Origin of the sequence: Collinsella sp. AF04-24 (assembly GCF_003465685.1) — a bacterium.
Lineage (GTDB): Bacteria > Actinomycetota > Coriobacteriia > Coriobacteriales > Coriobacteriaceae > Collinsella > Collinsella aerofaciens_AP.
In genome coordinates, this window is the sequence record NZ_QSBK01000019.1 from 1 (window position 1) to 48,253 (window position 48,253).

The following is a 48,253-nucleotide window of genomic DNA, read 5'->3' on the forward strand; positions in this document are numbered from 1 at the left end:
GCATTGATTCGAACCTCGGTCGAGGCGCGGGCGTAAAGAAAACGCGGAGCGTTTTTAGCCCGCGGGCGAGCACGCCGGCAGGCGGGCGAAGCCGGTGCGGATCCGCGCAGCGGATGCGCGGAATCCTATACGCCGCACCATTTGAGATTAAAGCTCCCGGCAACGGGGGCTTTTCTTTTACGCCAGCTTGAGTGCTTTCGTCCAAAGGGACGATTTCCTGTCGACTCGTGTAAGATTCCGAGTAGATGTCGCGACTTATTCGCGACCACTCCTTCTTCAAGCGACCGATCAGGGTGATATTCCGTGGCAGAGCGTCCGACATACAAGCTCAGGTTTCTCGATCCCAAGAAGCGCTTTCCGGCGATGCCCGAGCAGCCTGCGGGACGCTCATATGGCGTGGTCTGGAAACTCTTTGGCGAGGATCAGCATGAATCTTGTTATGTCGTCGAATTCGTTGGCAAAAGCCATGTGTCGCTTTTGGGCTACGTAAGCGTTTCGGGTGAGGTGTACAAGGTGGACCGCCCCGTCAGCGAGGCTCCGCTGCCCAACGATCCCGACATGGAACTGGTCCTTGACGAGTCGGACTCCGGTATTGGTGAGATTATGGTGAGGGGAGCAAACGGCACGATGCGCGCGTGCGCGCGAACCGTCGGCTCTCCCGAAGGTCCCATGCGCGAACAGTCCGATCACGAGACATGGAATTCGACCCGCTCCCTTCCTTACGGTGAGTTCATGGCATCGATGTTCCTGCGCTACGTGATATTCGCTGACTCCGAAAATACCATTGCGAGCACGGCGGACGCCGACGGACTCGACGAGGGTATGCAAAACGTTATCGACAAGATCAAGCTCGTAAAGTTGCCCGAGCCGGTCGAGGTGTTTTTGGGCTTTAACACGGCACCGCTCCCTGATGCTATCGAGACGCTGCTTTACCGCGTTGACCATGCCGAGAATCCGAGCGGTATCGAGCGCTATGCCGCTGCCCTTATGAGTGAAATTGACTTGCCCCGCCTGCGCACCATCGCTGCCAAGTCCGAGATGAGCCTGGCTCGCATTGATCGTTCAAAGCTTTTCTATCTCAATTTTGATCGTAGCCTGCTGGACCAGGACGAGATTGACATGCTGCTTGCCATCGAGTGCCGTCTCAACCGCCTCTCCGGCATCCTTGAGCGCATCGGGGCCGGATTGGTCCCTGCGGCATCCTCGCCGAGCCTTGAGGGCTGCGCGCTCTTTGATGCGTGGCATATCGCCAAGACGACCAACGATGTTCCCCGACTGCTCGATACGGCCTCGAGCGATAACCCGTGGGCCAAACCGGGAACGGTTTCGTGCCAGCCGGGCGGTGAGTGGGATGTGCGTACCCGCTTCGCGCGTATTGTCGAGGCGCTTAACGTGGTCACAAGGCTCGACTATACCTATCGGGCAAACGTTGCCGAGGGGATTATGCTCGTTCGGTTTGGGCAGTCTGTCGTGGACGCCATGCCGCAACGTGAATACGACGCTCAAGATGACGCCTGGCGCGAGCTGGACGAGGACACGCGCACGATCTGGTCCGCGGAGCACGATGCGCGCGTGGCAATCACGCTTGCAGCAGCGTGTTTTGCCGCGGGCACCTGCATCACGCGCTGCTATGTGCAGATTGCTGCTCCCGACGGTGAGCAGGGCGAGCGCGTTGTCGCAACATATTTCTTTGGGCGCGCGGCCTATCTGGCCGATTGCGTGTCTGTCGCCAAGGATCTTGAGGGCATGGACATGGACGATATGCCGTGCAAGCGTGTACTTGAGGCGTATGAGTCAACCGCTCCGGAGACGATTGAGCCGGCGGAGGTTCATGCTCGTCCGCGTGATGACCATCGCACGCTGCCGCCGGCGCTGCGCGATCTGCTGCTTGCCGATATGGCTGACGAGTTGGAGGTCATGGAAGAGGACGACGACCCATACGTGGCCCGTGTTGTTGAATTGCGCGAGCAGGCAAAAGTCGACCGTACAGGTGCTTTTGAAGGCTTTTCCCGTCTTGTTGAGGAGTTGGAGGCTAAGTGCGCCGTCGCCGAGCTTTTGGCGACAGGTCCGGTTCAAACGCAGTTTTGCGATAACCAGCTGGTGCGCATGGTGCTACCGGTGTTGGAAGAAGACCGCTCTGTGCGAATCCTTCGTGCGCCCGATGCGCTGTACTTTGCCCAGCACGAGATCTGCAGCTTTTACGCCGAGCAAGAGGACTTTGAACGAGCACTGCCCGAGGTGCGCCATCTTTACGATCTGGCGCGCTCGTCCATGCAGTCGCACTTTGCGCTCATCAACGTGCTTGCGCGTCTGGAGCGCTTTGACGAGATTATCGAGGTGGCGCGCCACGGCCTACGTATTGCCAGCGATCGTTCTGCAATCGGCTACCTGTTCTATCGCTTGGCGTTTGCCTATTGGAATTGCGATCAGCTCGACCTGGCGCTGGCTTGTTACCGTCTGGTGCCGCGCGGCGAGGAGTCGGGCAGCAGCGCGCTGGAAGAAATGCAGGGCCTTATGAACGAGATGGGCGTCAGCGAGCCTCCGACGTTCGAGGAAGCGGTCGAGACCATCCACAAGGCTGGACTAGAGCTGCCGCCAGTGTCCGCCGTGACGAATCAGCTGGCAGATGCCGCTGTGCGACTGGTCGATAACGGTTTCTTTTTCCTGGCGCGCGGTTGCATCTTCCAAATGTGGCGCACCATGGGCAACGACGAGCTCGGCTCCCTCAACCGCTCGCTGGGGTAGGCGAAGCTTCCAAGGAAGAAAGGCTGCTAGGCAATTAGAAAATTTCCTCTTGCTCATCCTTGGCTGTTTGGTTACTATAGAACGGCTGTTACGGAGAGCTGACCGAGAGGCCGAAGGTGCTCGCCTGCTAAGCGAGTATGCCCCAAAAGGGCATCTGGGGTTCGAATCCCCAGCTCTCCGCCAGTATGACTTGAAAGAAGGGTCCCATTTGGGGCCCTTTTTTGTGCGGAGAAAGGAGGCTGGGGATTCGAACCCGAGAGGGCACGGGCGTTAAGCAAACGCGAAAGCGTTTGTAGCCCGTGGGCGAAAAGCCGCCAGGCTTTGAAGCCGGAGGGCATGCGCAGCATGCCCGGACATCCCCAGCTCTCCGCCAGTATGACTTGAAAGAAGGGTCCCATTTGGGGCCCTTTTTTGTGCGGAGAAAGGAGGCTGGGGATTCGAACCCTCAAAAAAAGAGGCATCCTTTCGGACACCTCCTTTCAGCGAGTATATTGTTCTTCGACCTTACACCTCGGGCGCCTTGGCGACGGTCTCGCTTTCTGCCGTGAGTGGGCGGTTGTCGATGCGGCGGCCCAGGCGGTCGAGCTTCACGAGTAGCCACTCAATGGGATTCGGCCCCGAGCCTTCCTCGTCGGCAACCAAATCCATGACGGCGATCTTGGTGCCGTCCTGCTTGAGCGTAATGCTGCCCACCTTGTCGCCCACATGCACCGCGCCCGAAAGATCGTCGTAGCTAACCTTTTCGGTCACCTCGCCGGCAAGGGAAAACACGGTCGCTTGCGCCGTAGGATCGGCGAGTGTGGCGTCGATCGTCTTATCAGTCCAGTCGGTTTGACCAATGCGCGCCATAAGCGGGTTGCCGTTGGCGGTCTTTTCCTGCGTGTTGGCGATTGCGACCGTCACCTTGTGACCGTAGTACCAATTGGCAAGGATTGCGGTATCGGTAAAGCGCTGGTCGGTGGTGGTGGAGTTCAAAACGACAGTGTAGATCTCGTCGCCATCGCGGTTGTAGGCACCCGTAAAGCAATAGCCTGCATCGTCGGTAGTGCCGGTCTTGCCACCGATGTTGCCATCTTGGCCCAGCAAATAGTTATGCGTGTCCATGGAATGCGAATGGTCGGTGCCGTCGGCGCCCGTGACCTCGATCCAGGAATCCTCGCTCGCTACGACCTCGCGGATCGTGTCGTTTTTCATGGCCTCCTGCATCATCAGCGCTACGTCGTGTGCGGTTGAGTGCATATCGCCAGCCCACTCATCAAAGTCCAGACCATGCGGGTTTTCAAAAAGCGTACCGGTGCAGCCGAGCTTCTTAGCGCGCTCGTTCATGACCTTCACAAATGTGGCCTCGGCGTCTTTGGTCTTAGGGTCGATCTTCTTGCCCACATATTCGGCGAGCACGATGGCGGCGTCGTTGCCCGAGGGAATCATCAGGCCGCGCAGCGCCTGCTCCACGGTAAGCTCGTCGCCTTCGAGCAAGCCGGCGGTCGAATTACCCACGGTGGCTGCGGCGTTGCTCACCGTGACCTTCTCGTTCATCTTGCAATTCTCAACGGTTAGGATTGCGGTCATGACCTTGGTGATCGAGGCGATTTTGACCTGCTCATCGGCGCCGCGCCCATAGTAGACGGTGCCGTCTTTGCCCATGACGAAGGCATTGGTCGCATCGATATCGGGTAGATTTTCGGCCGTGATGCCGCGTGCATCGGCGGTTTTGCCGCAGACATTGTCGGTCGTGAGCACTTGGGCGCCGGCGACGGTGGGCGCGCCAGCGGTAAGGGCGATAGCGCAGACAAAGCCGGCGGCAAGCTGGGCTGAGCGCTTTGCAAAAGAGGTGAGGGACTTCACAGATTTCGCTTTCGACGGGATGGTCTCTTCTGGAACTAGAGTATATCGTTTGCCGGCATCGGCGATCATCGCGTGCGTGCGTGGCCCACATCCGCGCCCGAACGGGCACAAGGGTGCTTAAGGCCGACTTAATCACCCACGCTTGTTGTGTGTGGCATGCGCCCCCTCGGGCATAATGGAGCGCGAGAGGAGCACGCATGAACGAGCGCATTTTGGTAGTTGATGACGAAAAGGCCATCGCCGACTTGGTTGGTATCTACCTTACAAAAGAAGGCTTTGACGTACAGGTCGCCTATAGCGGGGCCGATGCGGCCAAGGCAATTCTGGAACAAGAGTTTGACCTGGCACTGCTCGATGTCATGCTGCCCGATATCGATGGGCTTGAGTTGCTGCGTACGATCCGTTCCAGCCATACCTATCCCGTGATCATGCTGACGGCGCGCGATGCCCAGCAAGACAAGATCGAGGGCCTTTCGCTTGGCGCGGACGATTACGTGGTTAAGCCGTTCCGTCCGCTTGAGCTCATCGCGCGCGTGCATGCTCAGCTTCGCCGCTACACCAGCTACGGTAGCCGCGCGCAGGTGGCCGAGTCGCCGATCATTCAGCTCGACGGCCTGGAGATCAACCGCGATGCTCGTTCCGTAATGGTGGACGGTGCGCCGGTGCGCCTCACGCCCATCGAGTATTCCATCTTGCTGTATCTGGTCGAGCATCGCGGCAGTGTGGTGGCCGTGGAGGATCTGTTCCGCGCGGTGTGGAACGAGGATTTTATGCCCGGCTCCAACAATACGGTGATGGTGCACATTCGCCACCTGCGCGAAAAGATCGGTGACGACGCTCAAAAGCCGCGCTTTATCAAAAACGTCTGGGGCGTCGGCTACATAATCGAATAACGCCTTTGATGGTGGGGAAGTGGATATGACAAAAGACGATAGGCAGGCATTCGAGGTGCCCGATCGACTTTTTGAATACGTGAGGTCGGTCGTCGACAACCGCGCGCTTGCAACGGTGCTGCTCTTTTTGCTGAGCCTGCTGCTGATTGGCATCGATAACATCGCTGGAATCTTGGCGGTGCTGCTTGTCGGCTTTTTGCTGATCGATCGATTTGAAATCGTACGCCGCTGCGTGGTGATTGGCGGTGCCGCGTGGGCCATGACGTTGGCGATTGGCGCCATGGCACTCGGCGGCATCGAAGGGCCGGTGCTGTTCGATGCCGGCTTTGTATTCAACATGCTTGGCTTTGTGCTGGCGCTTGCCGTGTGCGTGCTGTTCTTTTGCGGCCGCGCCCTGTACTACCAGGGCTATGAGCAGGGCGAGCAGCATGCCGATTGTGTGCTGGCCGCTCGTATTCAAGATCGCCTGATCGATCACCCCGACACCTGGGACAACATCGACGGCGACTTCCTGGAGGTCGAGGGCGCACTCAACCGTGTGCGCGATCGCGAGCGCAAGGTGCAACAGGCCTTGCGTGACGAGTCTCATCGCAAGGACGATCTGGTCACGTACTTGGCACATGACCTACGCACCCCGCTTGCCAGTGTGGTGGGCTATCTTTCGCTGCTGCAAGAGGCTCCTGAGCTGCCGGTTGAGCAACGTGCGCACTTTACGGGCGTGGCGCTCGACAAGGCGCACCGGCTCGATGCGCTCATCGAAGAGTTCTTCGATATCACGCGCTTTGACTTCCACGATATCGTGCTCACGCGCGGCTATGTTGATCTGGGGTTGCTGCTGGCTCAGGTGGCTGACGAGTTCTATCCCATCCTCAACGAGCAACATAAGGAAGCCCAGGTTGATATTCGCGAGGACCTGACGGTGCTCGTGGATGGCGATAAGATGGCCCGCGTGTTTAACAACATCATGAAAAACGCCGTCGCCTATAGCTATGAGGGCTCGACTATCACGATTGAGGCCAGGCGCCAAGACGATGGCGGCGTGCGCGTGCGCTTTATCAATCAGGGCGATCCTATCCCTGCGGCTAAGCTCAAGGTAATCTTTGAGAAGTTCTATCGCCTGGATGCGGCGCGTGCGACCAATCGCGGTGGTGCCGGTTTGGGCCTTGCTATTGCCAAGGAGATCATCGCGGCACACGGCGGTACCGTTGCATGCGAATCGACGCCCGAACACACGATATTCACCATCGAGCTGCCCGCCGCATAGCTAGCGTGCCCTTACAAACACTTGACAATGTGCTCACGTGCGTATGAGCCGCGATTCCTACTATCGATACTGCTGAATTGATATCGATATGGAGGTGTGCGGTATGACGGCTGCTGCGGCTGTGGAGCCCACGGAGCTTGAAGAACTCATGGAAGCGCAGGCCGAGGCCGCGCATGAGCGCGAGGTTGGGGATGCGACTCGCCCCACGGCAGAGGATCTTGCCGCCTCGCCGACGCGCATCGACGTCGAGGGCCTCGACCTGTTCTATGGCGACCACCATGCGCTCAAGGACGTGAATATCAAGATCCGCGACAAGCAGATCACCTCGTTCATCGGGCCTTCGGGCTGCGGAAAGTCCACGTTGCTGCGCTGCTTTAACCGCATGAACGACGGCATCAAGGATTGCCGCATCGAGGGCAAGATTGCGCTCGATGGTCAAGATATCCTGGGCGATTGCGACATCTGCCGTTTGCGCCAGCGCGTGGGCATGGTGTTCCAACGCCCCAACCCATTTCCCATGAGCATCTACGACAATGTCGCCTACGGTCCTCGCGGTATGGGTGTGCGCGACCGCGCCGTGCTCGATGAGCTGGTCGAGGACTCCCTTCGTCGCGCTGCGCTATGGGATGAGGTCAAGGACAAGCTCAAGGAGCCGGGCCTGGGTCTTTCGGGTGGACAGCAGCAGCGCCTGTGCATCGCCCGCGCACTTGCCGTGCAGCCCGACATTCTGCTGATGGACGAGCCGACCTCGGCGCTCGACCCCGTGTCGACGCTCGTGGTGGAGCAGCTTGCCTGCGAGCTCAAGGAAACCTGCACGCTGGTGGTCGTGACGCACAACATGCAGCAGGCCGCGCGTATTTCCGATTCGGTTGCGTTCTTTTTGCTGGGTGAGCTGGTGGAGCACGCGCCTACCGCGCAACTCTTCAAAAATCCGTCCGATCCGCGCACGGCGGATTATTTGACGGGGCGTTTTGGCTGACGCTGTCTTTTACAGGTGCTTTTAGGGTTAAGATGCGGTCATATCGGCCGCAAAGGGGTTCAACATGATCTATTACGTCGAGGACGATGACAACATCAGGGATTTGACGGTCTACGCGCTGCGCAAGCAGGGAATCGAGGCCGAGGGCTTTTCGTGCGATGGCGAGTTTAAAGCTGCCGTGGCGCGACGGGTGCCCGATGCTGTGCTGCTCGATATCATGCTGCCCGACACCGATGGCTTGGCGATTATGCGCCGCCTGCGTGCCGATCGCCTGACGGCGACGGTGCCCATCATGATGCTTACCGCCAAGGACACTGAGCTCGACAAGGTGATGGCGCTCGATGGCGGTGCCGACGATTACCTGACTAAGCCGTTTTCGCTCATGGAGCTTGCGAGCCGCTGCCGCGCACTGCTGCGTCGCGGCGGCATGGTCAAGCAGGCGAGCGATGTGCTCAGCGTAGGCGACATCGTGCTTTCGCCCAGCCATCGCGAGGTGACCGTTGCCGGCGAGCCGCTTAAGCTCACCCTGCGCGAGTTCGACCTGCTCGAGTACCTCATGCGCAAGCCCGGCGTGGTCTTTACCCGCGAGTCGTTGCTGCAGAGCGTGTGGGGCTGGGACTTCGACGGCGGTTCGCGCACCGTTGACGTGCACGTGCAGACGCTTCGCCAAAAACTGGGCGAGCATGCCAGCGCCATCGAGACCGTGCGCGGCGTGGGTTATCGCCTGGCCGAGCCTTCTGCCGGTGATGGTGCCGAAGGCGACGACACCGCGGCCACCGCATCGGAGGAGTAACCCGTGGTCTTCGCCCCCCAGGGAAAACATACGCTGTCGCACCGCGTTTTTGTGACGATCTTTGTTTGCGCCATGGCGGTTATCGTGGCGTTTACGGTGCTGGGTGCGTTCTTTGTGCAAAACACCTTGGCGGATGCCACGAGTGCCAATCTGGCGCAGGAAACCGAGCTCATTGCTGCCGCCCTCGACGAGCAGCAGGAGCCCATCCCGTTCTTGCGTAGCCTCGATCGCGAGGACTTACGCATCACGCTGATTAACAAGGATGGATCGGTTGCCTACGACAACGAGGCGTCGCCTTCCACACTGCCCAACCATGGCGATCGCCCCGAGGTCATCGAGGCCTTTGAGAGTGGTTCGGGTTCCGCGGAGCGCGCAAGCTCTACGCTCGACGAGATTATGCTGTATCGCGCCGTCGCCCTTGATAACGGCCAGGTTGTCCGCTTGGCGCAGGCCCAGCCTGGCGTTGCGGCGATTTTGCTGTCGATGGTGGCGCCGATGCTGCTTATCGCAGCAGCGGGTGCGGTACTCTCGTTTTTCATGGCGCGCCGCGAGTCCCGTGCCATCATCGCGCCGTTGCAAGAGGTGGATTTGGACCACCCGCGCCGTAGCTATGAGCACGCCTATGCCGAGATGGTCCCCATGCTTGAGCGTATCGAGTCGCAGCGCCAGGAACTCAAGCGCCAAATGGCGGTGCTAGCGGACAACGACCGTATGCGCCGCGAGTTCACGGCGAATATCACTCATGAGCTCAAGACGCCGCTTACGGCGATTTCGGGCTATGCCGAGCTCATCGCAAACGGCATGGTTGAGGGCGAGGATGACCTGCGCAACTTTGGCGGTCGTATCTATCGTGAGGCGGGCCGCTTGGCAGCGCTTGTCAACGATATCCTTACGCTGTCTAACTTGGACGAGGCCGAGCGTGCGACTGAGGGCGAGGCGGTGCCCATTGGGTCCACGGAGCCTATTGAGCTCTCGCGTGCCATCTACACGGTTGAGCAGCGTCTTGAACAGGTCGCCCGTCAAGCGAATGTGACGATAAGTCATGAGACCAAGCCTGTGGTCATCGAAGGCGTGTCGCGCTTGATTGACGAGCTCATCTACAATCTGGCAAGCAACGCCATCCGCTACAATCGGCCCGGCGGTACGGTTACGCTGCAGTGCGGCACCAACGACGAAGGCCATCCGTTCCTCGCGGTCGCCGACACGGGAATCGGTATCGCGCCTGAAGAACAGGGCAAGGTATTTGAGCGGTTCTATCGCGTGGACAAGAGTAGATCCAAGGCACGCGGCGGAACCGGCCTGGGGCTTGCCATTGTCAAGCATGCGGCCCTGTATCATCACGCCACGCTCGATCTATCGAGCGAGTTGGGCGTGGGAACCACCATTACGGTGGCGTTTCCCATACAGCAGGACGAGCCATTCGCATAGCGATACAACATAGATATTGATGTAGACGCCGCATTTGACTTTCGGGTGCGGCGTTGTTGCGCAATTTTACGATTGCTTCCGACATTTTTACAGGAGAGCCTGTTTCTTATGTATAGAGTTTGGTCTCGGTAAAAAGATGCGATAACATACGGACAGTTTTGTCAATCCGAACTGGGGAAATGAAAGGCAAGCTGCATGACCCTTCTCGAACTGTTCCAGCTGCTGAAGAAGCACCTCAAGCTGGTCATCACCCTTCCGGTGGTCTGCGCGATCGCCATGGGCATCGTGTCCTTCGTTGCGATGGACAACACCTATACCGCGACGACGAGCATGTACATTCTCGCCAAGACCGACGATAGCGGTCAGATGAGCTACAACGATCTCTCGGCGAGCCAGATGCTTTCCAACGATATCGCCACGCTGCTGGATAGCGATAGCGTTAAGAGCGGCGCCGCCAAAGAACTGGGCCTTACCGATCTGGATGACTACAAGGTGTCTGTTTCCTCCGAGACCACCACGCGTGTCATTACGCTTTCGGTTACCGGCACCGATGCCAAGGAGACGGCTGAGGTCGCAAAGGCCATTGCCAGCTCGGTGAGTACGGTCGCTCAGAACGTCGGCGCTGCCCAGAGCATCAACGTTATCGACGAGGCTAAGACCCCCGAAGCCCCCAGCGGCCCCAAGCGCACGCTGTATATTGCCGTCGCGTTCCTCGCCGGTATCTTTATCGCAGTTGCCTATGTCGTTTTGGCAGACATGCTCAATACCCGCATCCGCGGTGCCGAAGAGGCAGAAGAGCTCCTGGGTATTCCCGTTGTTGGCCGAATTCCGGCTATGAAAGGTGGTAAATAGGCATGGCTAAGGCAAAGAACACCGATAAGCTCGTTGTGCAGAATGCCGCCAAGACCCTTCTGGCCAACATCCGCTTTGCGAGCGTGGATGACCCCATTCGCACCATCACCGTTACCTCCTCGATTCCCAACGAGGGCAAGTCTACGGTTTCCATTAACCTTGCTCAGGCAATCGCCACGAGCGGCAAGTCCGTGCTCCTGGTCGAGGCCGATATGCGCCGCAGGTCCCTTTCCGATATGCTCGGCGTTCGTTCGCGCGGCGGACTCTATGCGGTCCTTTCCGAGCAGATCTCCATTGACCAGGCAATTGTCGAGACGGGTCAGAAGAACTTCTACTTCCTCGATGCTGAGCCGCATATTCCCAATCCTGCCGACATCATCGTCTCCCATCGCTTTGCCAAGCTGGTCAAGGCACTGTCTGCTAAGTTCCAGTACGTCATCTTCGATGCTCCTCCGGTCGGCACCTTCATCGATGCTGCCGAGATTGCCAGCCTGACCGACGGCGCGCTGTTCGTGGTGCGCGAGGACTTTACCAAGCGCGAAGAGGCGCTCAACGCTATCGCCCAGCTTAAGAAGTCCGAGAAGGTCAAGCTCATCGGTACCGTCATGAATTACTGTGAGACCGAGACCAGCGAGTACTATTATTCTTACTACACCAAGGACGGTAAGAAGGTTAAGAAGGGCTCCGACGATCAGGGCACTTCCAAAAAGGGCATTTTCACCAACCGAGCAAACGTTTAGTTGATTAAGGCTGACCTATGCGTGACATTCATTGCCATATCTTGCCGGGTGTAGACGACGGCGCCGCCGATCTCGAAGAGAGCTTGGCGATGCTCGAGGCTGCCAAGCGGGCCGGTGTAACCAGAATCGTTTGCACTCCTCACTGCCGTGATCCCTATTTTGATTACGACAAGATGTGGGATGCCTTTGAGCTGCTGCGCGATAACGCTGACGGTTTTCCGCTCCAGATGGGCTTCGAGGTCAACCATCGAAAGCTCGTTGAGCTTGGTATCGATGCCGCGGATCACTTGCATTTCGATGGGACCAACGAGTTTCTGCTCGAGCTTTCGACGCATGCCGATGCGTATGCGTTTAGAGAGTACGAGAACACGATTTACGATTTGCAGTGCCGTGGCTATCAGGTGATCATCGCTCATCCTGAGCGCTATCGTGCGGTTCAAAAGGATGTAAGCGTGGCGGAGCGCCTGGTCGATATGGGCTGCAAGCTGCAGGCTTCGGCGGACTTTATTGCCGGCGGTCGCTTTGGTCGCGAGAAAAAGCCGGCACAGCGCCTGTTCGATCAGAACCTGTACAGCTTCATCGCGAGCGATGCCCATAACGTGGGTCATTACGACTGCCTGGCGAAGGCTCGCGCGAAGTTTAGCGTGCGCGGAGCTCACTTTCGCTAAAATCTGTCCCTAACGTTCGCATTGAATGAAAGGGCAGCCATGGATATCCAACTTAAGACGGGATGCTTTGATGACGCGGCGTTGGTGCGCCGCGTCGTTTTTATGGACGAGCAGGGCTACGAGAATGAGTTTGACGCTATCGACGAGGATCCGAACTGCATTCATGTGACGCTCTATGTAGACGGTGAGCTTGCCGGTTGCTCGCGCGTGTTTCCCGAAGAACTCGAGCGCGCAGCTGACGCAGAGGCTCCGGTGTCGCCGGCGTGCGACTTGGACGAAGGCGTCGCGGCGGGGGAGACCTACATTATGGGGCGCGTGGCCGTGCTGCCGAGCATGCGCCGTCGCGGTTTGGCGAGCAAGATTGTCGAGGCCAGTGATACGTGCGCGCGTGATGCCGGCGCCAAGCTCATTAAGCTGCATGCGCAGGAATACGTGCTGCCGCTCTATGCCAAGGCGGGTTACACGCAGATTGCCCCGGTGGACTACGAAGACGAGGGCCAGCCCCATGCTTGGATGGCCAAGCGCGTAGATGGCAGATAGGGACGTTCCTTTCCTGCCGGCAGTCGGGGACACTCCTTGGCAATTGGCGCATCAGAGCGTTTGGACATACAGTTTTTCGATTCCGTATGTATATATGCGCGCTAATGGGTTATAAAATCTAAGTCTGAACATAGCAGGTCTGCAATGCGGCTCGGGCAACCGGGCCGTTTTTGCGGACGGGGGTAGCGCGAAAGGACTGCACATGCGTCAATTTAAGACCGAGAGCAAAAAACTGCTCGACCTCATGATCAACTCCATCTACACCAATAAGGAAATCTTCCTGCGCGAGCTTATCTCCAACGCGAGCGATGCCGTCGACAAGCTCAACTTTAAGAGCCTGCAGGACCCGAGCGTCAAGCTCGACCAGGGCGACCTGGCTATTCGTGTTTCCTTTGATAAAGATGCCCGTACCATCACCATTTCGGATAACGGTATCGGCATGACCGCCGAGGAGCTCGAGCGCAATCTGGGCACCATCGCCCATTCCGGCTCCGAGGAGTTTAAGACTGAGAACGCCGAGCAGCAGGGTTCCGATGTCGACATCATCGGTCAGTTTGGCGTGGGTTTCTACTCCGCCTTTATGGTCGCCAGCCACGTGAAGGTCGTCAGCCGCGCCTATGGCGAGGACACCGCTCACGTGTGGGAGTCTGATGGTCTTGAGGGTTACACCATCGAGGATGGCGAGCGCGCCGAGCACGGCACCGATGTCATCCTGACGCTGCGCGAGAACGAGAAGCTCGACGCCGACGGCGAGGCCGAGACCTACGATCGCTTCCTGACCGAGTGGGGCCTCAAGAGCCTGATTCAGCAGTACAGCAACTATGTGCGCTACCCGATACAGATGATGGTGTCCAAGAGCCGCCAGAAGCCCAAGCCCGAGGATGCTGGCGATGACTACACGCCCGAGTACGAGGACTACCAGGAGCTCGAGACCGTCAATTCCATGACACCGATCTGGAAGAAACGCAGCTCCGATGTCGAGCAGAAGGACTACGACGAGTTCTACAAGTCTACGTTCCACGACTTTGACGATCCGGCGCGCACCATCAGCTTCCATGCCGAGGGCACGCTCGAGTATGACGCCCTGCTGTTTGTGCCGGGCCGCGCGCCGTTCGATCTGTACAGCAAGGACTACGAGAAGGGTCTGGCGCTCTACAGCTCCAACGTTCTGATTATGGAGAAGTGCGACGACCTGCTGCCCGACTACTACAACTTTGTCCGCGGCGTCGTGGATTCCGCCGACGTGTCGCTCAACATCTCGCGCGAGACGCTGCAGCAGAACCGTCAGCTCAAGGCCATCGCCAAGCGCGTGGAAAAGAAGATTACCGCCGACCTTGAGGATATGCGTGACAACGACCGCGAGGCCTACGAGAAGTTCTTCGAAAACTTTGGCCGCGGCCTTAAGTACGGCATCTACTCGAGCTATGGCATGAAGGCCGATGAGCTTGCCGACCTGCTGCTGTTCTGGTCTGCCAAGGAACAGAAGATGATTACCCTGGCCGAGTATGCCAAGGGTATGCCCGAGGACCAGAAGGCCATCTACTACGCCGCCGGCGACTCGCGTGAGCGCTTGGCCAAGATGCCCGTGGTAAAGGGCGTGCTCGACCGCGGTTACGACGTGTTGCTTCTGACGCAGGACGTGGATGAGTTCACCTTCCAGGCCATGCGTGAGTACGTTGCCGCCGATATGCCCAAGATCTACGAGGACGATGCAGCTCGCGAGGCTGCCGAAAAGGCCGTGGCCGACGGTGCCGAGCCCGAGGTCGAGGATCGTCACCTGGAGCTCAAGAACGTCGCGACTGGCGATCTTGATCTGGCGACCGAGGACGAAAAGAAGGAGGCCGAGGACGCCACCAAGGAAAACGAGGACCTCTTTAGTGCTATGAAGGAGGCGCTCGGTGGCAAGGTCGAGAAAGTTGCCGTCTCCGCGCGCTTGACCGATGCCCCCGCTTGCATCACCACCGAGGGCCCGCTTTCGCTCGAGATGGAGAAGGTGCTCCAGAAGGGACCCGAGGGCGCGCCCGACGGCATGCCCAAGAGCCAGCGCGTGCTCGAGCTCAACGCTAAGCACCCGGTCTTTGACAAGCTTGTCGCTGCCCAGAAGGCGGGCGACGCCGACAAGATCAAGCAGTACTCCGGTCTGCTCTATGACCAGGCTCTGCTGGTCGAGGGCATCCTCCCCGAGGATCCCGTTGCCTTCGCGGCGGCTGTCTGCGAGCTTATGTAACTAGGGGGTTACGCGGTTCTACGAACCGCGTAACCACTCGACGCTGCAAGCCCGCCAGAGCGGCAATCTGCCTTTCAACTTCGGCGGCATGACCAGAAGGTCAATGCCGTCTCGTTTCAAGGCACCTTGCTCGCTCTGGCGGGCTTTCGCTGTCGCTACCAAAACATCGACGTTGCCATTGCTGCTACCTACTCATTGGGGACAGACATAAATGAGTAGTCGTTGGGGACGTTCTTGTTTGACTAGTCGTTTAAGAACGTCCCCAACGACTAATCGGATTGCTAATTTGTGCGGGTTGTGGTTTTGTGACCTGCTGAAATTTGAGATACTGTACAACTGTACGTTAACTAATCTTCGTAGTATATTGCTACCCGCAAAACTCAATACCATTGTGCTTCGAGACGCTAAAGCGCCTACGTACAATGGTTTTTGATAGTACGATTTGATTCAACGACAGGATGGATGGTCCAAGCGTGAGTCTCGGCAGCAAACTATCCAACGCAAAGGTCTCCTTTGCGATATTTAAGCGCGACATTAAGCGACTGCTTATGAACCCCGTCGCCCTGGTGGTTACCTTGGGCGTGTGCGTCATTCCCTCGCTGTATGCCTGGTACAACATCGTTGCCAACTGGGATCCGTACGGAAATACCCAGGGCATTAAAATCGCCATCGCCAACAACGATCAGGGCACCCAGAATGACTTGGTGGGCGAGCTCAATGCAGGCGATAAGGTGGTCGACCAGCTCAAGGAAAACGATCAGCTGGGCTGGACCTTCGTCGACTCGGCTGCCGATGCCAAAGAGGGCGTCGAGAGCGGGGAATACTACGCGGCGATCGTAATCCCCAAGAACTTCTCCGACAATCTTGTCTCGATGCTCGATGGCAATTACCATCAGCCGAAGCTCACCTATTACGTCAATGAGAAGAAGAGCGCCATTGCGCCCAAGGTCACCGATACCGGTGCCAACACCATCGAGGAGCAGATCAACTCGGAGTTTGTCTCCACGGTGGGCGAGACTGTTGCCAGTATCGCCAAGGATGCCGGTGTCGATTTAAAGGACAAGGCAACCCAGACTCAGGACTCGCTGACAAGTTCGGTGTCCGAGGCATCCGACACCTTGGGTGAGGTGCGCGATTCGATTGGCGATATGAATGCCGCCATCGATAAGACGAGTGGCGCTATCGCCTCGGCTGATGCGGCGCTTGCCGGCTTGCAAGGTCAGGCACCGTCGCTGACGCAGGCAATCTCCCAGGGCAACGACCTGCTGGGCGAGGCTCGCGCCACGGCGGGCAACTCTATCACCTCGCTCTCCAAGGCACTCTCGGAAGGTAGCCTTGCACTCACCAAGACGTCAGCCTCCGCGAACGCTGCGATTGGCAAGCTAACGGGTACGGTCACATCTACGACCACCCGCATCGACAACTCGCTCGAGTCTCTCCAGGCGACGATCGATCACAATAAGGCCGTTATCGGGCACTTGGAGATTCTCGTTAATGACACGTCGACAGGTTCCGAGGAAATTGACGCGCGCATTGTATCGACCATCGATTCGCTTCGCGAGCAAAACCAGAAGCTGCAGAGCATCAAGGATGGCCTTTCTGCACAGTCGAGCGCCATGGCAAACGACGCTACGGCAATCTCGAACGCGAGCAACGCACTCAACGCGGCAATTCAGACCGGTACGGCTAACCTCGGTCAGGCTCAGACCGATCTGGGTCAGAACGCACTTCCGAAGGCTTCGAGCGCGCTTGACTCCTTTGCCGCCGTTTCGGGCGATTTGACCGGCATTGTGTCGGGTATGACCCCCACGATAGCGAGCGCGCGCGGCACGCTGGCGCAGCTCGACGCCACGCTCAAGCAGGCAAAGACCACGCTATCCCAAACCGACGCCTCCCTTGCCAAGGTTCAGGACAAGCTCGCGACCGCCGCCAATGACATTGCGGCGCTGCGGACCTCTGAGTCTATGGGCGAGTTAGCCGACCTCATGGACGTCGACGTCAATGACGTGGCAGATTTCATGGCATCTCCGGTTGAGCTGACGTCCAAGTCAATCTATCCGGTCAAGAGCTTTGGCTCGGGCATCGCGCCCTTCTACACCAATCTGGCGCTGTGGGTAGGCGGCTATGTGCTCATCGCTATCTATAAACTCGAGGTCGACCGCGAGGGCATCGGTAGCTTTACGGCGCGTCAGGGCTACTTTGGCCGCTGGCTGCTGCTGGTGATCCTGGGCGCGTTCCAGGCCATTATCGTTACGGTGGGAGATCTGGTCATTGGCGTTCAGTGCGTCAATCCGCTGCTCTTTGTGCTGGGCGGCATCGCTATCTCGTTCACCTACGTCAACATCATCTATGCGCTGTCCACCACCTTTAAGCATATCGGTAAAGCCATTGGCGTCATCCTCGTCATTGTGCAGATCCCCGGCTCGTCGGGCATGTATCCCATCGAGATGATGCCAGGTTTCTTCCAATGGCTGCATCCGCTGCTGCCCTTCACCTATGGCATCAACCTGCTGCGCGAGACCGTCGGTGGCATGTATTCGTTCAACTACCTGTTCAACCTGTGCATCCTGGGCGTGTTCCTTATCATCGCGCTCTTTATCGGTCTGCAGCTGCGCCCGTTGCTGCTCAACCTCAACCTGCTCTTTGATAAGCAGCTTTCCACGACGGGCCTTATGATCTGCGAGTCCAACGACCTGCCGCGCCAGCGCTATTCGCTGCGCACGGCCATGCGCGTCATGCTCGATTCGGATTCGTACCGTCGCGAGCTGCTCGATCATGCCGTGGCGTTTGAGCATCGCTACCCGTACTACATCAAGGGCGGTTTTGCCGCCGTGGTAGGCGTGCAGGTTCTGCTCTTTGTGCTTTCGACGGTGCTCGATATCGACAATAACGGCAAGATCATCCTACTCGTTATCTGGATCATTTCGGTTATCGCCATCTGCGGCTGGCTCATCAACATCGAGTACATCCGTGCAAGCCTCAACACCCAGATGCGCATCTCGGCGCTTTCGGACGAGGACTTGCGCCGCGAGATGCGCGAGCACACGGCTGCCATCCCTGCCGCCCGTCGCATGTTTGGTCTCAACGCCAGCGAGCGGGGCACCAAGGACAGCGAACAGCCCACGAGCCGTCTGCCGCATATTGGTGCGCATCGTAAATCTCAGGGCAGCGACAGCACAGCTACAAATGATGGAGATACCACCCTGCTTGGCAAGCACTCTAAAGGAGGTGAGGCATAAATGAAGAACATCCTGCACCTGTTTAAGCGTGATGTCCAAAACGTGTCTCGCTCCGTGATCGGCATGGTCGTCGTGATGGGCCTCATTATCGTGCCGTGCCTGTACGCGTGGTTTAACATCGCCGGCAGCTGGGATCCGTACGGCAATACCGGCAACCTTAAGATTGCAGTGGTCAACACCGATGAGGGCTACGAGAGCGACCTGATTCCCGTCGAGATCAACGTGGGCGAAAACGTGACGGCGACCCTGCGCGGTAACGAGAACTTTGACTGGGTTGTCCTCAACGACCGCGATAAGGCGATTGAGGGCGTTAAGTCGGGCACATACTATGCCGCCGTCGTTATCCCCAAGACGTTTAGCGCCGACATGATGACGCTTTTCTCGACCAACGTGAAGCACGCCGACATCGAGTTCTACGAAAACCAGAAGGCTAACGCCATCGCCCAGATCGTGACCGAAAAGGGTTCGAGCGCCGTCCAGAGCCAGGTGAATGAGACCTTTACCAAGACCATCACGACCATCGGCCTTAAGACCGTGTCCAGCCTGCTCGATTACATGAGCACCGATCAGGTCAGCAGCTTTATCGCCAACCTGTCCTCGACACTGGGCGATTCGGTCGAGGACCTGCAGGACGTTCAAGCCAACGCGACTTCGCTGGCGGGCATTTTGAGCTCGACCTCCGATTCGTTGACGTCGGCGAGCGGTATGCTCCAGCAGACGGGTAAGGTCGATGAATCTACCAAGCAGTTGATGGAGCACGCCGAGAGCGGCATTAGTGATTCCAAGGAAGCACTCAAGGCCGCCAACGACGCCATCAACGCCGCGATTGACGGAAGTGCGGGCTCGTTTGACAACGTGTCCGCCGAGCTCGCGAAGGCTTTCGACGCCGCAAACCAGCATGTCAACGTTACGGTGACCCAGCTCAACGAAGCCGCGTCGGCACTCGAATCGCGCGCCAAGGAAATCGACGACACGGCCGACCAGCTCCGCAGCTTTGCCGATCAGGTGAGTGACGAAAAGCTCCAGGACAGCCTCAAGTCTGTGGCTACATCGCTGGGCAGGATCGCGACGGAGTATCGTAACAATGCCAACGACCTGAGGGCAACCGCAAAGTCCCTTTTCGACAGCATGGCAGAGGTCAACAGCACGCGTGCCGAGGTCGACCAGGCCATCGCCGATGCCAAGGCGGGCATCTCGGGCGCTAAGTCCGACTACGATTCCACGTTCTCGGTCAAGGCCAAGGAGCTCAAGAAAACTATTTCGGGCGTTCTGGATTCGCTCGACGGCATCTCGGGCGACCTGGATAGCGCTGTTGCCGGCCTGACCGACGCATCCGGTTCGCTGGCAAAGGGTCTCTCCAAGGCCGCAAAGCTGGTCAACAAGGCTTCCGATCAGCTGGGCGAGGCGTCGGACAAGATCAGCGCGTTCAAGGACGAGCTCGACGGCGCCCTGATGTCGGGTGACCTGGCGACGATCAAGACGATGATCGGCAACGACCCCGAGGGCCTGGCCGTGTCGCTTTCCGGCCCCGTTGCGCTCGACCGCAAGCCGGTCTATCCGATCCGCAACTACGGTTCGGCCATGGCGCCGTTCTATACGATTCTGTCGCTCTGGGTCGGCTCGATCGTACTGGCGGCCATGATGAAGGTCTCGGTCGACGACGAGCTCATCAACGAGCTCATCCCCGTACGCCTGCACGAGATCTATCTGGGCCGTTACCTGTTCTTTGGCGGTTTGGCCCTGCTGCAGGCAACGCTCGTGTGCGCGGGCGACATTCTGTTCTTTGGCATTCAGTGCGACAACCCGCTGCAGTTTGTGCTGGCGGGCTGGGTCGCGAGTCTCGTGTTCTCCAATATCGTCTACACGCTTACGGTTTCGTTTGGCGATATCGGCAAGGCGCTCGCTGTCGTGCTGTTGGTCATGCAGGTCGGCGGTTCGGGCGGCACGTTCCCCATCGAGATGACCGGCCCCGTGTTCCAGGCGATCTATCCGTTCCTGCCGTTTACTCACGGCATCAACGCCATGCATGCCGCCATGGCTGGCGCCTACCATATGGAGTACTGGGTTGAGCTGGGTATTCTGGCGAGCTATCTGATTCCGTCGCTGGCCCTGGGCGTCGTCTTCCGCCGTCCGGTCATCAAAGCCAACGACTGGATTATCGAAAAGCTGGAGTCGACCAAATTGATTTAATACAGCAACGTAAACGCCGTCGGAACATCGAGGATTTCTGTTCCGACGCTTTAGTTGAGTGAATTGCATGGGCTGCTTGGTTGTTGCTACAGTAGCGGGGCGTGCCGGGGGTCCGGTGCGCCCTGTTTTTATTTGACCATGAGGCGGCATGCGGTCACGCGCGTGCGGACACCACGCCCAGATTGAGCGCGAGGATGCCCTATGCCCCAGCATGTCACTGACAATATCGAAATGATGCCCGATGGCCCTGTGGCTCGCGAGGACCTGGGTGCGGGCGGCACCTCCCGTGGTGCCGGTGCTCGTTCGCCGTTGTTCTGGAAAGTTCTACTGCTTTCGGTGGCGATTATCTGGGGTTACTCCTTTACCACTATGAAGGACGCGCTCGACACCATTCCGGTGTTTGAACTGCTCTACGTGCGCTTTCTGCCTGCGGCGTTGGTCATGTTTGTCATCTTCCACAAGCGCATCATCGCGCACCTCAACGCCCGCAATCTTATCGTCGGACTTGGAATGGGCACACTTATGTGGGCCGCCTACGTCCTGCAGACGGTCGGTCTGGCGCACACCACGGCGGGCAAGAACGCGTTTTTGACGGGTACGTACTGCATCCTCGTGCCCTTTGCGAGCTATTTTCTGAGCGGCGAAAAACTCACCCGCTATAATCTGGGCGCGGCACTGCTGTGCTTGGCGGGCATTGGCCTGGTGGCGCTTGATAGCGTCGAGTTCAACATCGGCGATGCCATTACGCTGGGCGGCGCGGTTTTCTTCGCCATCCAGATGGCGGTGACCGCCAAGTACGGTCGCAAAATGGACATCAACGTCATCACGTTTTGGATGTTTGTGGGCAATGGCGTGCTGAGCCTGATCTCGTCGCTGCTATTCGAGACCCAGGCGCCTCTGTCCGTGTGGACGCCGAATTTTATCTGTGTGATGGCGTTTCTCTCGGTGGGCTGCACATGCGTGGCTCTGCTCATCCAAAACGTCGGCCTGGCGCATGTCCCGGCTTCGACGGGCTCGCTGCTCATTTCGATGGAGTCGCCTTCGGGCGTGTTGTTTTCGGTGCTGCTGATGGGGGAGGCGCTCACCTCGCGCCTGCTCGCCGGCTTTGTGCTTATCTTCCTGTCGATTATCTTGAGCGAGACTCACTTCGATTTTTTGCGTCGAAAGCCGCGCCCGCAATTGTAAACAACTTGTTGCGCCGCCCTCCTGGGGCGGCATTTTTTATGCCTCGCCCTTAAAGTTGTACCTTGCGCTTTACGCTATCAAAGTGCTTACTGCAAAAACGTTACTGGAGGGCATTTATGGCACCAGCTCAGTCCGATCTTCAACCGCAATCAGCGCCCAAGGCCACCGCGGCGGCGCAGGCCGCTATCGGTGACGGTCTTGTTGCAGAAGCTCAGGCGTTTGCCAACGAGCTTGCCGCATGGCGCCATGATCTCCATCAAACGCCTGAGCTCGGTAACAACCTTCCGCAGACGTCCGCCTTTATCCAGGCGCGTCTGGACGAGATGGATATTCCCTATGCCGTGCTTGTTGACGGCACCTGTGTCGTTGGCCTAATCGGTGCCGGCGCGGCAGCTGCTGCTCGGGGTAACGGTACGTGCACGGACAAACAGGCCGGTACGGTCATCATGCTCCGTGGCGACATGGATGCCCTGCCTGTTGCTGAAGAGTCAGGCGAGCCTTTCGCCTCTACGAACGGCTGCATGCACGCATGCGGACACGATATGCACGCGACGGCGCTGCTTGGTGCGGCGCGCCTGCTCAAGGCCCGCGAGTCCGAGCTTGTCGACGCCAACGCCACGATTAAGTTGCTGTTCCAACCGGGCGAGGAAACTTTTGAGGGTGCCCGCGCCGCCATCGCCGACGGTCTGCTGCAGAACCCGCGTCCCCAGGCCGCCTTCGCCATGCACGTTAACAGCCAATCGCCGCTTGGCCTGGTGCTCTACGGCAGCCCGGCGCTCTCGGGCGTGTACGGTTTTCGCATCACGCTTCAGGGCAAGGGCGGCCATGGCTCGAGCCCCGAGATCTGCATCGACCCCATCACGGCCGGCGTGCATGTGCACCTGGCGCTTCAGGAGCTTATCTCCCGTGAGGTGCCGGCGGCCAAGGAGGTCGCGCTTACCGTGGGTAAGTTCGCTGGCGGCTTGGCGGCCAACGTCATCCCCGACACCTGCGTGCTCGAGGGAACGTTGCGCGGCTTCGACGTCGAGCTCATGGAGCACCTCAAGACCCGCATCGCCGAGGTCGTCAACGGTGTGGCCGCAACGTATCGCACGCCGGCGACTATCGAGACGCTTTCGGATGTTCCGCCGCTGGTACTCGACGACGGCATGACGCAGGCGTCGCTTGGCTACGTGGGCGCGGTGCTGCCCAAGTCCGCCTTCCTGCCGCTGTTCCACGCCATGGCGAGCGAGGACTTCGCGTTGATCTCGAGCGAGATCCCGAGTGCGTACTTTACCGTGGGCGCTGCCGTGACTGATACGGACGAGCATTTTGCTCAGCATCATCCCAAGGCACGTTTTAGCGATGCCGAGCTTCCCCTTGGCGCCGCGGCTTATGCCGCCGTCGCTTTGGGCTACATCGCCGACCACTGGTAGCACCCAATCTTGCTACTCGTTTGTTTAAAAAAGGAACAGCATGTCTCAGCAACGTAAGCTCTTCCCCGGCTGGCTCGTGGTGGCCTCTGGCTTCGTGATCATGGCCACGTGCTACACGATTTTCGTCAACTGCATGAGCCTGTTCCAGCCGTTGATCGTCAGCGACCTGGGCATTTCCCTTGCGCAGTACACCATCTCCAACGCCCACGATCGCTGCGTCTAAGCAGTTTGGCATGGCCGACCTGGGTAAGGTCACGGGCACCATTACCTCGCTCGAGATGGTCGGCGGCACCGTGGGCGCCATTGTCTCGGGCGTGCTGTTCGATGCCACGGGCTCCTTTGCGAGCACCTGGATCGTGTGCCTGGCGTGCTCCGTGGTCATGCTCGTGTTCCTGCTGGCATCCGAGCCCATCGCCGCCAAGCTGCGCGCAAGCGTGGCGGGGGAGTAGATAGGCCAAAGCGCATTGCCGCTTGTCCGCTTCGTCCGTGGCTACCGCGGCGGCGTGTCTGGCCGAACGAGTCCCCATACCCTCGTTCGGTCAGACGCGCCGCCGCTGTTTGTGTTTGTGCCGTATAATGTCCACTACCTATGACGCGATACAAAAGAAAGGTGTTTGCCCATGCAGGCACAGAAGGCGGAGGGAACCCGCGACCTTATCGGCGCCGAGATGCGCGCTTGGCAAAAGATGCAGCAGATCGCTGCCGGCGTGTTCGAGCCGTTTGGTTTTAAACCCATCGAGACGCCCGCGATCGAGCAGGTGGACGTCTTTGTCCACGGCATCGGCCAGTCGACCGACGTCGTGCGCAAGGAGATGTTCCGCGTCTTTAGCGGCGCCAACCTGGAGCGCGTCTTTACCGAGGGCACCGACACAAAACTCAAGCCCAAGCAGCGCCTGGCGCTTCGTCCCGAGGGCACGGCCGGTGTGGTGCGCGCAGTCGTGGAGAACAACCTGGTGCCCCAGGGCTCCACGCCGTTTAAGGCTTACTACGCCGAGGCCATGTTCCGCGGCGAGCGTCCCCAGAAGGGCCGCCTGCGTCAGTTCCACCAGGTGGGTATCGAGTGGCTCGGCGCTCCCGATCCGGCGGCAGACGCCGAGTGCATCATCATGCTCATGGAGTTTTACAAGCGCCTGGGCTTCGATCTTTCCAAACTCCGTCTGCTCATTAACTCGATGGGCGACGCTCAGTGCCGTCCGGCTTACCGCGAGCAGGTCAAGCAGTTTATCCTCGATCACGCTGACGAGATGTGTGACGAGTGCCGCGAGCGCGCCGAGCTCAACCCGCTGCGTGCCTTCGACTGCAAGAACGACCACTGCCGCGAGATCATGGCCGACGCGCCGCTGATGGGCGACAACCTGTGCGACGAGTGCCGCGAGCACTACGAGCAGGTCAAGCGCTATCTGGATGCCGCCGGTATCGAGTATGTCGAGGATCCCACACTGGTGCGTGGTCTGGACTACTACACCCGTACCGTCTTTGAGGTCGAGGCTCCCGGCGCCGGTGTCGGCTCCATTGGTGGCGGCGGTCGCTATGACGGTCTGGTCGAGCTCGAGGGTGGCAAGCCCACGGCGGGCGTCGGCTTCGCTGTCGGTTTTGAGCGCGCCCTGCTGGCCCTGCAGGCCTTTGGTAACGACTTGGGTGCCGAGGAGGCCCCGTGCGTCTACGTCGCCAACGCCGGCAAGGAGCTGCGCCAGAACGTCTTTGCCATCACGCAGGAGCTTCGCGCCGCTGGCATCGTGACCGAGGCCGACTACCAGGGTCGTTCGCTCAAAGCTCAGTTTAAGCAGGCCGACAAGGTTGGCGCCAAGCTCATTTTGGTCCTGGGTGGCGACGAGCTTGCCGCCGGCAAGGTCAAGGTGCGCGACATGGAGAGCCATGAAGAGGTCCTTGCCGATCTGGCCAACGTCGTCGAGGCGGTTCGCGAGCGCCTGTAGCGCATCATTTTGAGCTGCGGGTCCGCTTGAGTGTCTCGTCCATTGCGAGCGATTGTTACGGGGGTGTTTCGCATTTATGCGGAATGCCCCCGTTTGTGTATGCCGTCCACCGAGAAATACGACCATTTAGAGCAAAAACCCTTGCAATGCAGAAAATACTTTTGTGTGGTAAAGCGCAATCAGTGTCGAAAGTATTTCGCAAGCGCCTATAATGAATACCGCATGTTACGTGCATAGAAGGAGGAATGGGAGGAAACGTGGCTGAGAACCTAAGCAACCAGTCTGTACCCGAAGCCGCGGCGCGCGTCGCTGCCGTGGTCAACCGCCTCGTTAACCGAATCGGCTCGAATGCCGAATCCAAGGAGCGTCTCGCTGAGATCGAGATCCCCGAGGAGCTGCGCGACAATCTGGCGCTGTTCTTGCGCCTGGAGCGCCGTGTGCTTAGCGAGTATGATCCCGAGATCGCGGACCTGTTCGACAAGATTTTGACAGCCGAGATTGTGGCCAACGCCGGAAACCCCGGCACCCGTGCTGCCGACGAGTCCGTCGACGAGCAGGGCGTGCCCACTGCCGACGAGCCCACCGCCGTGGCGTTTCGCGAGGTCGTTGATCTGATCGACAGTCTGCCGCTCGATAAGCAGCAGGTTATCGTCCGCGCCTTTACGAGCTTCTTCCATCTGGCAAACCTGTCGGAGGAGAACTACCGTGTGGCGCAGCTGCGCGAGCGCGAGGCCGGCGCATCGACCGATACCGAGGTCGATCCCGCCAACGAGCTCACCGTCGCCTATCACCAGTTGGTAAACGAGATGGGTGTCGAGGGCGCCAACGAGCTGCTCGGCAAGCTCGAGTTCCACCCTGTCTTTACCGCACATCCCACCGAGGCCCGTCGCAAGGCCGTCGAGGGCAAGATTCGCCGTATCTCCAATCTGCTGGAGGAGCGTCCGCGTCTGGGCGGCTCCGACCTGGTGGAGAACGAGCGCCATATGCTGCAGGAGATCGACGCCCTGGTGCGTACGAGCCCCATCGCGCTCAAGAAGCCCACGCCGGTCGAGGAAGCCGATACCATCATCGACATCTTCGATAACACGCTGTTCGACGTCATCCCCGTCATCTATCGTCGCTTTGACGACTGGGTGCTGGGCGACAAGGCCGGTACCGTGCCGCCGCTGTGCCCGGCGTTCTTCCATCCCGGCAGCTGGATCGGTTCCGACCGCGACGGTAACCCCAACGTCACCGCCAAGGTGAGCCGTGAGGTCGCCGCCAAGTACTTCACTCACATGGTGCTCAAGCTCGAGGACAAGTGCCGCCGCATCGGCCGCAACCTCACGCTCGAGGCCACCTACAGCAAGCCTTCTGCTGAACTCATCAACCTGTGGAACCATCAGGTCGAGATGAGCCCTCGGTACACGGCCCGCGCCGAGTTGATCTCCGAGCACGAGCCGCATCGCGCCGTCATGCTCGTCATGGCAGATCGTCTGAACGCCACCGTTCGTCGCATCACCGACACCATGTATCACAGCGCCGATGAGTTCCTGGATGACTTGCGTGTCGTTCAGCGCTCCCTGGCCGCCTGCGGTGCCGTCCGTGCTGCCTACGGCCCGGTCCAGACCATCATCTGGCAGGTCGAGTCCTTCGGCTTCCATATGGTCGAGATGGAGTTCCGTCAGCACTCCGTGGTGCATGCCCGCGCCCTCAAGGATATCCACGAGAACGGTATCCATGGCGACCTGCAGCCCATGACGCGCGAGGTCATCGATACCTTCCGTGCCATCGGTTCCATCCAAAAGCGCTACGGCAAGAAGATGGCGCACCGCTACATCATCTCGTTCACCAAGAGCGCCCAGCATGTGGCCGACGTCTTTGAGCTTGCCCACCTGTCCTTTGCACACGAGGAGGATGTCCCCGAGCTCGACGTGATTCCGCTGTTCGAGCAGCTTGAGGACCTCGAGGGCTGTGTCGACGTGCTCGACCAGATGCTCACGCTGCCCGTGGTGCAAAAGCGCCTTGCCCAGACGAACCGACGCATGGAGGTCATGCTGGGCTATTCCGACTCCTCCAAGGATGCCGGTCCTACCACGGCTATGCTCGCGCTGCACTCCGCACAGGAGCGTATTGCCAAGTGGGCCGAGAAGAACGATATCGACCTGGTGCTCATGCACGGTCGCGGCGGTGCCGTGGGCCGTGGCGGCGGCCCGGCCAATAAGGCCGTGCTGGCGCAGCCCAAGGGTTCGGTCAACTGCTTCTTTAAGCTCACCGAGCAGGGCGAGGTCATCTTTGCCCGTTACGGCAACCGCACGCTGGCTCAGCGCCATGTTGAGTCCGTTGCCGCCGCAACGCTTTTGCAGTCGGCCCCGAGTGTCGAGAAGACCAACACCGAGACCACGCAGAAGTTCTGGGATATGGCCGAGAAGCTCAACGCCGCAAGCCACGAGCGCTATCTGGACCTGCTGAACACCGAGGACTTTACACCGTGGTTCTCGACCGTGACGCCGCTGACCGAGGTCGGTCTGCTGCCGATCGGCTCGCGTCCCGCCAAGCGCGGCTTGGGTGCCAAGTCGCTCGACGACCTGCGTACCATTCCGTGGATCTTCAGCTGGAGCCAGGCGCGCATCAATCTGGCCGCTTGGTACGGCCTGGGTACCGCCTGCGAGCAGTTTGGCGATCTGGACCAGCTTAAGGCTGCCTACCAGGAGTGGCCGTTCTTCCGCACCTTTATCGACAACATCGAGATGTCGATCGCCAAGACTGACCAGCGCATCGCCAAGATGTATCTGCACCTGGGCGATCGCCAGGATCTGTCCAAGAAGGTCTTCACCGAGATGCAGCTCACGCGTAAGTGGGTCCTTGCCATCGTCGGTGACGAGTGGCCGCTGCAGCGCCGCCGCGTGCTCGGCTGCGCCGTACGCGTCCGTAACCCCTACGTCGACGCACTGTCCATCGCCCAGGTCCGCGCCCTTCGCGAGGTTCGTATGAACCAGGACGAGATGGCAGAGGAGAAGAAGGCCGAGTACATGAGCCTGATTCTTTCGACTGTGACCGGCGTCTCGGCAGGTTTGCAAAACACGGGGTAATCGATAGCCCTGTAGTCGCTGTCCGGGGCCGCCGTATGTTTGCTTTCCGGCGCGTCCTCGGACATGCAAGAAGCCCTCGCTGCGCACTTTGTGCGGCGAGGGCTTCTTGCGTCCTGCGGAGTGCGCCGGAAAGCAAACATACGGCGGCCCCTGCGATGTCCGGTCTTCGGCGGATTACTGGCTGGGGGAATAATGGTGCGCTTCGCGCGTTTTGGATGGGGTTTGTCCCGGCGGCGCGTTTGGCGCTTCGCGCCACGCGTCTTATCGATCGGGTTTGAGATGCATGTGGCGCTTCTCGACTTATGACTGTAGCGGCCGCGGTCCCGTTTGGGATCGCGGTTGTTTTGTTGTGGGTCAAATATGAACGTTGTGTTAATGAGTCGGTGGACGGTGGTGTTTTTCGGTGAGCGGCGTATCCTTCCAACGGTTTATCTAGTGTGTCAGTTGAAAGGAAGAGGGCGCTCGTCATTGTTTGAATGTGAACTGCCGTTTGACCACAAGACGTTGCATCTGGAACTCGAGGATAAGAACTTCGCGGGTGTGATGGAAGGTCATCAAAACGAGTTTAAGACCACGAAATCGCAGGAAGAGCTGGTGGAGGAGTCGCTTGCCAACCCTTACGGCTCGCCTTCGCTCGAGGAGCTTTGTGCTGGCAAGAAGGATATTGTCATCATTAGCTCAGATCATACGCGTCCCGTTCCCTCGCGTGTGACGATGCCTATTCTGCTGCATCACATCCACTCCGCTGCGCCTGAGGCTCGCGTGCGCATTCTGGTTGCTACGGGTATGCATCGTCCGTCGACGCACGAGGAGCTCGTCAACAAGTACGGCGAGGAGATCGTTGCCAACGAAGAAATCGTTATGCACGTCGCGACTGACGACAGCATGATGAAAAAGATCGGCACCCTGCCTTCTGGTGGCGAGTGCATCATCAACAAGATTGCGGCCGATTGCGATCTGCTGCTTGCCGAGGGCTTCATTGAGCCGCACTTCTTTGCCGGCTTCTCTGGCAGCCGAAAGTCTGTCCTGCCCGGCATCGCCAGCTATAAGACCATCATGTACAACCACAACGGTCAGTTTGTGAACGACTCCCATTCGCGTGCCGGCAACCTGTGCCACAACCACGTGAGCGAGGACATGTTTGCCGCCGCCGAGATGGCTCACCTTGCCTTTGTGCTCAACGTGGTGCTCAACGGCAAGCACGAGGTCATTGGCTCCTTTGCCGGCGACATCCACAAGGCGCACGAGGCTGGCTGCGAGTTCGTGAAGAGCCTTGCCGGCGTTGAGCCCGTCGAGTGCGAGATCGCCATTACCACTAACGGCGGCTACCCCCTCGATCAGAACATCTATCAGGCTGTGAAGGGCATGTGCGCTGCCGAGGCCACGCTTCCCGAGGGCGGTGTGATCATCGACGTCGCCGGTTGTGCCGACGGTCACGGCGGCGAGGGCTTCTATCACAACATCGCCGACAACGATCCGGCAGAGTTTGAGCGCGCCTGCATCGATCGTCCTAAGGACGAGACCCTGCCCGATCAGTGGACGAGCCAGATCTTTGCCCGCATCCTGGCGCATCACCCTGTGATCATGGTCACCGACCTGTGCGATCACCAGATGCTCAAGGATATGCACATGACGCCGGTCAACACTATCGAGGAAGCGCTCAAGCTCGCCTTTGAGATGAAGGGTGCCGATGCCAAGGTCGCCGTCATCCCCGATGGCCTGGGTGTTGTTGTCGCACAGCACTAGTGCGCGGCTTAAACGAATCGTTTATAACCGACAAGAAAGATAAGGTTTTATGCTTACCAAACTCCTCTGCGAATTCGGCGCAACGGCCCTCATGATCGTCTTTGGCGTGGGCGTTCACTGCGATACCGTGCTCAAGGGCACCAAGTATCAGGGCTCCGGCCATATGTTTGCCATCACCACCTGGTCCTTTGGCATCTCGGTCTGCCTGTTTGTCTTTGGTGGCGCTGTGTGCATGAACCCCGCCATGGTGCTTGCCCAGTGCATTGTCGGCCTGGTGCCGTGGGGCAACTGCATCCCCTTCATGCTTGCCGATATGCTCGGCGGCTTTGTGGGTGCCGTGATCGCTTGGTTTATGTATGCCGATGAGTTCAAGGCTTCCGAGGGCGTCGTCGACCCCATTGCCCAGCGCAACATCTTCTCGACCAACCCCACCACCGAGGGCACGAACTATGCTCGTAACTTCTTCTGCGAGGCTATCTGCACCTTTGTGTTCATCAGTGCCATCCTTGCTGCCGCTAGCCGCGCCGGCGAGAACGTTCTGATGCTCGCCATCTGCGTCGGTCTGATCGTTTGGGCTGTTGGCATGGGCATGGGCGGCATCACCGGCTTCGCCATGAACCAGGCTCGTGACCTTGGTCCTCGCATGGCCTATCAGGTGCTGCCGATCAAGAACAAGGCTGACAACAACTGGAAGTACGGCCTGCTTGTTCCTGGCATCGCTCCGTTTGTCGGTGCCGCTCTGGCCGCGCTGTTTGTGCATGGTTTCTTGGGCATGTTCTAGTCCAAGACAATTGATATAACGCCCGGGTCCGGCATAGGTTATCTTTCCGCCGCGTCCTCGGACATGCAAGAAGCTCCCGCTGCGCACTTCGTGCGGCGGGAGCTTCTTGCGTCCTGCGGAGTGCGGCGGAAAGTTAACCTATGCCGGACCCTGCGGGAATCCAGTTGCGTTCGAACAAGCAACCAACATATATATCTGAATTTGGATGTGGTGGGCACTTTGTTGTTAGGCGCTTTGAGGTGCGAGTGACACTTTGGGATGCGTGGCGCCCTAGGTTGGGGTGATGCTTTGGGATGAGCTTCTTACTTAGCTGAAGAGGGGCTGTATGGCTGAGAGGTAGTCTTTGGCTACGTTGGATTTGTTGGCTTGGAAGTTGTGCCAGGCCCACCATTGGACCATTCCTACGAAGCTTGAGGCTATGTGGTGGAGGAGGAAGCTTCGGTCCATGGTGGCGGCGGGGCCGTTTGGGTCGGTGGGGACGGTTTCGGCTGCTCGTGACATGATGGTCTTGCGTAAGCAGTCGGCGAAGACGCGTGAGCCGGCGCCGGCTACGAGGGCTCGAACGCCCTGGCGGCGTTCCCAGAGGTTGTTGAGGATATGCTCGACTTGTACGAGCGGATCATCGAGCGGCGTGCCATCATCGTCGAGGGCGTGGGTGCAGATGTCGCTCACGAGTTCGGACAGTAGGTCATCTTTGCTCTTGAAGAGGCCGTAGAATGTCGCGCGGCCTACGTGGGCGCGCGCGATGATGTCGCCGACGGTGATCTTGCTGTAGTCCTCCTCGCGCAGGAGCTCGGAGAACGCCGCGACGATCGCGGCACGGCTTTTGGCCTTGCGGGCATCCATGGCTATGCGTCCGCGTGAACGAGCAGACAGCGGAGCGTGCCGGAGCAGCCCTCGTAGGGGCGCTTACCGGCGCCGTAGCCGACGGCCTCGATGCGGTAGCGGGCCGGCAGGTGCTCGGACGTGCGCAGTGCGGCGACGATGGCGGCGCCCGTGGGCGTCACGAGCTCACCGGCGACCGGTGCGGGCGTGAGGGCGATATTGCCCGCTTGGCACAGGTTGACGACAGCGGGGACAGGAATGGGCATAAGGCCGTGGGCACAGCGGATGGTGCCGTGACCCTCGGAGAGCGACTCGACCACGATGTCCTCAATACCTAGGTCATCGAGGCAGATGGCGACAGAGCAGACGTCGACGATGGAGTCGATGGCGCCCACCTCGTGGAACATGACGGTCTCGGTCGTTTTGCCGTGGGCCTTGGCCTCGGCGGCGGCGAGCGCGGTAAAGATGGCGAGCGCGCGACGCTTGGCGCCATCGCTTAGCTGCGAGCCATCGATGATGGCGGTGACGTCCGCCAAAGAACGGTGGTGATGGCCGTGGGCGTGATGGTGACCCTCGTGGTCGTGGTCATGCTCGTGGCAGTGCTCGTGTTCGTGCTCGCCATGATCATGATGGTGGTGCTCATGCTCGTGCGTGTGCTCGGCAGCTGCTTCGTTGCCGTAGAGCCAGACCATATCGTGATCGTGGTTCTCGAGCTCCTCTGCAAGCTGGACGTCGAAATCGCAGGCGTCGATGCCATGCTTGCTTACGTGCGCGACGGCGATCGTAAAGCCGTCGACCGGCAGCGTGGCGAGCTGCTCGCGCAGGTGCTCCTCGCTGGCGCCTAGGTCGAGCAAGGCCGCGACGGTCATATCGCCGCTGATGCCCGAGGTGCCGTCGATGATAAGCGTGTGCTGATGATTGGACATGGAATGCTCCTTAACGGGCGCAGGGCGTGCCGGCGCTCAGATGATTGATAAGACTTGCCTGGTAGGCGGCACCAAAGCCGTTGTCGATGTTGACGACCGAAACGCCGCTGGCGCAGGAGTTGAGCATGGCGAGCAGCGCGGCTACGCCACCAAAGCTCGCGCCGTAACCCACGCTGGTGGGAACGGCTATGACCGGACAGCTTACCAGGCCGCCGACAACGCTCGCCAGTGCGCCCTCCATGCCGGCAATGGCGATGACCACCTGTGCCTGGGCAAGTTCCTCGGCATGCGCGAGCAGACGGTGCAGGCCGGCGACACCCACGTCGTAGAGGCGGTCGACCTCGTTGCCATAGAACTCGGCCGTCAACGCGGCTTCTTCGGCGACGGGCAGGTCGCACGTGCCGGCGCAGGCGACGACGATGCGTCCGTTGCCGGTAGGGAAGGGCTTGCCGCCCACGAGGGCGAGCTGTGCGTCCGGGACATATCCCAGGTCGATGCCGTTGCCAAGAAGCTCAGCGGTGCGCGCGGCTTTTTCGGCATCCAGGCGCGTGACCAGGATGCGCTCCTGGCCGGCATCGCGCAGTGCTTCGATAATGGCGGCAATCTGATCGGCGGTTTTACCGGCCCCGTAGACAACCTCGCCGGCTCCCTGGCGCACCCCGCGCGAAAGATCGAGCTGCGCAAAGCCCAAATCGGCGGTCGGAGCCGTCTGGATGCGCGTGAGGGCGTCGGCAGGGGTGACTGCTCCGCCGGCAACATCGCTCAGCAATTGCTCAAGATCTCGCTTATCCATATATGTTCCCTTCGACGGCGCAAAGTCTAGCACTCAAAGGGTATATTTCCGAACACTAAGACAAAATTGTTCGGAAACTATAGGACAGACTGATTCAATTGTTAGACGGATCGACTAGTCGCGCAGGATGATGTCCATGGCGAGCATCAGGTTGCGCTCGTCGATGGTAAACGGGGCGGCCTCGCGCGTCTTGGGCTTGGCGCAAAACGCGATGCCCGTGCCTGCGGCCTGGATCATGGGGATGTCGTTTGCCCCGTCGCCGATTGCCACGGTGTGTGCCATATCGACGCCGCACTCAACTGCCCAGTCCAGCAGCTGGATGAGCTTGGACTCCTTGGTCACAATGTCGGCAGCCAACTTACCGGTGAGCTTGCCGTCCACGACCTCCAGACGATTGGCCAGGCAAAAATCGATGCCCGTGGCAGCCACGATCTTGTCGGCGACCTCGTGAAAGCCGCCGCTCACCACGCCGACCTTCCAGCCCTTGCTGTGCGCCGAGCGCACAAGCTCCAACGCGCCGGGGGTAAATGTCACGCGCTCAAAGGTGCGCTCGAACACGCTCTCGTCCAGGCCGGCGAGCAGCCCCACGCGCTCCTCGAGCGCCTGCTTAAAGTCAAGCTCGCCGCGCATGGCGCGTTCGGTGATCTGTGCCACCTGCTCGCCCACGCCGGCCTCTTCGCCCAACAGGTCGATGACCTCCTGGTTGATGAGCGTGGAGTCGATATCCATAATGATGAGGCGTGCAGTCATGGCGGGCCTTTCCGAGTGCTGTTTTATTGGGGCATATTGTCGCACGTGACGAGTGCGGGCGGGTGCCGCGGCGTGTCAATTGTTTCGTCTCCGTCAAGTCTTTGGGCAGGAGCTACTTTTCCGCGGCACATCGACACAGGTGCGATAAGATAGAACGTCATGTCTGGCTGCGCGGTTTACGCAGGCCGGGCAAATCTGTACGACGCCGCCCGGAACGACACGGGGCGGCACAGATCCATAAAGGAGGATCACTGGTATGAGCCAGACCCGTCCCATCGACGAGCATTCCATGCACACCCGTACCTGCGGCGAGCTTCGCCGCGAGAACGTGGGCGAAGAGGTCACCCTCACCGGTTGGGTGAGCCGTCGCCGCGACCACGGCGGCCTTATCTTCTGCGACCTTCGCGACCGTGAGGGCATCACGCAGCTCACCTTCGACCCCGAGCACTCCGACGGCGATGCCTTTAAGATCGCCGAGACCATGCGTCCCGAGTGGCCCATCAAGATTCACGGCGTCGTGCGCGCCCGTGGCGAGGAGACCACCAACACCAAGCTCGCGACCGGCGAGATCGAGGTCCTCACCGACCACGCCGAGGTGCTCAACACATCCGTCACCCCGCCGTTCCAGATTGAGGACGGCATCGAGACCAGCGAGGACACCCGTCTGCGCTATCGCTATCTGGACCTTCGTCGTCCCGAGATGATGGCCAACCTCAAGCTGCGCTCCGACTTTACCTTTGCCATTCGCGAGGCGCTGCACAACCGTGAGTTCATGGAGGTCGAGACGCCCTCCCTGTTTAAGTCCACGCCCGAGGGCGCTCGCGACTTCATCGTTCCCAGCCGTATTCAGCCGGGCAACTTCTACGCCCTGCCGCAGTCCCCGCAGCTCCTGAAGCAGCTGCTTATGGTCGGTGGCGTCGAGCGCTACTATCAGGTTGCCAAGTGCTTCCGCGACGAGGACCTGCGTGCCGACCGTCAGCCCGAGTTCACCCAGGTCGATATCGAGATGTCCTTCGTGGACCAGAACGACGTTATGAGCGCGCTCGAAGAGGTCCTGGCCGACGCCTTCGGCCGTATGGGTGTCGAGATGCCCACGCCGCTGCGTCGCATGAACTACTGGGAGGCCATGGACACCTATGGCTCCGACAAGCCCGATACCCGCTATGGCATGCACTTGGTCGACCTGACCGACATCTTCGCCAACTCTAAGTTCAAGGTCTTTGCGACTGCCGCGAACGAGGAGGGCTCTGTCATTAAGGCCATCAACGCCAAGGGCGCCGGTGCCTGGGCTCGCGCCAAGATCGATAAGCTTGCCGGCGTGGCTTCCACGTTTGGCGCCAAGGGCCTGGCCTGGATCGCATTCCGCGAGGACGGCTCCATCAACAGCCCCATCGTCAAGTTCTTCTCGGACGAGGAGATGACCGCCCTGCGCGAGCGCATGGACGTCGAGCCCGGCGACCTTGTGATGTTCGCCGCCGGCCCGCGCCTGCTCTCCGACGAGATCCTGGGCGGCATGCGTTCCCACATGGCTAACGCGCTCGAGATCAAGCGCGAGGGCCACGACTTCCTGTGGGTCGTCAACTTCCCGCTGTTCCACTGGGACGAGGACCGCAAGGCTTACGCTGCCGAGCACCAGCCCTTCACCCTGCCGACCGAGACCGACATCGCCAAGATCGAGGCCAATCCGTTGGCAGCCGGTTCTTGCACCTACGACTTTGTCATGGACGGCTTTGAGGCCGGTGGCGGCGGTATGCGTATCCACAACGCCGAGATGCAGATGTCCATGCTCAAGCTCCTGGGCTTTACCGAAGAGCGCGCTGAGTCTCAGTTTGGCTTCCTCATGGAGGCGCTCAAGTTTGGTGCGCCCCCGATGGGCGGTTTCGCTCTGGGCCTGGACCGCGTGTGCATGCTGCTCACCGGTTCCGACTCCATCCGCGACGTCATGGCGTTCCCCAAGACGGCCAGCGGCTCCGACCTCATGTCGGGCGCCCCGAGTGCCGTTAGCGGCGCCCAGCTCAAGGACGTCAGCCTGCGCCTGATGTAGGCAAGCGGCTACATATTGCCCGTAACGAGGGAAGGACACGTGCCTTCCCTCGTTTTTTATACGCCGAGATTGTGAGGGCATGGGATGACCGGGCGTTGCGGAAAGTACGTCCCGGAATCTGCGTCCAGAACGGGTCGCGCTTTCCCAAAGGGGGTCCTCTGGGAAAGCGCGACCCAGAATTCGGCAAAATAATGGGACACAGTTTTCGCTTGAGCGGTCTAACGGAAACTGTGCCCCAGAATGAGCGCTCAAAACGGGGCAGGCTTTCCGCAACAACTGTCTGGCGAAAAGCCCGGCCCAGTTTCCTACAGCGAGTCTCTCTGAACGAGCTGCATGTGCATCACGGAGGTGGTGGGCTCGGCGCCCTTGATCATGTCGAGCGCAATGTTGGCGGCCATGTGGCCTTCTTCGCGCAGGGGCTGGCGGACGGTCGTGAGTGCGGGGACGCAGCGCGCCGCAATCTCGTGATCGTCGAAGCCGACGACAGAAACGTCCGCCGGAACGGATAGGCCTGCCTCGTTGAGTGCGGTGATGACGCCAGCCGCGATACGGTCCGATCCGCAGAGCACGCCATCGAAAGCAATCTCGCGCGCGAGGATCTGGTGCATGGCCTGATAGCCGTCTCCGCTGTTCCAGCCGGTATAGATAACGTTTGCGCCTGGGAGGTCTTCGCCCAGGACGGTGCGGTAGCCGCGCAGGCGGTCGACAACAGCGGGGTTGTCTTGCGGTCCCAACACGGCGACGATATCTTTGCGCCCGCGATCTTTCATAGCGAGTGCCGCAAAGCGTCCACCCTCTTCGTCGTCAGAGTAGACTGTCGAGAACACATCGCGATAGGGGTGGCCCTCGAGCTGGCCGCACAACACGGTGGGTACGCCCAGCTCGCGCAGCACCTCGAGCAGCTCGCTGCCCTTGTAAGGGGAGACGTCGATCACGGCGTCGAACGAGCGGCGCTCAAAGTGCTCGCGTGCGCGGTTGCGCTCATGCGTAGAAGACGCCTGCAAGATAACGGGCAGATAGGACGACTCCGACAGTTCCTCGGTAATGCCGCTCAAAAATTCGCTATAGGTGGGGTCGCTGAAGAGCTCACTCAGGGGCTCGGTCACGAGCACGGCGATGATTTCCGTGCGCCCGACAGCGAGCGCTCGGCCGCGAGCGTTGGGGACAAAATTGACTTTCTTGGCCGCCGCACGGACGCGCTTTTTGGTTTCCTCGCTAATGCGGGGCGAATCGTTGAGGGCGCGCGATGCCGTGGAGCGCGACACGCCGGCAGCTGCGGCAACCTCGGCAAGCGTAGGTGCGGTGCGAACTGGCTGGGTCATGGCGTCTCCTGGAAAATGCGGTCGATGTTGTCACTGATACGGGCTGGTGCGGATACAGCTTACTATAGTGCACCTGAACAGCGTTCATGATATCCGGTGACAGGTGTCGTTTTGCAACCAAGCCGCAATCGAATACGTCTCGTGTGGGTGAGATATCAGCGGGCGTGGCGGTTGCCTACGAGCTTAAGAACGATGTTTTGCGTTGAGTTTCGATATTCAGGGTGACATAAGTGTCGCGGTTGTACAACCGGTTGCACCGTTAATCCGGCCAAATCGACCGTTCAGCGGACAACCGGTTGCACAGTTTTTTGCATCGCCCGTAAGATAAGGACAACCGGTTGCACAAGAATCACTACGATGACGAAGGAGCATCACCATGGACGCCATTAACGATTGGGAAAACCAAGCGCTCACCCACAGGAACCGCCTGGCACCCCATGCGTACTTTATGGGTTATGAGACCGCCGATCTCGCTGCTACGTACAGCCGCGAGCTGTCGCGCGGGTTTGTCCAGCTGTCTGGCTCGTGGCAGTTCCGCCTCTTTGAGGGGCCTGCTGCCGTCTCCAACGAGGAGCTCTCCACGTACAAGTCTGAGTGGGATCACGTGGAGGTTCCGCACCTGTGGCAGGTAGACGGCTATGGCAACCTTGCCTATACCGACGAGGGTTTCCCGTTTCCGGTGGATCAGCCGTTCGTTCCCTCCGACGACCCCACGGGCGTCTACCAGCGCATCGTCAACCTTCCCGCCGTTCCTGCCGGCGCCCGCGAGATCATTCGCTTCGACGGCATCGAGAGCTATGGCGAGCTGTACGTCAACGGCCAGTTTATCGGCATGACCAAGGGCTCGCGTCTGTCCGCCGAGTTCGACGTGACCGACGCGCTCGTCGAGGGCGACAACCTGTTTGCGGTCAAGGCCCTGCAGTACAGCGATGGCAGCTATATCGAGGATCAGGACATGTGGTGGGCTTCGGGCATCTTCCGCGATGTGTACCTTATGCAGCGTCCCGCCGCGCACCTGGTCGACTTTAGGTTCCGCACGCACCGCGAGGGCGATGCCGCTCTGATCACGCTCGATACGGTGGCCGAGGGCGCTACCCGCGTCGTGTTTACGCTCAGCGATGGCGAGAACGTGGTCGCTACGGGCGAGTGTGTCGACGGCCATGCCGAGTGCAGCGTTGCCGATGCCCACTTCTGGAACCCCGAGGACCCCTTCCTCTATGACCTTACGTTTGAGGTCTACGACGGTGACGAGGTCAGCGAGTACGTTCCGCATCGCCAGGGCCTTGCCGAGGTGACGGTCGAGGGCAATCATATCTACCTCAACGGCACCTACTTTAAGATGCATGGCGTCAACCGCCACGATCACGACGATCACAAGGGCCGCGCCGTGGGCCTCGATCGCATGCGCCGTGACCTGGAGCTCATGAAGCGACACAACATCAACGCGGTGCGCACCTCTCACTATGCCAATGACCCGCGCTTCTACGAGCTGTGCGATGAGTATGGCATCATGCTGGTCGCCGAGACCGATATGGAGAGTCACGGCTTCGAGAATATCGGCAATATCGCCCTGGTCACCGACGACCCGGCATGGGAGGCGGCCTACGTCGACCGCATTGAGCGCCTGGTGATGCAGGAGCGCAACCACGCCTGCATCATTATGTGGTCGATGGGCAACGAGAGCGGCTATGGCTGCAACATCCGCGCGATGTACGCCAAGGCTCACGAGCTCGATGATCGTCCGGTCCATTACGAGGAGGACCGCAACGCCGATACCGTCGACGTCATTTCCACGATGTACTCCCGTGTGTCGCAGATGAACGACTTTGGTGAGCATCCGTTCCCCAAGCCGCGCATCAACTGCGAGTACGGCCACTCCATGGGCAATGGCCCCGGAGGCCTGTCCGAGTACCAGGAGGTCTTCGATCGCTGGGATTGCATCCAAGGCCAGTTTATCTGGGAATGGTGCGACCACGGTTTGGCTGCTGTGACCGAGGACGGCGTTGCTTACGATATGTATGGTGGCGACAACGGCGATTACCCCAACAACAGCAACTTCTGCATCGATGGCATGGTGTTCCCTTGGCAGCAGCCGAGCCCGGGCCTCACTGAGTATGGCCAGGTCATCTGCCCGGTTCGCATGGCTTATGACACCGAGGCGGGCGAGCTGACCGTCACGAACAAGCGCTGGTTTACTACCCTCGAGGATGTCTGCCTGTCGGCGGAGACCCTGGTAGACGGCGATGTAGTGTGCCGCAAGACGCTTATGCCCGGCGCGGTGGCTCCCGGCGAATCCGTCCAGCTGTCACTGGTGATTCGCGAGGCCGCGGTAGGCGAGACCCTGCTGACCGTGTGCGCCTACACCATGGCGGCTCACGCCTGGTGCGAGCCGATGTTCCAGCTGGGCGCAAGCCAGTTTGCCATCGCAAACCATCCGGCGCCGGCCATCGCCGCCCCCGCTCGTCCTGAGCTTACGGTCGAGGAGACCGAGCAGGAGATCCGCATTCACTCCCTCAACGGCGAGCTGACCTTCAGCAAAGTCAACGGTACCGTGAGCGAGTGGAAGGCATCCGGCCGCGACGTAATGGCCTCTGGTCCCCAGGTTGGTTTTTGGCATCCGCTCGTCGACAACCACGCTCAGGAGTATGACTCCCTGTGGAAGGACAACTTCATCGATGTGATGCAGACGTCTACCCGCAAGGTTTCTTGGAAGCAGGACGGCAATGCGGTCGTCGTTACCGTGAGCCAGCGTATCGCTCCTCCCGTCCGCGCGTTCGGCATGCGCGTCGAGCTCGTCTACACCGTGCTTCCGAGCGGTCGCGTCGACCTCAAGGTTTCCGGCGAGCCCTACGGCGATTACTCGGATATCATCCCGCGCATCGGCATCTCCTTCGAGGTCCCCGGTTGCAATCGTGCCGTCGAGTGGTATGGCCACGGCCCGGGCGAGAACTATCCGGACTCGCTGCGCGCCAACCCGGTCGGTCATTACCGCACTACGGTCGACGACATGTTTACGCCCTACGTTATGCCTCAGGACTGCGCCAACCGTGAGGGTACCCGCTGGGTTGCCCTGCGCTCCAGTCACGGTGACGGCGTGTTGGTGACTCGTCCGGCTGATGCCGCCTCCAACCCGTTCTCGTTCTCGGCATGGCCCTATAGCTGCGAGGCAATCGATAACGCCAAGCACGTCTACGACCTTGTCAAGGGCGATACGGTCACGGTCAACATCAACGACCAGCTGCTCGGCCTTGGCTCGAACTCTTGGGGTTCCGAGGTACTCGATTCCTACCGCACCCGTTTTGAGAGCTTCAGCTTTGAGGTGTCCCTGCGACCGCTGACGTCTGCCGATCTGGCTCAGGCGCTGGCACCCATTAAGGAGGCATAAGTCATGCATGTCTTTAACTCGCGCGCCGATTTCGACGCTCAGATGAAGTCTGTCAAGAAGTGGATGCGCACCGGTCAGGCGCTCGATGGCGTTGCCGACCTGCAGCACGACGTGGCGTACTCCATCGGCGACTCGTTGGTGTACTGGTGGGTGAACGCCCACGAGGCGGCTACCGCCGACCTGGTCGGTCACCGTCGCTACCATGCCGTGCTCGCCCCGCTCGACGGCGACCTGACTGTCGAGGTGGCTTCCAAGACGGATCTTACCCGCACGCGCGCCTACAGCGATATCGACGATCGCGAGCGCTTTGAGGGTACGGGGGAGACCGTGACGATTCCCGCCGGCGGCGTTGCCGTCGTCGAGATCGACGAGGCCTACCGTGTCGTGGCCGATGTCGCGGATCCCCGCGTCGTGGTACTGCACGTGACGGTTGAAGGTTATTCCTTCCCCAACAAGTAGTATTCGTCCGTTTGGACGTTTGCTTCGCGCCGTTAAGGGGGATGGCTTTGTTGACTCCCTTTTCCCCATTCCCCTTAGCAGGTGCGTCGTCCACGATTGCGCTTGCAGTCCGGACGGTTTTAGATGAGATATAACGGATGATTGGGAGGGCTTATGAGCTCTGAAAAACGAGGAACGATCGGTTCGTTCGCTCTGCTGGGCATGACGGTCGCCGCCGTGTTCGGTATCAAGAACATCATCAACAACAACGCGGCCATCGGCTTGGCAGCTGCGCCGTCGTTCTTCTTCGCCACGCTTTTGTACTTTGTCCCCTATACCCTGGTTACCGCTGAGTTCGTCGGCCTCAACAGGGACTCCGAGTCTGGCGTGTACGCATGGGTTAAGACCTCGATGGGTGGTCGCTGGGCGTTCCTGACGGCATTTAGCTACTGGTTCGTTAACCTGTTCTACTTTGCGTCCGTCCTGCCCAACGTCATCATTTACGCGAGCTACGTGTTCTTTGGTGCCAATGCCGAGCTCTCGCAGCTGTGGATCACCATTATCGAGATCGTCGTCTTTGCTATCGCCACGTGGGTTTCGACCAAGGGCGCTAAGTGGATCGGCTCCATTTCCTCCTTCGGCTCGACCGCGGCTCTCGGCCTGACTGCCGTGTTCATCTTGCTGTCCCTGGCTGCTGCCTTTGGCGGCGTCGAGTTCGCTACGGCTCCTACCCCCGCTAACATGGCTCCCGACATGAGCAACTTCGCAACTATGTGGGGCTTCTTCGGTACGCTTGCCTGGATCATCCAGGGCGTTGGCGGCGCTGAGTCTGTCGGCGTGTTCCTTAACGACCTTAAGGGCGGCGTCAAGGCCTTCGTGCGCACCGTCGTTATCGCCGGCCTGACCATCGGCCTTCTGTACGCAGGTGCTTCGCTGCTGGTCAACCTGTTCATTCCCGAGGGCGGTGTTGCCATCTCCACCGGTATCTTCGACGTATTCGGCGCTGTCTTTGCCCACTTTGGCATTCCCATGGAAGTGTCCACGCGCGTCATTGGCCTGATCCTTCTCGCTGCCACGCTGGGCTCCCTCATGATGTGGACCTCTGCTCCCATCAAGGTCTTCTTCACCGAGATCCCCAAGGGCGTCTTTGGTAGCAAGATCGTCGAGCTCAACGAGCACGGCATTCCCGCCCGCGCCGCTTGGCTGCAGTTCGCCATCGTCGTCCCCATCCTGATCATCCCGGCCTTGGGATCTGGTAACCTCGACGACCTGCTCATGATCGTCACCAACATGACGGCTGCCACTGCTCTGCTCCCGCCGCTGCTGATCCTGCTTGCCTACTTTATGCTGCGCAAGAACTTCGACGCCGCTCCCCGTGACTTCCGCATGGGCTCGCGCAGCTTTGGTCTGGTCGTTGCCGCATTCCTGCTTGTGGTCTTCTGCTTTGTGCTTGTCTGCGGCACCATCCCGCTCGATCAGCCGCTGTGGCTGACGCTGGTCTACAACGTTGGCGGTGTGGTTGTCTTCCTGGGCCTTGCCGTGATGTGGTACAACCGCTATATCAACCGCCTGCGCGAGACCGATCCCGAGGCCGCCGAGAGCGAGCTGCGCCCTTCCGTCCTCGACATGATGGAGTAGCGGCTAGGATTAATCTACAGCTGTGGAATAAATCGATTCCCTTTCCTAAGGAGGGGCCTTACGAGGCCCCTCCTTTTGTGTTTTGGGGCATGGTTTTGGACCCCGTGGTCAAAAAATGCCAAATATGAGTACTGTTGCAAAAGAGGTGTCATATTTTTCGGCCTGTTCTGAGCAAAAACGGGCTCAAAATCAATTTATATAACCCCCTTTAAAGGGCGTTTGACGGCTTTCAACCTCTTCGAATCGCTCAAAGGAGGCAATTTGCTCTCGATTTTGCTGCTACTAAATTGGTGACAGTACTCATATTTGCCACTTTTTGCCCACGAGGTGTTCAGAGGAGCTCTCGACAAGCATCTAACGCTACAATAACTACCACGTGGCTGGGTTTGCCGGCCGAATGTGCGATGCCGCGGGAGGGGACATGGTCGAGTTTACAAAGACGATTAAAGATCCGTTGGGACTGCATGCCCGCCCGGTTGCGCTGCTTTACGACATCATTGCCAAGCATCGTAGCAACGTATCGGTCAGTATCGGCGATCGCCATACCGACGGCCGCGATGTAATGGGGCTCATGGCTCTCTACGGCGAGTGCGGCGAGGACATCATCTTCCGCGTTTCGGGCGTAGACGAGGCTTCCTGCGTCACATCGATCAGAAACCTCTCGCTCTAAGCATGACAGGGCGCGGCAAAGGACAGCTCTTTGCCGCGCCTTTTTGTTTCGTATAGGAAACTTTTTCGAAATCTAAATGGGGACCCTTTCCAAAAAGTTAACCACGTGCTAGTTTACTATAGCGAACATAGACGTGGTTAACTTTTGCTGCGTCGATGTTGAGGACGAACTGACGTTAGGAGCTCACTCATGTCTTGCGGACCGCAGATGCCGGCTATGCCGCTTTCGATGGTAAAAGCGGGCGAAACCGTGCGCGTGTCTCGCGTAAAGGGCAATGAGGATATGAAGCACCATCTCAAGGACCTCGGCTTTGTCGAGGGCAACGAGATCCACGTGGTGAGCTCGAGTGGCGCCAATATCATCGTCACGGTGCTGGGTGCACGCTTTGGTATCGATTCCAAGGTTGCCATGCACATCATGACCGTCGGTTAGTTCGCAGCATTTCGCAAAAAGCTGAAAGGGGGACAAGTAAATGAAGACGTTGGGTGACGTTAAGGTGGGCGAGAGCTCCACCATCGTCAAGCTTCACGGTGAGGGTGCGCTTCGCCGCCACCTTATGGACCTGGGGCTCATCAAGGGCACTTCGTTCAAGGTCGTGAAAGTTGCACCGCTCGGTGATCCGGTCGAGATCAACGTGCGTGGCTACGAGCTCTCCATCCGCAAGGAGGAGGCTGCCGTCGTCGAGGTCCAGTAAGGGCCGGCGGCACATATTTCTGCAGATAAAGTTAGGTTTTTCTAACTTAAACTTGCAACGTTGAAGCACATTATCCAGCCCGCGCGGAGAAAGCAGCGCAGGCACACAAGGAAGAAGGATTGAATGGCGGATTCTCAGATCCATGTCGCGCTGGCGGGTAACCCCAACTGCGGCAAGACCACGCTTTTCAACCTGATCACCGGCGCCAACGGCTACGTTGGCAACTGGCCCGGTGTCACGGTTGAGAAAAAGGAAGCCAAGCTCCTGAGCGACAAGAACGTTACCATCACGGACCTCCCCGGCATCTACTCGCTTTCCCCCTATAGCCCCGAGGAGCAGTGCTCGCGCGATTACCTCATGAGCGGCGAGCCCGATGTCGTCGTCCAGGTGGTCGACGCCACCAACCTCGAGCGCAACCTGTACCTAGCGCTTCAGGTTATCGAGACCGGCCTGCCCGTGGTCGTCGCCCTTAACATGGCCGACTTGGTCGAGAAGAACGGCGACAAGATCGACACGGACAAGCTCTCCAAGAAGCTCGGCTGCCCGGTCATGATGATCTCGGCCCTTAAGAACAAGGGCATCAACGAGCTGTTCGAGCAGGTCAAGAAGTCCGCTGCTTCCAAGGGCCAGGTGCCGGAGCACAAGTTCGATTCCTCCATCGAGGACGTTCTGGACCACATCGAGAACAACCTGCCGGCGAGCGTTCCCGCCAACAAGCGTCGCTACTACGCTGTCAAGCTGTTTGAGCGCGACGCGGACGCCTGCAAGCTCATCAACCTCACCAAGGAGAAGGCCGCTCGCGTCGAGCAGCTGGTCGCCCAGTGCGAGCAGGATTGCGACGACGACGCCGAGTCCATCATCACCGGCGAGCGCTATGGCGTGATTGCCCACATTATCGACGAGTGCATGACCAAGGCTCCTGCCAAGATGAGCACCTCCGAGAAGATCGACCGCGTGGTTACCAACCGTATCCTGGGCCTGCCGATCTTTGTGGTCATCATGTTCTGCGTGTACTACATCGCCGTTTCCACCCTGGGCGGCACGGTGACCGACTTCACCAACGACCAGCTCTTCGGCACCGACGGCTGGTACGTGCTCGGTCAGGGTCGTGACGCCTATGACGCAGCTGTTGAGGCTGCGGGCGACAACGCCGACTCGGTCGACCCAGCACAGTACGGCCCCTATGTCCCCGGCATCACCACCGTGGTGCACGACGCCCTTGTGGCGGGTGGTACCGAGGACGGCGGCCTGGTCGATTCGCTGGTCTGTGACGGTATCGTCGGCGGCCTGGGCGCCATCTTCGGTTTCGTCCCGCAGATGTTCCTGCTCTTTGTGATGCTGTCTTTCCTGGAGGACTGCGGCTATATGGCCCGCGTCGCCTTCATCATGGACCGCGTGTTCCGCCGCTTTGGCCTGTCCGGTAAGTCCTTTATCCCCATGCTCGTGTCCTCGGGCTGCGGCGTCCCCGGCGTCATGGCCACCAAGACCATCGAGAACGAGAAGGACCGCCGCATGACGGTCATGACCACCACGTTCATTCCCTGTGGCGCTAAGCTGCCGATCATTGCCCTGCTCATGGGTTCCATCATCGGCGATTCTTCTACCACCGCCGCGTGGATTAGCCCGCTCTTCTACTTCCTGGGCGTCTTTGCCGTCATCGCCTCGGGCCTCATGCTCAAGAAGACCAAGCTCTTTGCCGGTCGCCCGACGCCGTTCGTTATGGAGCTTCCTGCCTACCACTTCCCGGCGATCCGCTCTTGGGCGCTGCACGTGTGGGAGCGCTGCTGGGCCTTTATCAAAAAGGCCGGCACGGTCATCTTCGCGTCCACCGTTGTGGTTTGGTTCCTCTCCAACTTTGGTAGCTATAACGGTTCCTTTGGCTTCCTGCCCGCGATGGACGGCATCCCCGAGGAGTTCATGGACTACTCCGTGCTTGCCATGCTCGGCAACCTGGTCGCCTGGATCTTCGCCCCGCTCGGCTTTAGCACCTGGCAGGCCACCGCGCTGACTGTCTCTGGACTTGTCGCCAAGGAGAACGTCGTCGCCACCGCCGGCTCGCTGCTGTCGGTTGCCGACGCCGCCGAGACCGACCCGAGCCTGTGGACCGCGTTTGCCGGCATGTTCCCGACTATGGGCGCTTGCGTTGCCTTTGGCGCATTCAACCTGCTGTGCGCCCCGTGCTTTGCCGCCATGGGCACTATCCGCAATCAGATGGACTCCGGCAAGTGGACCGCGATCGCCATCGGTTACGAGTGCGCCTTCGCTTGGGTGATCGCCCTGTTCATCAACCAGTTCTACAACCTGCTTGTCCTTGGCCAGTTTGGTATTTGGACGGTTGTAGCCATCGTTCTGCTGGTTGCGATGCTCTTCCAGATCTTCCGTCCCATGCCCAAGCACGCTTGGACCGACGAGGACGAGACCAACACCGCTTCCGCTGCAGTTTCCGCTTAAGTCCGAATAAGGATCAGCCCCTTTCCACGAGCCCGGGTGTCCCAGCGACACTCGGGCTTTTTGGTGAGGGAGATGTGGCGTTTCCGCAGATAAAACCGACCAAAATATACCTGTCCCTTTTTGGAAGGTGGAGAATGGGGTAAAGTAAGTTGTGGTTAACTAGAGGAGGCTTGCTATGGCACCTATCGATATTGTTGTACTGGCTGTTATCGGCATTGCGTTTGTCGCCGTGTGCGTGCGCATTTATCGCAAGGGCACCTGCGCCGACTGCGCTCAGGGCGGCGTTTGCACGGGACATTGTTCCAACAAAAAAACCTGCGCCGCACTTAAGGGCGTGGACAAAATCGCCGAAGACTTGGGCCGCGGTATCAAATAAAGGTCCAGGCACCCAAGCGCCTCGCGAGCATCCGTTCGCGGGGCGCTTTGCACATTTGGGGGAGAGCGCGGCGAGTTGAAGAGTCATTTTGGGGTATCGTTACCTGTACTGTTAATTGGCAACTTATCTATAACGGAGTAACCCCATGAGCGCTCGCGTAACCATGAAGGACATAGCCGCCGAGCTTGGCGTTTCCATCAATACCGTGCACAAGGCCCTGACGGGTAAGGCCGGCGTGAGCGAATCCGTGCGCTCCAAGGTGAATGCCAAGGCCGAGGCCATGGGCTACCACCGCAACACAAGTGCTTCGAGCCTGCGCCGCAAGGATATCAACTTGGTGTTTTGCCTGCCCCGCGCATCGCGCGAGGGGGCGTACTTTTTCCGTTACCTTTGGGAAGGCTGCAACCGCTTTGAGCAGGAGGTCATCGATCAGGGCATTACGGTTGAGCGCGTTGAATTTGGCGTGGGCGGCTACGCCGATGCGCTCGAGCAGATTGATGAGCGTCTGCAGATAGGGGAGAAGATTGATGGCCTGCTTGCCTATGTTCCGGGCGATGATCGCGCGACCGAACTCTTGAGGCAGATTGCCGAGGCGGGCGTGACAATCGAGCTCGTAGACGGCGACCGCCCGCACCTCGATCGCCTGGGTGCCAGTCTGGCGGACTATTCCGCGGCGGGCAGTCTTATGGCAGAGCAGGCGGCAAATCTGGTCCACGCTTCTGGGGCTGACGCCCGCGTGCTCCTGTTGGCGGGCGACCCCTATACCGATTCACACTACCTGACCGCCCGCGCCTTTCATAATTACCTGCGCGAACACGATATTCCATGGCAGGTTGAGGACCTTGCCGGCGCCCATGCGCAAGTCAAACAGCTCGAGCGCGAGCTTGAGCAGCGCTTGAGTGCGCCGGATGCTCCCGAGCTCATCTGTAGCGTTTTTGCCGTTGGTTCCGAGGTGGTCGCCGACGCGCTTGTTTCAAGCGGCAAGGCCGGCAAGGTCATGGTAATCGGCAACGACCTGTTCCCCGAGAGCGCCTTGGCCTTGCGCCGTGGCATCTTTACCAATATTGTCTATAAGGACCCGGTGAGCCTGGCCTACCGTGGCGCCAAGACCTTGGGTGAGTATCTGCTGTGGGGTAAAACTCCGGCGGAGCCCGTGCAGAAGGGTGCTGTGGAGATGGTGTTTGCCAGCAACGTCGACCGCTACTGCGAGCTTGCGGGAATTTAGCCGTTTAGTCAGGTACCCCCTTTTGCGACGTGCATTTTTTGGAGTATTCAGCAATGGCGTGTCCCGAAAGAGGTTAGGACGACTGTTTTAAGTGCCCCCGATGGCGTAATTCGCCATCGGGGGCATTTATTCAAGACTTTAGTCTGCTGGCCGCGCAGCGGCCAGCTTTAAACCACCCGCT

General features: G+C 59.5%; 37 protein-coding genes and 1 tRNA gene. 32 read left to right on the forward strand and 6 right to left on the reverse strand.

All coding sequences use genetic code 11. From position 1 onward, the window contains the following. Positions 1-303: 303 nt before the first annotated feature. Positions 304-2,745, forward strand: coding sequence for a lipopolysaccharide assembly protein LapB (locus DWV32_RS08000; RefSeq protein ID WP_117757826.1), 2,442 nt, complete (start codon positions 304-306; stop codon positions 2,743-2,745). A 92-nt stretch (positions 2,746-2,837) separates the two neighbouring features. Then, positions 2,838-2,928 (forward strand) — tRNA-Ser (locus DWV32_RS08005). Between the two features lie 321 nt (positions 2,929-3,249). Here DWV32_RS08005 and DWV32_RS08010 read toward each other — a convergent pair. After that, positions 3,250-4,590: a D-alanyl-D-alanine carboxypeptidase family protein gene (locus tag DWV32_RS08010; protein WP_158566118.1), complete on the reverse strand. Its 1,341-nt coding sequence runs from the start codon at positions 4,588-4,590 to the stop codon at positions 3,250-3,252. Between the two features lie 197 nt (positions 4,591-4,787). Here DWV32_RS08010 and DWV32_RS08015 point away from each other — a divergent pair, with 197 nt between their 5' ends. From DWV32_RS08015 to larD, 20 genes are all read left to right on the forward strand, one after another. Further along, a complete protein-coding gene (locus DWV32_RS08015) occupies positions 4,788-5,483 on the forward strand; it encodes a response regulator transcription factor (RefSeq protein WP_117637374.1) in 696 nt (231 codons plus the stop codon). 25 nt (positions 5,484-5,508) lie between these two features. Continuing rightward, complete coding sequence (locus DWV32_RS08020) at positions 5,509-6,747, forward strand: sensor histidine kinase KdpD (RefSeq protein ID WP_117647938.1); 1,239 nt, start codon at positions 5,509-5,511, stop codon at positions 6,745-6,747. 103 nt (positions 6,748-6,850) lie between these two features. After that, positions 6,851-7,726, forward strand: coding sequence for a phosphate ABC transporter ATP-binding protein PstB (gene pstB, locus DWV32_RS08025; RefSeq protein WP_199577000.1), 876 nt, complete (start codon positions 6,851-6,853; stop codon positions 7,724-7,726). A 64-nt stretch (positions 7,727-7,790) separates the two neighbouring features. Beyond that, positions 7,791-8,519 carry a response regulator transcription factor gene (locus DWV32_RS08030; protein ID WP_089572665.1) on the forward strand — a complete coding sequence of 243 codons (729 nt, stop codon included), beginning with the start codon at positions 7,791-7,793 and terminating at the stop codon, positions 8,517-8,519. 3 nt (positions 8,520-8,522) lie between these two features. Next, positions 8,523-9,947 carry a cell wall metabolism sensor histidine kinase WalK gene (locus DWV32_RS08035; RefSeq protein WP_117757828.1) on the forward strand — a complete coding sequence of 475 codons (1,425 nt, stop codon included), beginning with the start codon at positions 8,523-8,525 and terminating at the stop codon, positions 9,945-9,947. A 195-nt stretch (positions 9,948-10,142) separates the two neighbouring features. Continuing rightward, positions 10,143-10,799: a YveK family protein gene (locus DWV32_RS08040; protein WP_055250503.1), complete on the forward strand. Its 657-nt coding sequence runs from the start codon at positions 10,143-10,145 to the stop codon at positions 10,797-10,799. A 2-nt stretch (positions 10,800-10,801) separates the two neighbouring features. After that, entirely contained in the window at positions 10,802-11,539 is a 738-nt protein-coding gene (locus DWV32_RS08045) for a CpsD/CapB family tyrosine-protein kinase (protein ID WP_055250501.1), read from the forward strand. A 17-nt stretch (positions 11,540-11,556) separates the two neighbouring features. Then, positions 11,557-12,207, forward strand: a complete 651-nt coding sequence (locus DWV32_RS08050) for a tyrosine-protein phosphatase (protein ID WP_055250497.1) — start codon at positions 11,557-11,559, stop codon at positions 12,205-12,207. A gap of 39 nt (positions 12,208-12,246) precedes the next feature. Further along, positions 12,247-12,747, forward strand: a complete 501-nt coding sequence (locus DWV32_RS08055) for a GNAT family N-acetyltransferase (RefSeq protein WP_117637372.1) — start codon at positions 12,247-12,249, stop codon at positions 12,745-12,747. Between the two features lie 202 nt (positions 12,748-12,949). Continuing rightward, positions 12,950-14,974 carry a molecular chaperone HtpG gene (htpG, locus tag DWV32_RS08060; RefSeq protein WP_117757829.1) on the forward strand — a complete coding sequence of 675 codons (2,025 nt, stop codon included), beginning with the start codon at positions 12,950-12,952 and terminating at the stop codon, positions 14,972-14,974. A 473-nt stretch (positions 14,975-15,447) separates the two neighbouring features. After that, on the forward strand, positions 15,448-18,213 hold the full coding sequence (locus DWV32_RS08065; RefSeq protein ID WP_233540439.1) for a YhgE/Pip domain-containing protein: 2,766 nt from the start codon (positions 15,448-15,450) through the stop codon (positions 18,211-18,213). Then, a complete protein-coding gene (locus DWV32_RS08070; RefSeq protein WP_117757831.1) occupies positions 18,214-20,403 on the forward strand; it encodes a YhgE/Pip domain-containing protein in 2,190 nt (729 codons plus the stop codon). Positions 20,404-20,604: 201 nt separating this feature from the next. After that, positions 20,605-21,588, forward strand: a complete 984-nt coding sequence (locus DWV32_RS08075; RefSeq protein WP_117757832.1) for a DMT family transporter — start codon at positions 20,605-20,607, stop codon at positions 21,586-21,588. Positions 21,589-21,704: 116 nt separating this feature from the next. Then, on the forward strand, positions 21,705-23,003 hold the full coding sequence (locus tag DWV32_RS08080; protein ID WP_199577001.1) for a M20 family metallopeptidase: 1,299 nt from the start codon (positions 21,705-21,707) through the stop codon (positions 23,001-23,003). Between the two features lie 40 nt (positions 23,004-23,043). Beyond that, complete coding sequence (locus DWV32_RS08085) at positions 23,044-23,226, forward strand: hypothetical protein (protein WP_117637367.1); 183 nt, start codon at positions 23,044-23,046, stop codon at positions 23,224-23,226. Between the two features lie 10 nt (positions 23,227-23,236). Beyond that, the gene (locus DWV32_RS08090; RefSeq protein ID WP_124785868.1) at positions 23,237-23,452 is read left to right on the forward strand and encodes a hypothetical protein; all 216 of its coding nucleotides are present in this window, start codon (positions 23,237-23,239) and stop codon (positions 23,450-23,452) included. Positions 23,453-23,623: 171 nt separating this feature from the next. After that, on the forward strand, positions 23,624-24,937 hold the full coding sequence (gene hisS, locus DWV32_RS08095) for a histidine--tRNA ligase (protein WP_117757833.1): 1,314 nt from the start codon (positions 23,624-23,626) through the stop codon (positions 24,935-24,937). Positions 24,938-25,194: 257 nt separating this feature from the next. Further along, positions 25,195-28,008, forward strand: coding sequence for a phosphoenolpyruvate carboxylase (locus tag DWV32_RS08100; protein ID WP_370448194.1), 2,814 nt, complete (start codon positions 25,195-25,197; stop codon positions 28,006-28,008). Positions 28,009-28,476: 468 nt separating this feature from the next. Continuing rightward, the gene (gene larA / locus DWV32_RS08105) at positions 28,477-29,754 is read left to right on the forward strand and encodes a nickel-dependent lactate racemase (protein ID WP_117647964.1); all 1,278 of its coding nucleotides are present in this window, start codon (positions 28,477-28,479) and stop codon (positions 29,752-29,754) included. Between the two features lie 49 nt (positions 29,755-29,803). Then, on the forward strand, positions 29,804-30,535 hold the full coding sequence (larD, locus tag DWV32_RS08110) for a D/L-lactic acid transporter LarD (RefSeq protein WP_117757836.1): 732 nt from the start codon (positions 29,804-29,806) through the stop codon (positions 30,533-30,535). Positions 30,536-30,841: 306 nt separating this feature from the next. On the opposite strand, the gene DWV32_RS08115 is transcribed toward larD, so the two are convergent. The 4 genes from DWV32_RS08115 to serB form a co-directional block, all read right to left on the reverse strand. Continuing rightward, complete coding sequence (locus DWV32_RS08115; RefSeq protein ID WP_117757837.1) at positions 30,842-31,381, reverse strand: TetR/AcrR family transcriptional regulator; 540 nt, start codon at positions 31,379-31,381, stop codon at positions 30,842-30,844. Positions 31,382-31,383: 2 nt separating this feature from the next. Next, the gene (locus DWV32_RS08120; protein WP_117757838.1) at positions 31,384-32,286 is read right to left on the reverse strand and encodes a LarC family nickel insertion protein; all 903 of its coding nucleotides are present in this window, start codon (positions 32,284-32,286) and stop codon (positions 31,384-31,386) included. A gap of 10 nt (positions 32,287-32,296) precedes the next feature. After that, positions 32,297-33,079 (reverse strand): nickel pincer cofactor biosynthesis protein LarB, encoded by a 783-nt coding sequence (gene larB / locus DWV32_RS08125; RefSeq protein WP_117757839.1) that lies wholly within the window; start codon positions 33,077-33,079, stop codon positions 32,297-32,299. 114 nt (positions 33,080-33,193) lie between these two features. Continuing rightward, the gene (serB, locus tag DWV32_RS08130; RefSeq protein WP_117757840.1) at positions 33,194-33,829 is read right to left on the reverse strand and encodes a phosphoserine phosphatase SerB; all 636 of its coding nucleotides are present in this window, start codon (positions 33,827-33,829) and stop codon (positions 33,194-33,196) included. Between the two features lie 256 nt (positions 33,830-34,085). On the opposite strand from serB, the gene aspS reads away from it, so the two are divergent. After that, positions 34,086-35,873, forward strand: a complete 1,788-nt coding sequence (gene aspS / locus DWV32_RS08135) for an aspartate--tRNA ligase (protein WP_117757841.1) — start codon at positions 34,086-34,088, stop codon at positions 35,871-35,873. Between the two features lie 305 nt (positions 35,874-36,178). On the opposite strand, the gene DWV32_RS08140 is transcribed toward aspS, so the two are convergent. Continuing rightward, positions 36,179-37,195 carry a LacI family DNA-binding transcriptional regulator gene (locus DWV32_RS08140; protein ID WP_089572647.1) on the reverse strand — a complete coding sequence of 339 codons (1,017 nt, stop codon included), beginning with the start codon at positions 37,193-37,195 and terminating at the stop codon, positions 36,179-36,181. Positions 37,196-37,571: 376 nt separating this feature from the next. Here DWV32_RS08140 and DWV32_RS08145 point away from each other — a divergent pair, with 376 nt between their 5' ends. From DWV32_RS08145 to DWV32_RS08185, 9 genes are all read left to right on the forward strand, one after another. Continuing rightward, on the forward strand, positions 37,572-40,580 hold the full coding sequence (locus DWV32_RS08145) for a glycoside hydrolase family 2 TIM barrel-domain containing protein (RefSeq protein WP_117757842.1): 3,009 nt from the start codon (positions 37,572-37,574) through the stop codon (positions 40,578-40,580). 3 nt (positions 40,581-40,583) lie between these two features. After that, positions 40,584-41,039 (forward strand): hypothetical protein, encoded by a 456-nt coding sequence (locus DWV32_RS08150; RefSeq protein ID WP_117757843.1) that lies wholly within the window; start codon positions 40,584-40,586, stop codon positions 41,037-41,039. A 153-nt stretch (positions 41,040-41,192) separates the two neighbouring features. Next, positions 41,193-42,656: an amino acid permease gene (locus DWV32_RS08155; protein ID WP_117736197.1), complete on the forward strand. Its 1,464-nt coding sequence runs from the start codon at positions 41,193-41,195 to the stop codon at positions 42,654-42,656. Between the two features lie 421 nt (positions 42,657-43,077). Next, positions 43,078-43,326, forward strand: coding sequence for an HPr family phosphocarrier protein (locus DWV32_RS08160; RefSeq protein WP_158559602.1), 249 nt, complete (start codon positions 43,078-43,080; stop codon positions 43,324-43,326). Between the two features lie 189 nt (positions 43,327-43,515). Beyond that, the gene (locus DWV32_RS08165; protein WP_022094360.1) at positions 43,516-43,758 is read left to right on the forward strand and encodes a FeoA family protein; all 243 of its coding nucleotides are present in this window, start codon (positions 43,516-43,518) and stop codon (positions 43,756-43,758) included. Positions 43,759-43,798: 40 nt separating this feature from the next. Then, on the forward strand, positions 43,799-44,020 hold the full coding sequence (locus DWV32_RS08170; RefSeq protein ID WP_006234774.1) for a FeoA family protein: 222 nt from the start codon (positions 43,799-43,801) through the stop codon (positions 44,018-44,020). A 123-nt stretch (positions 44,021-44,143) separates the two neighbouring features. Further along, positions 44,144-46,471, forward strand: a complete 2,328-nt coding sequence (locus tag DWV32_RS08175) for a ferrous iron transporter B (RefSeq protein ID WP_117757845.1) — start codon at positions 44,144-44,146, stop codon at positions 46,469-46,471. A gap of 175 nt (positions 46,472-46,646) precedes the next feature. Continuing rightward, positions 46,647-46,847 carry a hypothetical protein gene (locus DWV32_RS08180; protein ID WP_035136858.1) on the forward strand — a complete coding sequence of 67 codons (201 nt, stop codon included), beginning with the start codon at positions 46,647-46,649 and terminating at the stop codon, positions 46,845-46,847. 145 nt (positions 46,848-46,992) lie between these two features. Continuing rightward, positions 46,993-48,072, forward strand: a complete 1,080-nt coding sequence (locus DWV32_RS08185; protein ID WP_117757846.1) for a LacI family DNA-binding transcriptional regulator — start codon at positions 46,993-46,995, stop codon at positions 48,070-48,072. The last annotated feature ends 181 nt before the right edge of the window (positions 48,073-48,253 follow it).

Bases quoted from the DNA above. Each gene is read 5' to 3' on its own strand.
- larB (WP_117757839.1), bottom strand. From the start codon at position 33,079: ATGGATAAGCGAGATCTTGAGCAATTGCTGAGCGATGTTGCCGGCGGA.
- DWV32_RS08090 (WP_124785868.1), top strand. From the start codon at position 23,237: ATGGCCGACCTGGGTAAGGTCACGGGCACCATTACCTCGCTCGAGATG.
- DWV32_RS08050 (WP_055250497.1), top strand. From the start codon at position 11,557: ATGCGTGACATTCATTGCCATATCTTGCCGGGTGTAGACGACGGCGCC.
- DWV32_RS08045 (WP_055250501.1), top strand. From the start codon at position 10,802: ATGGCTAAGGCAAAGAACACCGATAAGCTCGTTGTGCAGAATGCCGCC.
- DWV32_RS08030 (WP_089572665.1), top strand. From the start codon at position 7,791: ATGATCTATTACGTCGAGGACGATGACAACATCAGGGATTTGACGGTC.
- htpG (WP_117757829.1), top strand. From the start codon at position 12,950: ATGCGTCAATTTAAGACCGAGAGCAAAAAACTGCTCGACCTCATGATC.
- DWV32_RS08150 (WP_117757843.1), top strand. From the start codon at position 40,584: ATGCATGTCTTTAACTCGCGCGCCGATTTCGACGCTCAGATGAAGTCT.
- DWV32_RS08145 (WP_117757842.1), top strand. From the start codon at position 37,572: ATGGACGCCATTAACGATTGGGAAAACCAAGCGCTCACCCACAGGAAC.
- serB (WP_117757840.1), bottom strand. From the start codon at position 33,829: ATGACTGCACGCCTCATCATTATGGATATCGACTCCACGCTCATCAAC.
- DWV32_RS08015 (WP_117637374.1), top strand. From the start codon at position 4,788: ATGAACGAGCGCATTTTGGTAGTTGATGACGAAAAGGCCATCGCCGAC.
- DWV32_RS08085 (WP_117637367.1), top strand. From the start codon at position 23,044: ATGTCTCAGCAACGTAAGCTCTTCCCCGGCTGGCTCGTGGTGGCCTCT.
- DWV32_RS08160 (WP_158559602.1), top strand. From the start codon at position 43,078: ATGGTCGAGTTTACAAAGACGATTAAAGATCCGTTGGGACTGCATGCC.
- DWV32_RS08115 (WP_117757837.1), bottom strand. From the start codon at position 31,381: ATGGATGCCCGCAAGGCCAAAAGCCGTGCCGCGATCGTCGCGGCGTTC.
- aspS (WP_117757841.1), top strand. From the start codon at position 34,086: ATGAGCCAGACCCGTCCCATCGACGAGCATTCCATGCACACCCGTACC.
- DWV32_RS08140 (WP_089572647.1), bottom strand. From the start codon at position 37,195: ATGACCCAGCCAGTTCGCACCGCACCTACGCTTGCCGAGGTTGCCGCA.
- DWV32_RS08055 (WP_117637372.1), top strand. From the start codon at position 12,247: ATGGATATCCAACTTAAGACGGGATGCTTTGATGACGCGGCGTTGGTG.
- DWV32_RS08040 (WP_055250503.1), top strand. From the start codon at position 10,143: ATGACCCTTCTCGAACTGTTCCAGCTGCTGAAGAAGCACCTCAAGCTG.
- pstB (WP_199577000.1), top strand. From the start codon at position 6,851: ATGACGGCTGCTGCGGCTGTGGAGCCCACGGAGCTTGAAGAACTCATG.
- DWV32_RS08185 (WP_117757846.1), top strand. From the start codon at position 46,993: ATGAGCGCTCGCGTAACCATGAAGGACATAGCCGCCGAGCTTGGCGTT.
- DWV32_RS08155 (WP_117736197.1), top strand. From the start codon at position 41,193: ATGAGCTCTGAAAAACGAGGAACGATCGGTTCGTTCGCTCTGCTGGGC.
- DWV32_RS08070 (WP_117757831.1), top strand. From the start codon at position 18,214: ATGAAGAACATCCTGCACCTGTTTAAGCGTGATGTCCAAAACGTGTCT.
- hisS (WP_117757833.1), top strand. From the start codon at position 23,624: ATGCAGGCACAGAAGGCGGAGGGAACCCGCGACCTTATCGGCGCCGAG.
- DWV32_RS08020 (WP_117647938.1), top strand. From the start codon at position 5,509: ATGACAAAAGACGATAGGCAGGCATTCGAGGTGCCCGATCGACTTTTT.
- DWV32_RS08075 (WP_117757832.1), top strand. From the start codon at position 20,605: ATGCCCCAGCATGTCACTGACAATATCGAAATGATGCCCGATGGCCCT.
- DWV32_RS08170 (WP_006234774.1), top strand. From the start codon at position 43,799: ATGAAGACGTTGGGTGACGTTAAGGTGGGCGAGAGCTCCACCATCGTC.
- DWV32_RS08165 (WP_022094360.1), top strand. From the start codon at position 43,516: ATGTCTTGCGGACCGCAGATGCCGGCTATGCCGCTTTCGATGGTAAAA.
- DWV32_RS08120 (WP_117757838.1), bottom strand. From the start codon at position 32,286: ATGTCCAATCATCAGCACACGCTTATCATCGACGGCACCTCGGGCATC.
- DWV32_RS08180 (WP_035136858.1), top strand. From the start codon at position 46,647: ATGGCACCTATCGATATTGTTGTACTGGCTGTTATCGGCATTGCGTTT.
- larD (WP_117757836.1), top strand. From the start codon at position 29,804: ATGCTTACCAAACTCCTCTGCGAATTCGGCGCAACGGCCCTCATGATC.
- DWV32_RS08175 (WP_117757845.1), top strand. From the start codon at position 44,144: ATGGCGGATTCTCAGATCCATGTCGCGCTGGCGGGTAACCCCAACTGC.
- DWV32_RS08080 (WP_199577001.1), top strand. From the start codon at position 21,705: ATGGCACCAGCTCAGTCCGATCTTCAACCGCAATCAGCGCCCAAGGCC.